Origin of the sequence: Psychromarinibacter sp. S121, assembly GCF_049801035.1 — a bacterium.
Taxonomy (GTDB): Bacteria; Pseudomonadota; Alphaproteobacteria; order Rhodobacterales; family Rhodobacteraceae; genus Psychromarinibacter.
The window spans coordinates 843723-900565 of record NZ_JBNAGE010000001.1 but is presented as its reverse complement, the minus strand read 5'-3'; the positions used below and the strand labels follow the sequence as shown (position 1 = coordinate 900565).

The following is a 56843-nucleotide window of genomic DNA, read 5'->3' as shown; positions in this document are numbered from 1 at the left end:
TCACGTCCAGCGCCAGCAGGCATTTCGCCCAGTCGATCGTCTCTGCCACGCCGGGCTTCTTGAACAGGTCCTCGGTGCGCAGCCGCTGCACGAAGGCCACCACCTCGCGGCTCAGCGCCTCGGCGGCCTCGGGGGCGCGTGCGCTCAGGATCTCGATCTCGCGGTCGAAGGTGGGATAGTCGACCCAGTGATACAGGCAGCGCCGCTTCAGCGCGTCATGCACCTCGCGCGTGCGGTTCGAGGTCAACACGACAATCGGCGGCTCCGGAGCCTTCACGGTGCCAAGTTCCGGGATCGTCACCTGAAAGTCGGACAGCGCTTCCAGCAGGAAGGCCTCGAAGGGTTCGTCGGTGCGGTCCAACTCGTCGATGAGCAACACCGGAGCCCCGCCCGCCTGTGGCCGCATCGCCTGCAACAGCGGGCGTTCGATCAGGAATTCGTCGGAAAACAGCTCGTCCTGCAGCATGTCGCGGTCCATGCCGCCGCCCGCCTCTGCCGCGCGGATCGCCACCATCTGCGCTGCGAAGTTCCATTCGTAGACGGCCGAGGATGCATCCAGCCCCTCGTAGCATTGCAGCCGGATCAGCCGCCGCCCCAGCGCGGCGGCCAGCGCCTTGGCGATCTCGGTCTTGCCGACGCCCGCCTCGCCCTCGAGAAACAGGGGACGCCCCAGCCGCAGCGCAAGGAACACCACCGTGGCCAGCGGCCGCCCGCAGACATAGCCCTGTCCGGCCAGCAGCGCCTGGACCGCTTCGATCCCCTCCACCTGATCCGTCACATGCGCCTCCTCTCGCCCGTGAAGTCCTCGCGGAGCCCCATGGGGACACGCGGGCGGGCAAGGGTCAAGGGCGTCTTGTCCCCGCGCGAAATCCGTGGCTTACGAGGGGCCATGTCCGCGCTTACCCCCGCCCGTCTCCGCACTCTGGTCATCGCCGCCCTCGGCGCGGTGGTCTTCGTGGTGCTGGGCCTGCCGCTGCCGCTTCTGCTGGGCCCGATGCTGGGCTGCCTGCTGGCGGCGCTGGGGGGCTTGCAGCTTCAGGGCATGGGCACGCTGGGCGTCGCGATGCGGACGCTTCTGGGCGTGGCCATCGGCGCTTCGATCACCCCGGAACTGGTACGAGAGCTGCCGGGCTATGCGCCAACGCTGGCGATGATCCCGGTGTTCATCCTCGTGATCGGCGGCATCGGCTATCCGTTCTTCCGCAAGGTGATGAAGTTCGACCACCCGACCGCCTTCTACTCGGCGATGCCGGGCGGGTTGCAGGACATGCTGATCTTCGGGCAGGAAGCGGGCGGCGACGTGCGCGCCATGTCGCTGGTGCATGCGACGCGGGTGCTGGTGATCGTCACCGTCGCGCCGTTCCTGCTGACCCTGTGGTACGATCTGGACCTCACCGCGCCGCCGGGCATCCACGCGAATGAACTGCCCGCCTACGAGATCGTGCTGATGATCGCCGCCGGTCTGGCCGGGTGGAAGATCGCCGAGCGCATCAAGCTGTTCGGCGCCTCGATCATCGGCCCGATGCTGCTGACCGCCGCGCTGTCGCTCAGCGGCGTGATCCAGCACCGCCCGCCCGCCGAACTGATCTGGGCGGCGCAGTTCTTCATCGGCCTCAGCGTCGGCGCGAACTACACCGGGATCACCGGGCGCGAGATCCGGGTGGACGTGGGCGCGGGGCTTGCGTTCTCGCTGATGTTGGCGGTGATCAGCCTTGTGTTCATCGAGGCGGTGCTGTGGGTCACCGACGCCCCCGCGCTGGACGTGATGCTGTCGTTCCTGCCCGGCGGTCAGGGGGAAATGGTCGTGGTCGCGCTTGTCTCGGGCGCCGACCTCGCCTTTGTGATCACCCATCACCTGACGCGGGTCGCCGTGGTGGTGACGCTTGCGCCGCTTGCCGCGCGCTGGCTGGGCCGCTAGCGGCTGCGATTGCCCCCGCCCCGCCGCTGGCGTATCACCATAGCCAAGCACGCAAGGGAGAGAGACATGAACGTCGCCGCGCCGATTTCCGCCAAGGACGCCCCGGACATGAGCCGCTTCGACTGGGAGGATCCCTTCCTGCTGGAAGACCAGCTGACCGAGGACGAGCGCATGCTGCGCGACGCTGCCCGCGCCTTCGCCCAGTCCGAACTTCAGCCCCGCGTCGTCGACGCCTACCGCGAGGAAACGGTAGAGCCCCGGATCTTCCGCCTGATGGGCGAGGCCGGTCTGCTGGGCGTCACCATCCCCGAGGAATACGGCGGGCTTGGCGCGGGCTACGTGACCTACGGCCTGATCGGGCGCGAGATCGAGCGGGTCGACAGCGGCTATCGCTCGATGATGTCGGTGCAGTCCAGCCTCGTGATGTACCCGATATATGCCTACGGCTCCGAAGAGCAGCGGCAGAAATACCTCCCCGGCCTCGCCAGCGGCGCGCTGATCGGCTGCTTCGGCCTGACCGAGCCCGATGCGGGGTCAGACCCCGCCGGGATGAAGACCGTCGCGAAGAAGACCGCCGACGGCTACGTGCTGAACGGCGCGAAGATGTGGATCTCGAACGCACCGGTCGCGGATGTCTTCGTGGTCTGGGCCAAGTCCGAGGCGCATGGCGGCAAGATCCGCGGATTCGTGCTGGAGAAGGGCATGGACGGCCTCTCTGCTCCGAAGATCGGCGGCAAGCTGTCGCTGCGGGCCAGCGTCACCGGCGAGATCGTGATGAAGGACGTCGCGATCTCCGAGGACGCGCTGCTGCCCAACGTCGAAGGGCTGAAAGGCCCGTTCGGCTGTCTGAACCGCGCGCGCTACGGCATCTCGTGGGGCGTTCTGGGCGCCGCCGAGTTCTGCTGGCACGCGGCGCGGCAATACGGCCTCGACCGCAAGCAGTTCGACCGCCCGATCGCGCAGACGCAGCTGTTTCAGAAAAAGCTCGCCGACATGCAGACCGAGATCACGCTGGGCCTGCAGGGCTCGCTGCGGGTGGGCCGCCTGATGGAGGAAGGCCGCGCCGCGCCCGAGATGATCTCGCTGATGAAACGCAACAACTGCGGCAAGGCGCTCGACATCGCGCGGATGGCGCGGGACATGCACGGCGGCAACGGCATCTCGGAGGAATTCCAGGTGATGCGCCACATGGTGAACCTGGAAACGGTGAACACCTACGAAGGCACCCACGACGTCCACGCCCTGATCCTCGGCCGCGCACAGACCGGACTGCAGGCGTTCTTCTGAAGGGCACGACGCCCCCGCTTGCTTCTACTCTTTCCAAATACCTCGGGGGAGTCGCGCAGCGACGGGGGCAGCGCCCCCTCTTCGTGACGTAAATAGACCAGCGCTGCCCGCCCTACAGCGGGCGGACCCCTATTCCAGCCGCCCGATCAGAACAGCGACCCCTGTTCCGGCTTCTCCTCGGGTCCTTTGCGCTTCGCCGGCTTCCCTCCGCCGCCGATCGCCAGACGTCCGTCGGCGAACTCGATCTCAAGACCCGACGCCGCCTCGGCCTCGGCCTTGCGGGTGACCACGCCCGCCTCGCCGCGCACCACTGCGTAGCCGCGTTTCAGGGTCTCGCGGTAGCCAAGGCTTTGCCGCAGCCGTTCCAGCGCCTCCAACCGGGCGGCCCAGCCCGCCACCTGCGCGCTGCCTGCCGCGGACAGGCGCCGCACGGTGCGGGTGAACAGGTCGTTTTGGCGGGCAAGGTCGCGGTCCAGCACCGAGCCACGCAGCCGCGCCGCGACAGTGCGATAGCCGCGGTCCTTGTCACGCCGCAGCCGGTCCAGCGCGGGGCCCAGCCGCGCGGCAAGCCGGTCGGTGTCGGCCTTCCGTTGCGCGACCGAGCGGCGCAGCACGGCGGGGCGCAGGTGCACCGCCGCCTCGTTCAGGCGGCCCCGGCGGCGTTCGACCAGCGCGGTCAGCGCGCGGGGCAGCCCGGCGGTGGCATAGTCCAGCCGCTGCCGCGCCTGCCCCACCAGCGCCTCGGGCCGCGGCAGCGCGCGGCTGACGTCGGCCAGACGCTGGCGGCGGCGGGCGACGGCCTCGGCCATGGCCCGGTCCAGACGCGCCTCTTGCTGTGACAGCCACGCCTGCAATTCCATCCGCACCGGCACCGCGATCTCGGCGGCGGCGGTCGGCGTCGGCGCGCGGCGGTCCGAGACATAGTCGATCAGCGTCGTATCGGTCTCGTGTCCCACCGCCGAGATCAGCGGGATCTCGGACGCGGCGGCGGCGCGGGCGACGATTTCCTCGTTGAAGCCCCACAGGTCCTCGATCGAGCCGCCGCCCCGCGCGACGATCAGCAGGTCGGGACGCGGCAGCGCGCCGCCGGGGGTCAGGCGGTTGAAGCCTTCGATGGCGCGCGCGACCTCGGGGGCGCAGCGGTCGCCCTGCACGGCGACGGGCCAGATCAGCACCTTGCGCGGAAAGCGGTCACGCAGGCGGTGCAGGATGTCGCGGATCACCGCGCCCGAGGGCGAGGTCACCACGCCGATCACTTCGGGCAGGTACGGCAGCGGACGCTTGCGCGCGTCGTCGAACAGCCCCTCGGCGGCCAGCGCCTTCTTGCGCTTCTCCAGCATCGCCATCAGCGCGCCGACGCCGGCCGGGCGGATTTCTTCCACTGTAAGCTGATACTTGGACTGCGACCCGAAGGTGGTCAGCCGGCCGGTCGCGACCACTTCCATGCCTTCCTCGGGCTTCACGGTCAGGCGCGCGACCTGCCCTTTCCATGCGACCGAGGCCAGCACGCTGCGGTCGTCCTTGATGTCGAAATACAGGTGCCCCGAGCGGGCGACGAAGACGCGGCCCACCTCGCCCTTGACCCGGACGCGGCCGAATTCGCCTTCCAGAACACGTTTCACCGCCCCGGAGATTTCCGAGACGGTGTACTCGTGGGCGTTCTCGCCCGGGACGGGATCGTCGATCAGATCGGACATGGGCGGACCATGCCCGATCCGATGGCGAAGGGGAAGGTCAGGCCGCCTCGCGGATGTGCCGACCCTCGGTCACCTCTTCGACGATCTTGGCGCAGAACGCGTCAAGGTCGCCGGGGTTGCGGCTGGTGACGATACCGTTGTCGGCCACGACCTCGGCATCGGTCCAGCGGGCGCCCGCGTTCTCGACGTCGGTGCGCACCGAGGGGTACGAGGTCATCTCGCGGCCCCGCGCGATGCCCGCCTCGATCAGCAGCCACGGCGCGTGGCAGATCGCGGCGATGACCTTGCCGTCGTCGTGGAAGGCGCGGATGAAGTTCAGCGCGCTTTCCTCGACCCGCAGCAGGTCGGGGTTGATCTGACCGCCGGGCAGAACCAGCGCGTCGTAGTTGGCGGCAAGCGTTTCCGACAGCGTGCGGTCGACCTTGACGGCGCGGCCCCAGTTGTCGGTATCCCAGCCGGTGATCTCGCCCGGTTTCAGCGAGATGATGTCGATTTCGGCCCCTTCCTCGCGCAGCTTGGCGTGGGGCACTTCAAGTTCCGACTGCTCGAAGCCGTCGGTTGCCAGAATGGCGATCTTCTTTCCGGTCAGCGTGGACATGATCTATCCTCCTGTCTTGCTGTGTTGCCATCCCAACGAGACGCCCCGGGGCGTTGTTCCATCACCTTGTCACCAAGCGCCGGTCCGCCTATTGAGCCGCCACGGCAGCATGGGCGGCAGCAAGGGGCGGCAGTATGAACATCCTCATTCTCGGTGGCGGCGGGCGCGAGCACAGCCTTGCCTGGGCAGCGATGCAGAACCCGAAATGCGACCGGCTGATCGTCGCGCCGGGCAATGCCGGGATCGCCGACATCGCGGAATGCGCCGCGCTCGACATCCTCGACGGCGGCGCGGTGGTGGACTTCGCGCAGGCCAACTCTATCGACTTCGTGATCGTCGGCCCCGAGGCGCCGCTGGCCGCCGGAGTGGCGGACGACCTGCGCGCGGCGGGCTACCTTGTGTTCGGTCCGTCGAAGGCGGCGGCCGAACTGGAGGCCTCGAAGCGGTTCACCAAGGAAATCTGCGACGCCTGCGGTGCGCCGACCGCCGGCTGGGCCCGGTTCACCGAAGCCGAACCCGCCAAGGCCTATATCCGCGAACAGGGCGCGCCCATCGTCGTCAAGGCCGACGGGCTGGCCGCCGGCAAGGGCGTCATCGTCGCGATGACCGAGGCCGAGGCGCTGGACGCCATCGACGAGATGTTCGGCGGCGCTTTCGGCGCGGCCGGCGCCGAGGTGGTGATCGAGGAATTCATGGACGGCGAGGAAGCGTCCTATTTCGTGCTGTGCGACGGCGAGAACGTCCTGCCCGTCGGCACCGCTCAGGACCACAAGCGCGTCGGCGACGGCGACACCGGCCCCAATACCGGTGGCATGGGCGCCTATTCTCCCGCACCGGTGCTGTCGGACGCGGTGGCGCAGCGCGCGCTGGACGAGATCGTGAAGCCCACCGTGGCCGAGATGGCCCGGCGCGGCACCCCCTATCAGGGCGTGCTGTACGTGGGCCTGATGATCAAGGACGGCGCGCCCCGGCTGGTGGAATACAACGTCCGCTTCGGCGACCCGGAATGTCAGGTGCTGATGCTGCGGCTGGGCGCGCAGGCGCTGGACCTGATGCACGCCTGCGCCGAGGGACGGCTGGGCGAAGCGCTGGCAAACTGGGCCGACGACTACGCGATGACGGTGGTGATGGCTGCGAACGGCTATCCCGGCAGTTACGAAAAAGGCACGCCGATCAAGGGGCTGGACGCGCTGCCCGAGGACAGCTTCAACATGGTGTTCCATGCCGGCACCGCCGAGAAAGACGGCGGGATCGTCGCCACCGGCGGGCGGGTGCTGAACGTTACCGCGCGCGGCGCGACGCTGGCCGAGGCACGGGACCGTGCCTATGCGATGGTCGACAAGATCGACTGGCCGGACGGGTTCTGCCGCCGCGATATCGGCTGGCGCGCGCTGGACTGACGCCGCCTCAGCGGCAGGCCATCGCCGCCGCCATGGCGTCGGGTGCATAGCGCCCGAGGGTCCGGGCGGTCAGCGCGCCGCCCTCCAGCCGTGTCGCCACAAGCGCGGACCAGTCGCCGCTGGCCGTGATCATCTCGGGACCGTCGCCGCAGTCGCGGATGCCGCCCGAGATGTGATCCTCGCCGATCCGGTGGTTCGACAGGCCGGACACCGCCGCCACCTCGGTCAGTTTGCCCGGCGCATAACGCCAGACGCGCAGGATCTTCGCCAGATGCGGGCGGTCGACATAGGCCAGTTCCATCGCCCCGTCGCCGTCGAGATCCGCCGCGCCCAACGGCGCCAGCCAGCGGTGCGTCTGGCCGATGTAAGGGGTGGCCGCGTCCAGCACGAGGTCGCTGCCGGTCCAGCGGTAGACCGCAAGCTGCGCGCCCTGCCCCACGTGGGTCCGGACCACGATCACCTCTTTCACGCCGTCGCCGTCGAGATCCGCCAGACGGGGCGCGATGTCCTCGAACACATGCGCGGCGTCGAGCGTCACGGCATGGCCGCAAAGGCCATGGTTGCCGTCCGCATCGACCCACAGCGTCTCGGGCTCGCGGGTGCGGCCAAGGATGCCGTGACCGTAGCGGCCCACCGCATCGGCGAACCACGCGCGGCGAACGGGACCGCGTGTATCGCGGTCCTCGGTCATGCTGCCGGGAAAGTCGCTGTCCAGCCACGCAGGCTGATCGCAGGCGGCGGTTTCGGAAGCTCCGACAACCGCAAGCGCAAGGACCAGAGCCAGCGCGGCCCGGCGCATCAGATCTGCTTTTCGGGCATCTGAACGATGAGGCCGTCCAGCTCGTCCGTCACCTTGACCTGGCAGGTCAGGCGCGAGCGCTCGGGGTTCGGCTCGAACGCGAAATCGAGCATGTCCTCTTCCATCGCTTCCTTGCCGGGAAGTTTGCCGACCCAGTCGGGATGGACGTAGACGTGGCAGGTCGAACAGGCGCAGGCGCCGCCGCAATCGGCCTCGATGCCGGGAATGTTGTTGTCCCGCGCGCCTTCCATCACGGTCAGCCCGGTGGGCACGTCCACGGTGTGCTCGGTGCCGTCGTGTTCGATATAGGTGATCCGCGCCATCGTCTGCCTTTCGCGTGTCGTACTTGCGTCCCCCGCGAAATAAGACCTTCCGGGGCGATTTGCCAGCGGCTTTCTGGGCGGGAACTTAATTTTCACTGGGTGAAATTCATTTGCTTCGCGGTTGCCGAAATTGACGGCGGTCCGGCAGCTTGCGCGGCGCTTGCAGGACGGCGCGGGCCCGCGATTGCCGGAGCCGCCGCCATCGGCTAAGCGCCAGAGCATGACCAGCGACCGCACCACCCTGCTTGCGACGGCCATCGTCTTCGCCACCGGCGCGTTCTGGGGGTTCTACTGGATCCCGGTGCGCGCCGTGTCCGGCATGGGGCTGACCGGGGCGTGGGGAACGCTGGCCATCGCCGCGGCGGCGGGTTTGCTGCTGTCGCCGGTTGCGGTTGTGCGGTGGCGCGCGCTGCGGCGCGCGGGCGGCGTCGCGCTGGCCTCGATCGCGCTTGGCGGGGCCGCCTTCGCGCTGTACTCGGTCGCCTTCGTGTACGGACGGGTCGCCATCGTGATATTGCTGTATTTCCTGACCCCGGTCTGGAGCACGCTGATCGGCCGTTACGTGATGGGCTGGCACACGCCCCGGATGCGGATCGTGGCGATTGTCGCGGGGCTTATGGGGCTGGCGGTGATGCTGAGCGCCGGTGGCACCGCCCCGATCCCGCGCAGCGCGGGCGAGTGGATGTCGCTGATCGCCGGGCTGCTGTGGTCGGTCTCGACCACCGGTATCCGGTCCCGGTCCGACCTGCGCCCGCCCGAGGCGGCTTTTGTCTTCGCGTTGGGCGCAATGGTCGCGGCGGGCCTGCTGGCCCCTGCCCTAGCCCCGCTGCCGACCGAGGGGCTGGCCCGCCACGCCGGCAGGTTGCTGGGCATCGTCATCGCCACCGGCGGCATCTGGTGGGCGCTGTCCATCGCGGCGTTGATGTGGGCGACGGTGCGGCTGGACCCGGCCCGCGTCGGCATCCTGCTGATGTCCGAGGTGCTGGTCGGCACCCTGTCCGCCGCGGTGCTGGCGGACGAGCACCTGCGCGGACTGGAACTGGCGGGCGGCGCGCTGGTGCTGCTGGCGGGCGTGCTGGAGGTCTGGCCGGTCCGGCGCAAGGGCCCCGCAGCGGCGGACTGAACCGGCCGAGACGCTTGGCCCGGCACGGCATTTGTTCTATATTTGTTCTCATGACCGACTCGCATGCCGTACCCGACGACTGGCCCCGCCCGCCCTCGTGCTGCCCGCACGGGTGGCTGGACCGCGTGCCCGGCGGCGCGCGGGTGGCGGTGGCGGGGCTGGTGCTGGTGCGGCAGCGGCCGGGCACCGCGAAGGGGGTGATCTTCGTCACGCTGGAGGACGAAACCGGCGTGTCCAACGTTGTGGTCTGGAAGAAGATCTACGAACGCTTCCGCCGCGCGGTGATCGCGGGGCGGCTGCTGAAGGTCACCGGCCGGGTCCAGCGCGAGGCGGGCGTGGTGCATATCGTGGCCGAAGAGATCGAAGACCTGTCCCATATGCTCGACAGCCTGTTGCAGCACGAGCCCGCCCGCAACGACGGCGCGCCCTGAGGCTTTCGCCTTTGCCACAAACGGGCTATTCTCTGTCCCGAAGAACAGCCCGGAGAGGCGCGAGCAGTGATCGGAAACAGACACGCAGCGGTGACGCTTGCGATGGCGCTTGGCCTGCTGACGGCCTGCGGCAGCGGCGACGGCCTGCCCGAAGTCACCCGTATCGACGAGCCCGCACCCATCCGCCTGCGCGGCGAGGGACCTCCGGGCAGCAACCCGGAGACCTGCCACGGCAAGGACGAGACCCCCGCCGTGATCGAGACCGTGACCCATCACGTCGAGGTGCCCGCGGTGCTGGACGCGGACGGCAACGTCGTCTCGCCGGCCTCGGTGCGCACCGAAGTGGTGCAGGAGATCGTCGAAGAGCGCGAGGCGCTGTGGTTCGAAAGCCTTTGCCCCGACCAGATGACGCCCGAGTTCGTCGCCTCGGTCCAGCGGGCGCTGGCGGCGCGCGGGCTGTATGACGGCGCGGCAGAGGGCGTGATGAACACCGGCACCCGCGCCGCGATCCGCGCGTTCCAAAAGCCGCAGGGGCTGAACAGTTCGGTCCTGTCGCTGGCCGCGGCGCGGCAGTTGGGGCTGATCGAGGTGGAACGGATCACCCGGTAAAGCGGTCCCCGGTCCGAACGGATGGACCGTCAGGCCGTCACAGCTCGCCTTCCGTGTCGATGTGGATCGTCGCGCCGCAGTGCTTGCAATGCACCGCATCCGCGTCGTGCAGCGCCAGACCGCAGGTCTCGCATTCCACCCGAACCTTGGTCGGACGGAACAGCACCTGCGCCAGCCGCAGAAACAGCGTCACGCCGAAGATCATCACCCCCACCGACAGCATCCGCCCCGTCGTTCCGGTCAGGGTGATGTCGCCGAAGCCGGTCGTGGTGAGGGTGGTGACGGTGAAATACAGCGCGTCGGCGTAGTTGCGGATGTCGGGGTTGTCGTCCACCTGCAGCGCGTAGATCAGCCCGGTGGTCACGAACAGGAACACCACGAGGTTGATCGCCGCCAGCGTGACCTCTTCGAACTCGCGGAACTTCGGGAAGTCCTGCCGCAGCCGCGACAGGATCTGGTAGGTGTGCAGCAGCCGCAAGGTGCGCAGGATGCGCAGGAAGCCGAACCCTTCGCCCGCGATGGGCGCGAGGAAGGACACCAGCGCGATGATATCGGCCCAGACCGGCGGGCGCAGGAACCAGCGGAGCTTCTGCTTCTCGATCGCCAGACGGGCAATGAAGTCGGCGAGGATCACCACCCCGAACAGCGCGTCCGCGATCTCGACCCCGCGGGACCGGGGGAAGAACGAGGTCACCACGACGAAGATCACGGTCAGCAGGTCGAAGGCCAGCAGGCCATAGCGGAACCGGTAGGCGCCGGGGCTGTGGCCTTCGTAGAGGTGTCGGAGTTTTCCCATCATCACCGCCAAGGGTTGCCCCATCGAACGGGGTTTGGCCAGACGGCGATGGGCCTTGGTGCCTTGCACGGACGATCGGGGACTCTGCCCCCGCCGCGCCTTGCGCGGCTCCCCCGAGGTATTTTGCAAGAGAAGAAGCAGGGGGCGGGAATGGCGCCCCCCCGGCGGCGGCGGCGAGGTCTCGGAGACGAAAAAGGGCGCCCGGAGGCGCCCTTTCGTGTCACGTTCCGGTCGCCGTCAGCTGTCTTCCAGCGTCAGCGCGACGAAGCGGGGTTCGCCCTCGCGGCGGACCAGCAGCAGCAGCGAGCGGCGGCCGGCGTCCTGCGCCTCGGCGATGCGGTCCTCGAGATCCTCGACCGACTGCACCTTCTGCTGGCCGGCCTCGATCACGAGATCGCCCGCGCGCAGGCCCTTCTCGTAGGCTTCGCTCATCTCGTCGACGGCGGTGACCACAAGACCGGTGGCGGTGTCGTCGAGACCCAGCTGCTCGCGCAGTTCGTCGTTCAGCGTCGAGATGGTGATGCCCAGGATTTCTTGTTCGACCGGCTCGGCCTGACGTTCGATCGAGGCGGGCACCGCGCCCTCGGCTTCTTCACGGCGGCCCAGCGTGACCATCAGGGTCTGGGTTTCGCCATCGCGGAAGATGATGACGCGCACGGCCTTGCCGACCGGCGAGTTGCCGACCACGCGGACCAGCTGGCGCGTGTCCTCGACCTCGGTCCCGTCGAAGCTGGTGATCACGTCACCGGCCTGAATGCCCGCTTCCATCGCGGGACCTTCGGGCACGTCGGTGACCATTGCGCCCGAGGCGGTTTCGAGACCCAGCGCCTCGGCCATGTCGGCGTCGACGTCCTGGATCCGCACGCCCAGCCAGCCGCGGCGGGTTTCGCCGAACTCTTGCAGTTGGTCGACCACGCGGGTCACCACGTTCGAGGCCATCGAGAAGCCGATGCCGATCGAGCCGCCGTTGGGCGACAGGATTGCGGTGTTCACGCCGATGACGTCGCCGTCCATGTTGAACAGCGGGCCGCCCGAGTTGCCGCGGTTGATGGCGGCGTCGGTCTGGATGTAGTCGTCATAGGTGCCCGACAGCGCCCGGTTCCGGGCCGAGACGATCCCGGCGGAGACCGAGAAGCCCTGCCCCAGCGGGTTGCCCATGGCCATCACCCAGTCGCCCACGCGGGCGGTGTCGCTGTCGCCGAAGGTGACGAAGGGCAGCGGCGTGTCGCTTTCCACTTTCAGCAGCGCGATATCGGTGTTGGGGTCGGTACCCACGATCTCGGCGTCCAGTTCGACGCCCGAGAAGAACTCGATCGTGACCTGGTCGGCGCCTTCGATGACGTGGTTGTTGGTGACGATATAGCCGTCTTCCGAGATCACGAAGCCCGAGCCCAGCGCCTGGCTACGGCGGGGACGGTCGGGACCCTGGTTGCGGTCCATGAAGTCGCGGAAGAAGTCCTCGAAGGGCGAGCCATCGGGGACGACGGGGCTGGGAACGCCGTTTGTGGCGACGCTCGTGGAGGTGGTGATGTTCACCACCGAGGGGCTGATCCGTTCAGCCAGGTCGGCGAAGCTGTCGGGCCGCGTCTGCGCGGTCGCGACGAGGGCCTGCGCCAGAAGCAGGGCCAGACCCAGGAACGAGATCCACGCGGCGCGCATCCATCGCGCGTCGGCGGCCTGTCGTTGGATTGTGATTGCCTGAGGTTTCACACGTCTCTCCGTTTGCTTGTATTCCCGGCGGGGAATACGGCCGGGACGTCCTGTGCGTCGGAACATTCACCTAGGTGCGAAAATGCACAACACAAACCCCCGTCGCAAAGTCTCAAGACCACGTGAGGATCATGTAACGGAAACTGTCGCACGCCGCGGGACGCCGCGCCAGCCCCGTCTGGAAGGAAGGCGAAGAATTGCTTCCAATTCGTTAATTATCCGAGCTTTTCAGGCCGGGGGCGCAACACTTGGGTGGATTGGCTGCGCCCAGCCTGTGCGCTGGCGCGTGCGGATCGGCAAAAGGGCGGTGATTGCGGGCCGATTGGCACGTCAGCCGGGCAACAGCCCCGAACCGCGTCGTTTCTGGAAGCCGGTCTTCGATTGTTCGAATCCCGCGCGGGCGTAGAACGCCAGCGTTTCGGGGCGGGTAGAGCCGGTCATCAGCATGACCTTGTAGCACCCCGCCGCCCACGCCGCATCGCACGCGGCGTCTAGCACCTTTCGGCCAAATCCCCTGCGGCGATGGTCGGCGTGGGTTACCACGTTCTCGACCAGCGCATAGGGCCGCGCGCCGCGGGTCAGGTTCGGCACGATGACCAGCGTGCAGGACGCCACCGGCACGCCGCCGATCAGCCCAAGCAGGATCACGCTGCCCGCGTAGGCGAGGAAACGCTCGAACACGGCTTCCGCCTCGGCGACCGACGGACGGTCGGTGTCGGAATTGAGGTGCCGGTACAGGTCCAGCACCGCCGGAAGATCGGGCATTTCGGCGGGGCGGATTTCAAGCGCGGGGGTCTTCATGCGCGCACAGTGTCAGGGCGCAGGTGAGGCGGCAAGCGGCGCTGGTCGCCCGCGCTTGAAAAAGAGGTGGCATTTTGCTACCTTCCAACAAGAGCAGGAGGCCCGAATGGCGCAATCCGTGAAACTTGCCGATGACATCATGGCCCTGATCCGCCGCGAAGCGGAGCTGCAAAGCAGGTCCGTTGCGGGGCAGATCACGCACTGGGTTCGGATCGGACGCGCCATCGAGTCTTCGGGCGCATTCGATCACGCGCGGATAACGGCAGCACTCGAGGGACGGCTCGACGTCGCGGAACTGCGTCCGGAAGAAGAGGACGCCTGGCTCGACGCCTTTACCGAGAAGATGGGTGAAGCGGCAGAAGACGAAGCCGCGTTCTTCGCCCGGCGCGTGAGACTTGGCCGGGGTGTCGGTCTGGATGCTGCCGGCAACATCGTGCGAGCGAAGGATGACAGCGCGGCATGAGGCCGGGCCTCGTTCTGCTGGCCGGGCCGAACGGAGCAGGCAAAACCACCCTTTACGAGACCCGCGTCGCCCCGAGCTTCGCGGGTCCTTTCGTCAATGCCGACCTGATCCAGCGCGAGGAACTGCGCGATGCCTCGATGGAGGCGTCCTACGCGGCTGCCCGGATCGCCGACGCGCGGCGCGCCGAATTGCTGGACGCCGGGCAGAGCTTTGCAACCGAGACGGTCTTTTCACACCCTTCAAAGCTGGAGATCATCCGCATAGCCAAGGCACGCGGGTATCTTGTGGTGGTGATGCATGTGGGTGTGGAGGGCGCGGCGCTGTCGGTCGCGCGGGTCCGGGACCGCCGGGAAGAAGGCGGCCACGATGTGCCCGAGGACAAGATCCGCGCCCGCTATGACCGGAACCAGCCCTTGATCCGCCAGGCGGTACTGGCCGCCGACCGGGGGATGGTCTTCGACACTTCACGTCTCAACGCGCCGCCGCGTCGCATGCTGGTCTTCGCGTCAGGTCGGCTGGCTCAGGCTGAACCGGTGCTGCCAGCATGGGTATTGCAGGTCTATGCCGCCGATCTTGTGATCTGGCGCACCCCCGCCCCTACGCCCCCAGTTGCCGTGCCAGCCAGACCAGCAGGACGCCGGCCGCCAGCGCGGCGAGGCCGATGGCGCGGCGGGTTTCGACCGGGAGTTCGGCCAGCGAGCGCAACAGGTCCTCGATACGCGAAGGGGCCAGTGCGAACACCAGCCCCTCGATGCAAAGTACCAGGCCCAGGGCCAGGACAAGCGTGGACATCAGCCGTTCTGCTCGGCGTCCACGGCCGGATCCTCGGCGTCGGCTTCGGGCTCGGCCTCCGCCTCATCCGGTGCCGCGGGCGCGTCCGGCGCAGCCTCGTCCGTCGCGGCCTCCTCCTCGGCGTCGGCCCCTTCGGGCGCGGCGGCGGGCGGCGGCGTGACGGTGCCGTTGCGGCCTGTCGAGCTTTCGAGGAAGTCGAAGAACTCGCTGTCCGGAGAGATCACCAGCGTCGAGTTGTCGCCGTTGATCGACCGCGTGTAGGCCGTCAGCGAGCGATAGAACTCGAAGAAGTCCTGATCCTGCGTGAAGGCCTCGGCGAAGATGCGGTTCCGCTCGGCATCGGCCTCACCGCGGATGATCTCGCCGTCGCGGCGGGCGTTCGACACCTGCTCGACCACGGTACGATCGGCCTGCGCGCGGGTGATCTGCGCAAGCTCTTCACCGCGGGCGATCTCGTCCGCGGCCTCGCGTTCACGTTCCGCTCGCATCCGGGCGAAGGTGGCGTCGAGGTTCTGCGACGGCAGGTTGGTCTGCTTCAGACGCACGTCGATCACCTCGATCCCAAGCGAGCGCGCACGGATGCGGGCCTGTTCGGTGATCTCGGTCATCAGCTCGGAGCGGTCGGCCGACAGGATGGTGTTCGAGGTCACGCCCTCGGAACCCAGAACCGCGCGGATCTGCGCGTTCAGGATCGATTCCAGCCGGTCCTCGGCCGAGCGGATGCCGCCCACGCCGACGGCCTGCCGGAACTGCACCACGTCCGAGATGCGGTAACGGGCGAAGGCGTCAACCACCAGGCGGCGGTCGTCCGACGGCGTCACCTCGGTCTGCTGGGTGTCGAGGCTGAGGATACGGGCGTCGTAGGTGACCACTTCCTGAATGAAGGGGATCTTGAACGACAGGCCCGGGTCCTCTTTGACCCGCTTGATCTGGCCGAATTGCAGCACCAGCGCCTTTTCGCGTTCGTCGACGATGAAGATCGACGAGCCGACAAGCGCCAGAAGCACCACGATGGCGGGAAGGATGAAGGTTGTCTTACGCATGGTCTTGTCCTCCCTGCCTTACTGCGATGCCGACGAGGTGTCCGCGCCGCGGCGCAGTTCGTTCAGCGGAAGGTAGGGAACGACCCCCTGCCCGTTGCCGCCGCTGCCAGAGACGTTGTCGTCGAGAATGATCTTCTCGACGTCGCCGAACACCGACTCCATCGTCTCGAGGTACAGGCGCTTGCGCGTCACGTCGGGCGCGTTGCGGTACTCGGTCAGGACGGCGAGGAAGCGGCTGGCGTCACCTTCGGCCTCGTTGACGACCTGAGCGCGGTAGGCTTCGGCCTCTTCGAGGATCTGGGCGGCTTCACCGCGGGCGCCGGCGAGGACGCGGTTGGCGTAGGCGTCGGCCTGACGGCGAAGGCGGTCGGCCTCCTGCTCGGCGGCCTGCACTTCGCGGAACGAGTCGATCACCTCGGCGGGCGGGTCCGCCTTGTCGAGGTTGACGCGGATGATGTTCACCCCGGCGTCATAGCTGTCGAGCGTCGCCTGGATCAGCGCCTGCGCGTTGTCGGCGATGATGCCCCGGTCACGGTTCAGGATCGGCGCCAGCTGCGAGGCCGCGATGATCTCGCGCATGGCCGATTCCGACACCGCACGGATTGTTTCGGACGGGTCGCGCAGGTTGAACAGGAACTTGGCCGGGTCGTTGATGTTCCACACCACCTGGAAATCGAGGTCGACGATGTTCTCGTCGGTGGTCAGCATCAGGCCGGCGTCGCCAGAGCGCGAATTGTCGGTGCCGATGTTCTCGGTCTGCTCGCGCGTGACCGGCAGCACCTCGGCGGTGACGAAGGGCCACGGCGCGAAGTTCAGGCCGGGATTGCCGATTGCCGAATACCGGCCAAGGAACAGTTCGACAGACTGTTCTTCCGGTTTCACCGTGTACAGCGAGCTGAACAGCCACAGCGCCACCAGCACCAGCGCGCCGATGCCCAGCGTGCCGCGGGTGAACTGGAAGCCGCCACCGCCGCCGGTGCCGTTAGGCCCGTTCGGACGGCCGCCGCCGCGCCCGCCCATGAGAACGCGAAGACGTTCCTGGCCTTTTTTCATGATCTGGTCGATCTCGGGGATCTGCGAGCTTTCGCCCGGACGGCGCGGGCCCTGCCCGCCTGCGGGACGGCGGTCGTCGTCACCACCCCCGCGATTACCGCCTCCTCCGCCCCAGGGGCCGCCTGAATTATTGGCCATCTACGTCTTTTTCCTTCCCTTGCCGTATCAGCGTTCCTAGCTACCTGTGCGCAGGACCGCCCGAAATCAAGCCGAAGCTCAGCTGGTTCTCGTCGGTGACTTCATCGTGACGAGTTCCTCCGCCATGGTCGGGTGTACCGCACAAACGCGGTCGAAGTCTTCCTTCGTGGCACCCATCTTTACGGCGATACCCGCCAGCTGGATCATCTCGCCCGCGTCGTCCGCGACGATATGACATCCCAGAACCTTCCGGGTTTCCTGGCTGACGATCAGCTTCATCAGCACCCGGTCATCGCGCCCCGCGAAGGCGTGGTTCATCGGTTTGAACGAGGTGGCATAGACCTCGATCGGCTCTTGATCGCGCGCCTGTTCCTCGGTCAGACCGACCGCGCCGTATTCCGGCTGGGTGAAGATCGCGGACGGCACAAGGTCGTGGTCCGGCTTCGTCGGGTTGCCCTTGAACACGGTCTCGGTGAAGGCCATCCCCTCGCGGATCGCCACGGGCGTCAGTTCGATGCGGCCCGTCACGTCGCCGATGGCGTAGATCGACGGCACCGAGGTCTGCGAATAGTCGTCGACCACGATCTCGCCCCGGCGGCCGATCTTCACGCCAAGCTCTTCCAGTCCCAGCCCCTCGACCGACGGCGCGCGGCCGGTGGCGAAGAACACGTGATCGAACACGCCTTCCGAGCCGTTGGTCGCCTTGACCCAGACCGGTTTGCCCGCGTCCTCGGAGGTGGCGCTTTCCGGGTTGTTGCCCAGTGTCTTGTCGCCGATGTTGGTCAGCCCGACGGGCTCTTCCATCACCGCCTCGGTGTCGGCGGTCTCGTCGTGGTGATCGGCGGGCGCCATCTCGACGATGTTGGTGCCGCAGTGCAGGTCGATGCCCTGTGCGCGCATCTGCTCGGCGATCAGGCCACGGGCCTCGTCATCGAAGCCGCGCAGGATCTGGGCGCCGCGGTAGAATTGCGTGACCTTCACGCCCAGCCCGTTGAGAATGCAGGCGAATTCGCAGGCGATATAGCCGCCGCCGATGATCAGCACCGATTTCGGCATCTCTTCCATCAGGAAGATGTCGTTCGACACGATCCCCAGCTCGGCATTCGGGATGTCGGGGCGCACCGGGTGGCCGCCCACGGCCACGAGGATGTGCTTGGCCGAAAAGGTCGAGCCGTCCGCCAGTTCGACCGTGTGGGCGTCCTTGACCTTCGCGCGCTGCGCATGAACCTCGACGTCCGAGCCTTCCAGCAGGCGTCCGTAGACGCCTTCCAGCCGGTCCAGTTCGGCGTGCAGCTTCTTGCGGAAATCCGGCCACGAGAACTCGCCGGGCGTCACGTCCCAGCCGTAGGCCTGCGCATCCTTCATCCGCTGGGCGTAGGACGAGGCGAAGACCATCAGCTTCTTGGGCACGCAGCCCCGGATGACGCAGGTGCCGCCAAGGCGGTATTCCTCGGCAAGCGCCACCTTGGCGCCTTCCTGCGCGGCGGTCCGTGCGGCGCGAACGCCGCCGGACCCGCCACCGATGACGAATAGGTCGTAGTCGAAGGACATGGTTCTGATTCTACTCCGATAGGTCCGAGAACATATTGTCGCTCTCGGCGAATTCGATCCGGTCCTCCTCGTGCGTGCCCGCGTTGATGTCGTTCACTTCCACCCGCCCGTCGCCATGGCCGATGACCACCACGTCGCAGATGTCGATGAACAGGCCATTCTCGACCACGCCCGGAATTTGATTAAGCACCAGCGAAAGCTGCCGGGGATTGGCGATGCGTTCGAGGTGCAGATCGACGATGTAGTTCCCTTCGTCGGTCAGGAAGGGCGCCTCGCCGTTCAGGCGAAGCGTCGTGGTCTGGCCAAGCACGTCGAGCCCGGCCAGTGTCTCCTCCACAAGTGCCTTGGTGGTCTGCCAGCCGAAGGGAATGACCTCGACCGGCAGGGGGAAGTTGCCCAGCGTCTCGACCTTCTTGGTCGCGTCGGTGATCACGATCATCCGGTCCGAGGCGGTCGCCACGATCTTCTCCATCAGATGTGCGCCGCCGCCGCCCTTGATCAGGTTCAGATCCGGGTCGAACTCGTCAGCGCCGTCGATGGTAAGGTCTAGCCACTTCGCCTCGTCCAGCGAGATCACGTCGATCCCCACCTTGCGGGCCAGTTCCGCGGTGCGGGTCGACGTCGGCACGCCCTTCACGCGCAGCCCGTCCTCGCGCACGAGTTCACCCAGGCAGCGGACCATCCACGCGGCGGTCGAGCCGGTGCCCAGCCCCACGCGCATCCCGTCCTCGACGAACTCCACCGCGCGTTTGGCGGCGACGAACTTTGCGGTGTCGATGGGCGAAAGGTCTCCGTTCATTCTTTGGCAGCTCCCCTGAAAGTCCCCGGCGTTATAGGCAAGAAGACGCCGGGGTGCGAGTGCGGATTTCCCGCTTTGACGCAGCGCCGGGTCGCGCCTCGCGCATGGCCGGTTCGCCCTGCCGCACAAGCGGGCTATGATGGGGTTTCAGAAGGCAAGGGACGAAGACGATGGGCAGGCATGTCTTTCTGGCGCTGGGATGGATCGCGGTCGCGCTTGGCATGGTCGGCGTGGTGCTGCCCGTCCTGCCGACGGTGCCCTTCATGATCCTCGCCGCGTTCCTCTTTGGCAAGGGCTCGCCCCGCGCCCGGGCATGGCTGATCGAGCACGCGCATTTCGGCCCCCACATCCGCCGCTGGGAAGAGACCGGCGCCATCTCACGGCGCGCCAAGATCATGGCGGTGTCGACCATGGGCGCGGTGCTGATGCTGTCGGTGCTGATGGGACTGGAGTTGTACCTGATCGCGATACAGGCGGCTTGCATGATCCCGGCGGGGGTTTTCGTTTGGACCCGTCCCGACGGGTGAGGTGACGGCACCGCAGGCATAGCGCCTGCCAACGACCCAATTCCCCTGCCCTTGCCGCCCGCCCTCGCCAACCGGTCGCTTTTCGCGTGGCATTGGCGGCCCGGCTTTGGCACCACGGAAGGAACAGGGAAAGGCGTGCGATGTTCATCTCCGTTTTCGACATGTTCAAGGTGGGCGTCGGCCCCTCGTCCTCGCATACGATGGGGCCGATGGTGGCGGCGGCGCGGTTTCTCGACACGCTGCGCGGCTCGGCCTTTACCGCGCACGGCCTGAAGGCGCGGCTTTATGGCTCGCTGGCCTTCACCGGGATCGGCCACGCAAGCGACCGCGCTGTTATCCTTGGCCTCGCCGGGTTCACGCCGCAGGACTATGACCACGAAGCCGCCGAACGCGTGCTGAAACAGATCGCCGAGACCCGGACCGTGACGCCCGAGGGGTTGTCGCCGTTGGCGCTGGACCCGGAGACGGACGTGGTGCTGGACTACGGCGACCCCCTGCCCGGCCACGCCAACGGCATGACCGTCGCCGCAACAGACCGGCAGGGCGACGTGATCCTGCAAGAGACTTACTATTCGGTGGGCGGCGGCTTTGTTCTGACCGAGGCGGAACTGGCGCGCGGCAAGGACACCGACGACGGCCCGCCCGTCCCCTACCCGTTCAAGTCCGCCGCCGAGATGCTGGAAATGTGCGCCCGCGAGGGCAAGTCGGTGGCCGATCTGAAACGCGCCAACGAACTTAGCCGCATCGGCCGCGCCGCGCTGGACGACGGTATCGCGCGGGTGTGGCAGGTGATGAGGGACTGCATGGACCGGGGGCTGGAGGCGCATGGCATCCTGCCGGGCGGGCTGGGCGTGAAGCGACGCGCCGCCGCGATCCGGGACCGGCTGGAGGCCGAGCGCGGCACCAACCTTGCCGCACCGCATGTCATCAACGACTGGATGTCGGTCTATGCCATGGCGGTGAACGAAGAGAACGCCGCCGGCGGTCAGGTCGTCACCGCGCCCACCAACGGCGCCGCGGGCGTGGTGCCCGCCGTGATCCGCTACTGGCTGGATCACGTGCCGGGCGCCGGGCCGTCGAAGATGCCGGACTTCCTTCTGACCGCCGCCGCGATCGGCGGGCTGGTCAAGCACAACGCCTCGATCTCTGGCGCCGAGTGCGGCTGTCAGGCCGAGGTCGGCAGCGCCGCGGCGATGGCGGCGGCAGGCCTGTGCGCCGTCATGGGCGGCACCCCCGAGCAGGTCGAGAACGCAGCCGAGATCGCGCTGGAGCATCACCTTGGCATGACCTGCGATCCCGTGCGTGGGCTGGTGCAGGTCCCCTGCATCGAGCGCAACGGGCTGGGCGCGATCAAGGCGGTGTCCGCCGCGTCGCTGGCCCTGCGCGGAGATGGCACGCATCTTGTGCCTCTGGACGCCGCCATCGAGACGATGCGGCAGACCGGCAACGACATGAGCCACAAGTATAAAGAGACTTCTCTGGGCGGACTCGCGGTAAACGTGCCGAATTGTTGAAAACGTGAAGTAAACTACCCGACTCTTTCCGTCGGACATTCTTCCCGAACCGTTAAACGCATGTTAACTTTTTCGTCGACGACGGGGGAATCGCCCTGTCGGACCGGGCCTTTAGCTTAAGCCACGTGACGATGCTCCGTTCCGGGAGTGTGCGCGCAGCCAGCCGCCACAGTCTGGCATTCTCGCACAATCTCACGGAAAGGACCGAACATGGCAGACGCCACGTTTTCCAACACGATCATTATCTCGGACTACGTTCTGACGGACACCGGCTCTGGCTACACGCTGACCTTCAGCGGCGCCTACGAGTACGGCAGCGGCGGCACCGTCTATGACGCCGACGACTCTGACACCGCATCGACCGGCGACTACATCTTCTACCCCGACGCCGGCAACGAGTACCTTGGCTATACGGTCGAGATCGACGGCGAGACCTATGCGCTGTACTCGTACACCCACACCCCGACCTCGATCTTCATCCCGCACGCGGGCGAACTTGACCCGGCCGACTTCGTGTCGGGCATGGCCGCCGCAGAAAACTCGGACGTTGCCGTTGCCAACTGCTTTGCGGGCGACACCCTGATCGCGACCCCGTCGGGCGAGGTCCGGATCGACACGCTGGCCGCCGGTGACCGTGTCCTGACCGCCGATGGTCGCGACGAAGAGGTGCTGTGGGTCGGCAAGCAGACCTTCCGCATGATCCACGGCCTGTACCCGCAGGGCGATCTGGTGAAGATTTCGGCCGGCGCGCTGGGGAACGGCCTGCCGCATCGCGAACTGACCGTGACCGCCGAGCACGCGATGGTGCTGGACGGCATGCTGGTCAACGCCGCCGCGCTGGTGAACGGCAAGACGATCCGTCTGGAACTGGCCGAGCAACGCAACGCCGAGGTCACCGTCTACCACGTAGAGACCGCCCACCACGAGGTCCTGCTGGCCAACGGTGCGGCAACCGAAAGCTTCGTCGAGGCGAGCGGACGCGCGGCCTATGACAACCACGCCGAATACCTTGCCCGCTTCGGCGAGGATCGCGCGATTGCCGAGATGTCGATGCCCCGCGTGGCCAGTGCCCGCCTGCTGCCCGCCGCGCTGCGCGCCCGGCTGGGCCTGAAGGACGCCGCCCCCGTGGGTCAGGCGTGGGACGTGGCCGTCGCGGTCTGATCGCCGCACACGGCACCCGCACAACAGGAAAGGGCGGCACGAGGCCGCCCTTTCGCATTCAGTAATGTCGGGAACTTACTGAACCTGACCCGCCGGGATCAGGACGGTGTCGATCACGTGAACCACGCCGTTCGACTGGTCGACGTCGGCCACGGTAACGGTCGCCACGCGGCCATTCTCGTCCTTCAGCTTCAGCATGCCGCCTTCCATGTAGGCGGTCAGCGTGCAGCCGCCGACGGTCTCGACCGGGTGCATGCCGCCGTCAGCGGCAATCATCCCGGCGATGTCCTGCGAAAACGCCTCGGCCGCGACGACATGGCAGCCCAGCACCTGCTGAAGCTGAGGCTTGTTGGCCAGCAGTTTCTCAAGCGAGGCGGCGTTGATCTGCGCGAAGGCCGAGTTGGTCGGCGCGAACACGGTGAACGGACCGGCGCCCATCAGCGTTTCGACCATCTCCGCCTCGGTCACGGCGGCGACCAGAGTGGTCAGGTTCGGCGCGGCAGACGCGTTCTCGGCAATGGTCATGTCGGCCATCATCGGCGCGCCGCCGACGGTGGGGTTGCCCTGAGCGGCGGCAAAGCCTGCGGTCGCGGTCAGGATGGCGGCGGCAGAAGCGAGTGTCTTGAACATTGGGGGGTACCTCCCGTTTACCAGTTAACGCCGGAAACACATCGTCTCCGGTTACAACAAGCTACGGACGCCGCAGCGGGACGGTTTCAAATCGTTCCGTCCGACGCGATCAACTGATTGTCAGAAGGTCCGGCCTTGCCTCGGGCCATGTCCGGGCTAAGCGCGTCACGCGGCGGAGGGCCCTTGTATTCGCGATAGCGTTCCACCAGCAACCGGTTTTCGGTCGGGATATCCCGCATCGCCAGCACCCCGGCCACCTCGTCCGGGCCATTCATCACCGGCAAATGCCGGAACCCGCCGTCAAGCATCGCCTGCAAGGCATCCGCCACCGAGGCATTCAGCCGGATGGTCACCGGGTTCGCGGTCATGATCTCGGACACGGCGGTCTGGGCCGTCGGACGCCCGGCGCAGATGCATTTGCGGATCACGTCCCGCTCGCTGAGAATCCCGGCCAGTTTCCCGCCCTGCATAACGGCGACGGCACCGGTGTCGTGCGCGGCCAGGACGGTGCAGGCATCCCTGACAGTCTGGTCAGGCGACACGGATACAAGGGGACGACCTTCGAGAAGGTCGGGAATGGAACGCTTGATCATCGGATTACTCCTCCAGCTCCGAGACCTCAGGATATGACGGTTTGATGACAGCGCCGACTCCGGAAAACCTTACCCAAGGTAAATAATTTCCACCCGCCTTCGCGCGATACATCAAGAGCCAAAGGCAGCGCGCTGATATCTTTTCTAAATATCGAAACCAAAAAAGAAATCGGGGCGCCCGGAGGCGCCCCAGTTTTGCCGATCGGACTCATCGTTCGTACCGCCCGGTTTCTGCCTGCGGCCCGACCTGCATTCAGGGCAAGCGCACTCACCCCGGGTCAAGGTGGGCAAGGACAATAGCCCGTCCCTCCCTGTTCGTGCCCATTTACCGCCGGGCCAGCGGGTGGACGGGGGCGTCGCGGGTTGTTGGTTGGGGAAAAGCGCGACGCCCCGGTCCGAAACTTAGCTGCAGCCCGACGTGGCGCCGCAGGTGTTGCACTTCATGCAGGTGCCGTTGCGCACCAGCGTGTAGTTGCCGCAGTCGCCACAGGGGTCACCCTCGTAGCCCTGCATCTTCGCCTTGGTCCGCGCGTCCATCGACATCGAACCGCTGGCCACCGCCGTCGCCGATGCGCCGCTGGCAAAGCTGTCGCCGACCTCGGGCACCAGCGTCTGCAACGTCGCGACCGGATCGCCCGCCCCGTCAAGCGCCACCGCACCCGACTGACCGCCCTGGAGCACGACCAGTTCCTGCGGCAGACGCTTGCGGGTGAAGCCGGCGGAGGCCACCTGCTTCAGCACCTCGAAGGGCGAGGCGCCGGCGCTTTCCGGCACTTCGGTGAAGTTGCGCTTGCCCTCTTCCTCGCCACGGCCAAGCTCGTCGAAGGTGACGCCCGCAGGCTTCACATGCGCAAGGTCGGTGCGGTCGAGATAGGACACGGCCAGTTCGCGGAAGATGTAGTCGAGGATCGACGTCGCGTTCTTGATCGTCTCGTTGCCCTGCACCATGCCCGCCGGCTCGAACCGGGTGAAGGTGAAGGCGTCGACGAACTCTTCCAGCGGCACGCCGTATTGCAGGCCCACCGACACCGCGATGGCGAAGTTGTTCATCATCGCCCGGAAGCCAGCGCCTTCCTTGTGCATGTCGATGAAGATCTCGCCCAGCTTGCCGTCGTTGTACTCGCCGGTGCGGAGATAGACCTTGTGGCCGCCCACGACCGCCTTCTGGGTATAGCCCCGGCGGCGTTCGGGAAGCTTGTCGCGATTGCGGCTGATGATCTCCTTGACGATCACCTTCTCGACGATCTTCTCGGCCAGCACCTGCGCCTTCTCGGTCGGGGTGCCGGTTTCCAGCACCTCGGCGGCCTCGTCGTCATCCTCGATCAGCGCGGCGGCCAGCGGCTGCGACAGCTTGGACCCGTCACGGTACAGCGCGTTGGCTTTCACCCCCAGCGACCACGACAGTTCATAGGCCTTCTGGCAGTCCTCGATCGTCGCGTCGTTGGGCATGTTGATCGTCTTCGAGATCGCACCCGAGATGAACGACTGGGCGGCGGCCATCATCGTGATGTGGCTTTCCACCGACAGGAACCGCTTGCCCTTCTTGCCGCAGGGGTTGGCGCAGTCGAACACGTGGTAGTGCGCCGGATCGAGATGCGGCGCCCCTTCCAGCGTCATCGTCCCGCAGACGTGGTCGTTGGCGGCCTCGATGTCACGCTTGGTGAAGCCGAGATGCGCCAGCAGGCTGAAGTTCGGATCCGACAGCTTCTCGGCCGGAATGCCCAGCGGGCCGGTCAGGAATTCTTCGCCCAGCGTCCACTGGTTGAACACGAAGCGGATGTCGAAGGCCGACGGCAGCGCCGCCTCGATCTTCTCGATCTGCGCCTCGCCGAAGCCATGCCCGATCAGCGCGGTGTGGTTGATGCCCGGCGCGTTGCCCAGCGTGCCGTGGCCCACGGCGTAGGACACGATCTCTTCGATCTGGGCCGAGGAATACCCAAGCCCTTCCAGCGCGGCGGGAACCGAGCGGTTGATGATCTTGAAGTACCCGCCACCGGCCAGTTTCTTGAACTTCACCAAGGCGAAGTCGGGCTCGATCCCGGTGGTGTCACAGTCCATCACAAGACCGATGGTGCCGGTCGGCGCGATGACCGAGGTCTGCGCGTTGCGGTATCCGTTCTTCTCGCCCAGCTCCAGCGCCTCGTCCCACGCGGCCTCGGCCAGCGCGACCAGTTCGCTGTCGGGGCAGCTGGCGTGATCCAGCGGCACCGGCTTGACGGCAAGGGTCTCGTAACCGTCGTCCTTGCCATAGGCGGCGTTGCGGTGGTTGCGGATGACACGCAGCATGTGGGCCGCGTTGCGCTCGTAGCTTGGGAACGCGCCCAGTTCACCGGCGATCTCGGCCGAGGTGGCATAGGCCACGCCGGTCATGATCGCGGTCAGCGCACCGCCCATCGCCCGGCCCTCGTCGCTGTCATAGCCAAGGCCCATGTTCATCAGAAGGCCGCCGATGTTGGCATAGCCCAGACCCAGCGTCCGGAAGTCGTAGGACAGCTGCGCGATCTCCTTGGACGGGAACTGCGCCATCATCACCGACACTTCCAGCGTCAGCGTCCACAGACGGGTGGCATGCACATAGTCCTGCGCCTGGAACTTGCCGTCCTTCCAGAAGGTCAGCAGGTTCATCGAGGCAAGGTTACAGGCCGTGTCGTCAAGGAACATGTACTCGGAGCACGGGTTCGAGCCACGGATCTCGCCGTCTTCCGGGCAGGTGTGCCACGCGTTCACGGTGTCGTGGAACTGGATGCCCGGGTCGGCGCAGGCCCATGCCGCGTGACCGATCTTTTCCCACAGCTCGCGGGCGTTGACCTCGTTGGAAACCTTGCCGTCCACCCGGTTGATAAGCGGCCACATTTCATCGTTGCGCACCGCGTCGAGGAAGGCGTCGGTGACCCGGATCGAGTTGTTCGAGTTCTGGCCGGAAACGCTGGCATAGGCCTCGCTGTCCCAGTCGGTGTCGTAGGTCGGGAACTCGATCGAGTCGTAGCCCTGGCGCGCGTAGTCCAGCACCCGCTTGATGTAGGTCTCGGGGATGGCGACCTTCTTCGCCTCGCGGACGGCCTTCTTCAGCCCCTCGTTGACGGCGGTGTCATAGGCGTCTTCTTCCTTGCCGTCCCACGACCGGATCGCCGCGAAGATGCCGTTCAGCATCTTCTCGTGCATCTTCGAGCCGGCGACGATCGACGCCACCTTCTGCTCTTCTTTCACCTTCCAGTTGATGAATTCCTCGATATCCGGATGGTCGGCATCGACGATCACCATCTTGGCGGCGCGGCGCGTGGTGCCGCCCGACTTGATGGCGCCCGCCGCGCGGTCGCCGATCTTGAGAAAGCCCATCAGGCCCGACGACTTGCCGCCGCCCGACAGCCGCTCGCCTTCCGCACGAAGCGACGAGAAGTTGGTGCCGGTGCCCGAGCCGTACTTGAACAGCCGCGCTTCGCGGACCCACAGGTCCATGATGCCGCCGTCCGACACCAGATCGTCCTTTACCGACTGGATGAAGCAGGCGTGGGGCTGCGGGTGCTCGTAGGACGACTTCGACTTGGTCAGCTTGCCGGTCTTGTAGTCCACGTAATAGTGGCCCTGCGCCGGGCCATCGATGCCGTAGGCCCAGTGCAGGCCGGTGTTGAACCACTGCGGGCTGTTCGGCGCCGCCTTCTGGGTAGCCAGCATGAAGCGCATCTCGTCGAAATAGGCCTGCGCGTCGGCCTCGGTGGTGAAATAGCCACCCTTCCAGCCCCAGTACGCCCATGCGCCGGCCAAGCGGTCGAACACCTGCTTGGCCGAATGCTCGCCGGTCTTGCGGTCGTCCTCGGCAAGATCCGCCATCGCGGCGTCATCGGGAACCGAGCGCCACAGGAACTCGGGCACGTCCTTCTCGCGGACCTTCTTCAGGCGCGCGGGCACGCCGGCCTTGCGGAAATATTTCTGCGCAATGACGTCGCTTGCGACCTGGCTCCAGCTGGCCGGAACCTCGACCTTGTCATTGCGGAACACGATCGTGCCGTCCGGATTCCGGATCTCGGAGACCGTCGTCGTGAAGTCGATATCGGCGTACGCGTCGAAACCTGCCTTGGTAAACTTGCGTTCGATTTTCATCTTGGAAGATGCCCCGTGGTGTCTTGTTGTTGCCACCGGCCTTCCGTCTGACGCGAAATGACCGGCACGATCGTCACGCCGGGTGTTTCAGGTCTGACGAGAAAACAAACCGCACCCGTTGGCGGAAGTCGCCTTCCGCCGGATCGCCGCGATGAATGCTCGCGGACCCTGTTTGCGATTGTGTCCCTCGCCGTGCCCTTGGCCACTAGATTTTGTGGTCTGTCACTCGGCTCGTACAAACTGGCGTGATCGGGGGCTTTGGGTCAACTCGAAATGGAATGCTGTCCACAGAAATTTTGCTTTCTGTGGATCACGGCAAAACGCCGCCCGGGACGGCCCCCCGATTCCCCTGATGGAGCGGGATGCGGACCGCGCCGGGCCACGATATCGATTTCCCCACGCGAACAAGAGGTTTAGCGTGAGTTTTTGGTAAACGGGTTCACCCGCGAGGGACGGCCGCGCCCCGTGCCCCGCGCTGTTTCCACGCCGATGACGCAACGTTGCAGGTCTACAACGCCAAGGAATTCCGTGCCGGGATTTGCGCCAATTTTGGGCGCTTGATGATTCCCGAAACCGCATCATCTGGTGTTGGATCTGGCTGACCGCCCACCAGATGTAGTCGGATCAGCAGATCGCGCCCCGGCAGATTCGCGCCCCGGCGGACAACCATGCGACGATTTACGGAGTGGTCGGGGCGGCGAGATTCGAACTCACGACCTTCTGTACCCAAAACAGACGCGCTACCAGGCTGCGCTACGCCCCGACGGAGTGGCTCTTAGCGCAACCGCCTTCCGGTGGAAAGTCCTGCTTCTTCTCTTTCCAAATACCTCGGGGGAGTCACCGAAGGTGACGGGGGCTGAGCCCCCTCCCTCGCCAGCCCTCAGCGCAGGTTGACCCGAAGCGCCGCAGCCGCCGCGAAAGGCAACAGCGCCAGCGTGCCCAGCGTTATCCCCGCCAGCAGCGCCAGCGGCGTGCCCACCGCCAGCCCCTCGGCCCCGCGCCGCACCACCTCGGCGCCGAAGATCAGCGTCGGCACGTACAGCGGAAGCACCAGCAGCGACAACAGCAACCCGCCCCGCTTCAGCCCAACCGTCAACGCCGCACCGAAAGCGCCGATCATCGACAGCGCGGGCGTGCCCACCGCCAGCGACAGGGTCAGCCAGCCAAAGCCCTGCTCCATGTTCAGCAAGATCCCCAGCGCCGGGGCCGCCAGCGTCAGCGGCAGGCCCGTGGTCATCCAGTGCGCCGCCGCTTTCATTCCCGCCACCGCCTCCAGAGGGATCGGTGCGGTGGCCAGCAGGTCCAGCGAGCCGTCCTCGAAATCCAGTTGGAAAATCCGGTCCAGCGACAGCAGGCACGCCAGCAAAGCGCCGATCCACAGCACGCCGGGCGCGATGGTGCGAAGCGTCTGCGACTCGGGGCCGACGCCAAAGGGCACCAGCACCACCACGATCAGGAAGAACGCAAGGCCAAGGCCGAAGCCGCCCCCGGCCCGGATCGCCAGCGTAAGGTCTCGCAGGAACAGCCGGATCACAAGAAGGCCTCGTCGAAACCGCTGTCGAAACCGCCATCGAACCCGCCCGCCGCAGACTCGGACGCGCGGAATTGCGCGACGTCCAATTCGCGCGCCTTGAAGCCAAGGTCGATATGCGTGGCGATCAGCGCCGCGCCGCCGGCCTCGCAATGCGCCCGCACCGCGTCGGCGAACAGCGCCACGCTGGCCACGTCCAGCGACACGGTGGGTTCGTCCAGCGCCCAGACCGGCCGCCCGGTCACCAGCAGCCGCGCCAGCCCCAGCCGCCGCTTCTGCCCCGCCGACAGGTTCTGCGCCGCGCGGTCGCGCAGCTTCTCGAGGTTGAAGGCGGCCAGCGCGGGCGCGATGCCGGTGCCGCCGTAGATCCCGGCCCAGAAGCTCAGGTTCTCGGCCACGCTCAGCGTCGCCTTCAGCCCGTCCGCATGGGCGCCGTAAGCGATGGCGTCCGGCGCGCAGTCGACCGAGCCCGCCAGCGGCGGCTGCAGCCCCGCGATGGTGCGCAGCAGCGTGGTCTTGCCGATGCCGTTCGGACCGCGCAGCAGCAGCACTTCGCCAGGCGCGAGGGCAAAGCTGACGCCCGCCAGCACCGGAATGCCGCCGCGCGTGCAGGCGAGATCGTGGGTTTTCAGAACCATGCCGCAGGCTTAGCCGATCCGGCGCGCACGGGGAAGCTTACACCGGCAACAGCGCCACTCCGACGCGGCGGCCCTCGGACAGCAGCACGTTGTACGTCCGCGCGGCGGGGGGCGACGCCATCGGCTCGACGCCCACGCCCGCCTCTTCCAGCGTTGTGCGGAAGGCTGCGGGCAGATGCTCGGGTTCGGCGCCGGTGCCGATGAACAGCACGTCGATATCGCCGGCCACCTCCAGAAGCGAGGCGGTGTCCTCCAGCCCGGACCAGCTGCGCGCGCCATGGGGCGTCACCAGCACCGCACCCTGCCAGACCTCGCCGCCGACGCGAAAGAAGCCGGGGCCGTAGCCGTCGATCGGCGGGCCGTCGAAGCTGCGGATCTCGTTCAGGCGCATGGTGTCTCCGTTCGGTTCGGTTCGGTTCGCTTCGGGTTCGGGGTCAGCCCCAGAAAGGCAGTCCACTCAGCGCGGAGGCCGCGATGATGGTGTAGGCGGCCCAGCGGTACAGGGTCGCGTGGCGCGGATCGAACAGCCGCGCGCCCAGCATCACCGCAAGAAGATAGGCCGGGACAAGGCAAAGGCCAAGCATCAGCGACGGGCCGTCCAGCAGCCCCCGAAGCCCGAAGATCGCCATCACCAGGATGTCGGCAAGGAACAGGAACAACAGCACCGACGCGCGGATCACCTCCACCGGCAGCGGGCGAGCCATGTACAGCAGGATGACCGGCGGTCCCGGCAGCCCCGCCGCGCCGTGCAGGATGCCCGAGATGCCGCCGATCCCATAGATCATCGGGCGGCTGACCGTTCCCCGGTAGCGGATGCCCGAGACCAGCGCCGCCAGCAGCGCTAGGCTGATCAGCGATACGCCGGTCCGGAACACGTCGGGCGGCAACAGCAGCAGGATGCCCACCCCGATGGGCGCGCCGACAAGCACGCCGGTCACCAGCCGCAGCACGTCGCGGGTATGCCCCTCGCGGATGGCGCGGGGGACAGCGGGCATCGGGCCGATGAAGTCCATCAGGATCAGCGTGACCAGCGCCTGCACCGGCGGCAGGATCTGCCCGGCGATGGGCAGGTAGACCATCGCGGTGCCAAAGCCGGTGAACCCCCGCACAAGCCCCGCAAGGATCGCGGCGGCGGCAAGCCACGCGAAGCCATCGGTGGCCACGGCGGTCTGGATGGCGGTCAGCACCGGATTGCCGCGCTTACAAGCGGTGTAACCCGCGCCGGCGGCAGCGCCGGGCGGTGCCCCGCTTTGATGTCGGAATGTGACGCGCCGCAAAACAAACGCGCCACCCCTGCGGGCAGCGCGCTTTTGTCTTCCGTCAAGGCTGGCGCCGTCACGAGTCGATATTCGCGAACTGGTTGCCCTCGGTCTTGTCCGGCTTCGACCAGTCGCGCTTGGTGCCCAGCATCAGCACGATGTTCTTGGCCACGTAGACCGACGAATAGGTCCCGACCACGACGCCCCAGGTGATCGCGAAGACAAAGCCGCGGATCACGTCGCCGCCCAGCACCAAAAGCGCGATCAGCGCGATCAGCGTGGTGCCCGAGGTCATCACGGTCCGCGACAGCGTTTCGTTCACCGACAGGTTCATCACGTCCTGAAGCGGCAGTTTCTTGTACTTGATCAGGTTTTCCCGCACCCGGTCGAAGATGACCACGGTGTCGTTGATCGAGTAGCCGACGATGGTCAGCAGCGCCGCGATGGTGGCAAGGTCGAACCGCATCTGCGTGACCGAGAAGATCCCGATCGTCAGCAGCACGTCGTGGAACAACGCCACCACGGCGCCCAGCGAGAACTGCCATTCGAACCGCAGCCAGATGTAGATCATGATCGCCGCCAGCGAGAGCCCGACCGCAAGGAACGCGGTCTGGATCAGCTCGCCCGACACCTTCGGCCCGACGCTTTCGACCGAGGTGAAGCGGATGTCGGGGTCGACCCCCTGCAACGCGGCCTCGACCTGCGCCACGGTCTCGGCGGTGACGCTTTCCTGTTCGTCCTGCGCCTGGATCCGGATCATCGCGACGTTCTCGTCATCCGCGAAGGTCGGATCGAACACCTCGGAAATCGCCACGTCGCCCAGTTGCAGCGGCTGCATCGCGTCGCGGTAGGCGCCCACGTCGACCGCGTTCACCGACTCGGTCCGCAGCGTGGTGCCGCCCCGGAAATCGATACCGAAGTTCAGCCCCATCGCGAACCATGCGACCAGCGAAAGGACCATGAGGATCATCGACGCGCCGAAGGTGATCTTCCGCGCCTTGAAGAAGTCGATGTTGGTTTCCTGCGGAACGAGTCTCAGTCGCATCTTACACCTCGATGGTTTTCGGACGGCGGCGCTCGAACCAGATCACGATAAGCAGGCGCGTCACGAAGATGGCGGTGAAGACCGAGGTCACGATGCCCAGCCCCAGCGTGACGGCAAAGCCGCGCACCGGGCCGGACCCCATGACGAACAGGATCACGGCGGTGATGAAAGTGGTGATGTTGGCGTCGAGGATGGCCGACAGGGCCTTCTCGTAGCCAAGCTCGATCGCGCGCGACGGTCCCCGCGCGGTCTTCAGTTCCTCGCGGATCCGCTCGAACACCAGCACGTTGGCGTCCACCGCCATACCGATGGTCAGAACGATGCCCGCGATGCCCGGCAGCGTCAGCGTGGCGCCGATCATCGACAGCAGGCCGAAGATCAGCCCCACGTTCATCAGCAGCGCGACGTTGGCGAGAAGGCCGAACCAGCCATAGCTCAGCCCCATGAACACCAGCACCGCGACGAAGGCCACGATACAGGCGATCCGGCCGGCGGCGATCGAGTCCGCGCCAAGCTCCGGGCCGATGGTCCGTTCCTCGAGGAAGGTCATCTCGGCCGGCAGCGCGCCCGCGCGCAGCAGGACCGAAAGCTGCGTCGATTCCTCGACGGTGAAGTTGCCGGTGATCTGGCCCGACCCCGAGGGGATCGCCTCGCGGATCTGCGGCGCCGAGATCACCTCGTTGTCCAGCACGATGGCGAACAGCGAGCCGACGTTCTCGGCGGTGTACTGGCCGAACTTCCGCGCACCCGACGGGTTGAAGCGGAAGGTGACGGCGGGCTGGCCGTTCTGGTCGAAGGCCGGCTGGCTGTCGTTCAGTTCTTCGCCGGTGACGACGGCGGTGTCCTCGAGCACGTAGAACACACCCTCTTCGTCCATCGACGGCAGGATCACGTTGCGCGCGCCCGGCTCTTCGTCGCCATTGGTGATGCGGCGGACGACGGGCTGGAAGGTCAGTTTCGCGGTGGTGCCGATCAGCGCCTTAAGTTCCTCGGCCGAGCCGATGCCCGGCACCTGGATCAGGATGCGGTCGGTGCCCTGCCGCTGGATCGTCGGCTCGCGGGTGCCGACCTCGTCGACGCGGCGGCGGATGATCTCCAGCGACTGCTGGATCGTCCGGTTGTCGGTGGCTTCCTTCTCGGCGTCGGTCAGCTGCACGATGATCGTGTCGCCGTCGCCCGCCACTTCGATGTCGGAAGAGCCCGCGCCGCTCAGGCTGACCACCGGCCGCGCAAGGCCGCGGACGACCTCCAGCGCGCGGGCCATGCCGTCGGCCTGACTGATGCGGATGTGCAGTTCGCCCGCGGGCGCGTCGACGCGGCGGATCGTGCCCACCGTGTCGCGCTCGCTGCGCAGGGCGTCGCGGATCTCGGGCCAGTAGCCGTTCATCCGGTCGACATAGACATCCTCGACCTGAACCTCGGCCAGCAGATGCGCCCCGCCGCGAAGGTCGAGCCCGAGGTTCACCAGCGTCGCGGGCAGCCACGAGGGCCACCCCGCCGCCGCCGCCTCGCGCTCGGGCGTGGCGCCCATGCGCTCGATCTCGGCGACCGCGTCGTTATGGGACTCGACGCGGGGATAGAACAGGTTCGGCATCGCGAAAAGAAGCCCGAACACCACGAGGCCGAGGATGACGACCCGTTTCCACAGAGGGATCTGCAGCATGAAACGCCCTTCCGAGGCTAGTCGATCACTCTTCGGCGGCGGGTTCGGTCTTCGAGATGACCTGGGCCACGGTGCTCTTGATCACGCGCACCTTGACGCCCGTGGCGATCTCGACCTCGATCTCGCCGTCTTCCTTGACCTTGGTCACCTTGCCGACGATGCCGCCCTGCGTGATGACCTGATCGCCCCGGCGCAACGCCTCGACCATCTTCTGGTGTTCCTTCACCTTCTTCTGCTGCGGACGGATCAGCAGGAAGTACATGATGGCGAAGATCAGGATGAGCGGAATGAAGGAACCGAAGGCTCCGGCGGCTCCGCCTCCGGTGGCTTGCGCGAAGGCAGGCGTGACGAACATGAGGTCTTCCCTTGCGTGGCGAGGGCTTTCCCGCCCCCTTCTCTGATTTGGCGCGCACCCTAATCGCGGCGGCTTCGGGACTCAACCCGGACGGCCCTGCCGGTACGCCCTGCGCTACATACGCATTTGGCGTGGGGTGACAAGGCGGGAGGGGTGGGATTTCACGCGGGACAGTGCCTGACTAGCGAACTGACGCGGCGTGGAGAGCGGTTTTCGCCGCCTCGCGGTCGATCACGATCCGGAGGGCACGTCATGAGTGCGCGGCCCCCACACGCCCAACGTGCGTCAGGTATTCCATACTCGCCCACGGCTTGGTTTCTGGCCCATTTTCGGGCACACTCCCCCTTATTTGCAACGCCAAAGCCGTTATGTCACAGCGTATTGCCAACCGCCGCGCGGCGCAGGCCCGCGCCCGCAGGCAGGCCATGCAGGTCATGGCCGACCCGCCGCCGACCGCCGACACGGTCCGGATCGACACCCTGACCCACACCGCGCGGGCAAGCTGGTTCGCGCTGTTGTCCTACCTCGCCTTCGTGGGCGTCACCCTGCTGGCGGTGTCGGACGCGGATTTCTTCAACCCCGACCAGCAGACCGCCCTGCCCCTCGTCGGCGTCTCGATCCCGACCCGGTTGTTCTTCACCCTCGCCCCGGTCCTCGGCGCGGCGCTGTTCGCCTATCACCAGTTCCACCTGCTGAAACTGTGGGAGGTGCTGGCCCATCCGCCGACCCCGGCCCGGATCGGCGGCAAGCATCTGTCGGATCTGATAACCCCCTGGCTTGTCAGCGATTTCGCGCTTGGCAACCGGCTGGACGGCGCGCTGCGCCCGCGCCCGCTGCGCAAGGCGGCGCACGTGGTCGCCCTGTGTCTCGTGTTCCTTGCCACGCCGGTGATCCTGTTCTTCTTCTGGGTCCGCTCGATGCCCGCCCACGACGAGGTTCTGACCGTCTTCTGGTGCGGCCTGCCGATGCTCGCCTCGATCTTCGTGTCGTTCAAAAGCTGGACCCGCCTGCGCCGCCTGACATGGCGCTCGCGCCGCCCGATGCGGTGGAACCTTCGGGTCTGGGCGCCGATCTGGCTGGCGGTCAGCTATGTCGGCTGGTGCGCCACCGAGCAGACGCTGGACGGCTACCTGACCGGGCTGGGCATGAGCGACGCCCGGCTCAACAACAGCGGTTTCCTGAACTGGGCCAGCCTCAACGTGTCGCCCCTGCCCCTGGTCCGCGCCAATCTCGCGGGCGTCGATCTTGTCGGCATCCCGCCCGACTGGACCGCGCGCGAACCTGCCGAGGTCGCCTTCCGCCGCAACTGGTGCGTCAGCGAGGGCATCCCGATGCCCGCCTGCGTCCTGCCCGAGCGCACGCTGTTCGGGCAGCAGGACAATTTCGAAGCCGAGCACGAATTCGTCACCGCTCAGCGGCGCAAGTGGTGCCGCGACGTGCTGTTCGGCGCGCTGGGGTCGATCGCCGACTGCACCGCCTATTTCGAGCGCGCCGAGGCCAGCCAGACCGAGGCGTGGCAGATCTACCGCGCGGCGCAGATCCGAGCGCTGGCCCGCCGCAGCCTTGCCGGGCGCGACCTGCGCCGCGCCGATCTCAGCGGCATGCGTCTGGAAGGCGTCGACCTCAGCGCCGCGCGGATGCAGGACAGCCTGCTCGAGGAAACCTCGCTGGAGGGCGCGCGGCTGCAAGAGACCCGGCTGGAGCGCGCCGACCTGACCGGCGCCCGGCTGGAGGGCGCGCAGATGCAGAACGCCAATCTGACCCGCGCCGATCTGTCCTTTGCTCGGCTGACCGACGCCGAACTCAGCTTTGCCGCGCTGGACCACGGTCGGCTCAGCAACACGTTCCTGCGCGGCGCGGTGATGCAGGTGACCTCGCTGGCGGACGCGACCATCACCCTGTCGGATTTCGAGGGCGCCAACCTTGCGATGGCCAGGCTGACCGGCGCCCGAATCGACGGCGCGTTCCTCAACGCCACCACCGAACTGGACGGGGCCGACCTGTCCTTCGCGGGGCTCACCAACCTTGACCTTCGCACGGTGCGCATCTCGCAGGACCAGATCGACAGCGCCTATGGCGACGCGACGGTGCGGCTGCCGCCCTATGTGAAGCGCCCGGCGCACTGGCCCGCGGAAGAGATCCCATGGGGCCAGTTCGAGATCCGCTGGCGCGACTGGCAGGCGGAGCAAGGCTATCAGCCCACGCCGCCGGCCCAGACACATTGACCGGCCCCCCGTTTGATGCTTTGACGCCCGCGCATCACAAGCAAAGGGCCGATCCCATGCACGACATACGTTTCATCCGCGAAAACCCCGACGTCTTCGACGCCGCTCTGGGGCGGCTGGGCGTGTCGCCGGTGTCGGCCGAGATCCTCGCCCTCGACGCCGCGCGCCGCGACGCGATCAGCAAGGCCGAGGCCGCGCTGGCGGACCGCAACGCCGCCTCCAAGCAGGTCGGCGCCGCCAAGGCAAAGGGCGACGAGGCCGAGTTCGAGCGCCTGCGCGCTCTGGTCGCCGCCAAGAAGGACGAAATCGCCGCTTTGGACGAAGAGGCCAAGGCCGGTGACGAACGCCTGCGCGACATGCTGCTGGGCCTGCCGAACATGCCGTTCGACGATGTGCCCGACGGCACCTCCGAGGACGACAACGTTGAGATCCGCCGCTGGGGCACCCCGCGCAGTTTCGACTTCACGCCGAAGGAACACTACGAGCTTGCCTGCGCGAAGGGCCTCGACTTCGAGACCGCCGCGAAGCTTTCCGGCTCGCGCTTCGTGGTCCTGCGCGGCGCGATGGCGCGGCTGCACCGGGCGCTGGCGCAGTTCATGCTGGACACCCACGTGACCGAGCACGGGCTGGCGGAAACAAACACCCCGGTGCTGGTCCGCGAAGAAGCGATGTACGGCACCAACCAGCTGCCGAAGTTCGCCGAGGACAGCTATCAGACCCGCGAGGGCTGGTGGCTGATCCCGACGTCCGAGGTCACGCTGACCAACACCGTGCGCGAGCAGATCCTTGACGAGAAAGACCTGCCGATCCGCCTGACCGCCCATTCGCTCTGTTTCCGCTCCGAAGCGGGCAGCGCGGGCAAGGACACCGCGGGCATGCTGCGCCAGCACCAGTTCGAGAAGGTCGAGATGGTATCCATCACCCATCCCGACACCTCGCTGCACGAGCACGAGCGGATGACCGGCTGCGCCGAGGCGATTCTGCAAAAGCTTGGCCTGCCCTACCGCACCATCGTTCTGTGCACCGGCGACATGGGCTTCGGCGCGAAGAAGACCCACGACATCGAGGTCTGGCTGCCCGGACAGGACACCTTCCGCGAAATCAGCTCGGTCTCGGTCTGCGGCGACTTCCAGGCGCGGCGCATGAACGCCCGCTTCCGCCCCGAGGGCGGCAAGCCGGACTACGTTCACACGCTGAACGGCTCGGGCGTCGCGGTGGGCCGCTGCCTGATCGCCGTGCTCGAAAACGGCCAGCAGCAAGACGGCTCGGTGGACTTGCCGCCGGTGCTTGCGCCCTATCTTGGGGGCAAGACCCGGATAACGGCAAACGGCGAGTTCGAGTGAGCGAAACACATACCCCCCGTCCCCCGGTCGACGACCGGGGGCGGATGAAAGCGATCATCGTGGTCACGGCGGCCATCGCCTTCGTGATGTCCCCCGTCGTGTCGCAAAGCTTCGGCGGCTTCGCGCCCGAGCAATTCCCCATCCCGCAGGATCACCCCCCGGCGCAGCCCGCGGGCTATGCCTTCGCGATCTGGTCTCTGATCTACGGCTGGCTGATCGTCCACGCGGTCTTTGGCCTCGTGAAACGCGCCGATGCGAAGGACTGGGACGCGACCCGCTGGCCGCTGGCGATCTCGCTGGTGCTGGGGGCCGCGTGGATTCCGACCGCGCTGCAATCCGTTCTGGTGGCGACCGTGCTGATCTGGCTGATGATGGGCACCGCGGTCTGGGCCTTCCTTGCCGCGCCCACGCGCGACTACTGGTGGGCGAAGGTGCCGCTGGGCCTGTATGCGGGCTGGCTGACGGCGGCGTCCTGGGTCTCGATCGCGCTGGTCGGCGCCGGCTGGGGCATCGGCCCCGGCGCGCTGGCATGGGCGTGGATCGTGCTGGTTCTCGCGCTTCTGTTCGCCGCCGCCGTCCTTACCCGCGCAGGCCGCGCGCCGGAATACGCCGCCGCCGTCGCGTGGGCCGCCGTGGGGATCGCGGTCGCGAATTTCGGCAGCCAGACCCTTTTGGCCATGGCCGCGCTGCTCGGCGCGGCAGGCATCCTCGCGCTGTCCCTTCTCGCCCGAAACTGAAGCGCCGCGCGGAGAGACCCGCGCGGCCCTATAGGCTTCTTTGGTCCGGAAATATCCTGGGGGTGAATGCGGCAAAGCCGCAGAGGGGGCGAAGCCCCCTCCAGCCTTTCACTTGCGCCCCTCCGGGGCGACGGGGACAATGCCCCCTCACCCTACTCTGCCGGGACCGCCGCAGCCGAGCGTTCTTTCGGGAACGGGACCAGCCGCTCGTGCTCTTCGTCCCACAGCTTCAGCCTGAACGACCGGATCGCTTCCGGCCATTCGATGCGCGGCATCTCCAGTTCGGGCGGCAGGTCGAAGTGGCATTTGCGCAGCCGGTAGGATGGGATCGACGGCATGAAGTGGTGGATGTCGTGATAGGCGATGTTGCCCGTCCCGATATCCCACCAATGGCCGAGGTTCAGGCAGGACGAGCCCTGCAACGTCGCCCGGCGGAAGTCGAGTTCCGGCTTCCGGTCCCAATAGGTGTCCTCGAAGTTATGCTGCAGGTAGACAAGAAACACCCCGATCATCCCTGCCAGCGCCGAGATGCCGAGGAACAGCCAGAAGCCCTGCCAGCCGAACACGGACCAGATCGCGAAAATCCAGGCGGCGAACAGCACGTTGTGGACCAACACGCTGACCACGCCGATCTTCGTGGTGTTGACCGGCCAGCGATAGGCGAAGAAATACGTCCAGATCGCCCCCACCGGGATCAGGACGAAGGGATTGCGGTACAGCCGGTAGTACAGCCGCTTCCAGAACCCCGCCTCGTTCCACTCGCGCAGGGTCATGGTGTAGATCTCGGTCGTTTCGCGGTGGTCGAGGTTCCCGAGATAGGCGTGGTGCATGTTGTGGTTGTACTGCATCGACCGGTACGGCGTCATCGCGAAGGGCGACAGCACGTAGCCCGCGACATCGTTCGCGCGCTTGGTCGAGAACAGCGAATGGTGCCCGCAGTCGTGCATCAGCACGTAAAGCCGGACCCCGGCGAAGGCGCTGACCACGATGAACGGCAAGGACAGCCAGACGCTTCGGTCGAACAGCGACAGCGCCAGCCACAAGGACGGAAAGAAAACGGCAAAGGTGCCGAAATAGCTGGCGGCGGCCAGCCAATCGTTCTTTTTCGTATATTTTAAAAGGTGTTTCCTAAGTTCCGGTGTTGCTGCGTCGCTCATGTCCAACCCCATTCGAGACGGTCTCAGCTTTCGCCCGGACAGGCGATGGCCCCACATGAGTCAGATAGTAGAATTCGCTTCAATTTGTCTAGATGCCACGGCGCCGCGCCGCGGAAACGGCGTCATTCGGCCCGCGTCCTCGTCCCACAGCTTCCAGCGCAGGCAGCCAATCGCCTCGCGGAAGCCGATCTTGCGCGAGCGGAATGTGCCTTCGAGTTCGCGGTAACACCGCTTCAAGTTGTAGCACGGGATGTTGGAATTCAGGTGGTGCAGGTCGTGATATGCAATATTCGCAGTACACAGGTCGAAGAACGCGCCGAAGTCCAGCACCGCCGAGCCCTCGACCGCCGCCTGATCGAAGGTCATGTCATCGGGGCGGCTCCAGAACACGTCCTCGAAATTGTGCTGCACGTAGGGGATCAGCACCCCGGTCGACGCGCCCAACACGACGGACCCAAGCCAGACCAGCAGGCCGGTGGTCCCGTAGGCGGACCAGATCGCCCACAGCAGCAGCGCGAGAAGAGTGTTGTGGATCAACAGGTTGCCCAACCCGGACTTCATCACGTTGCGCGGCCAGCGATAGCGCAGGACATACAGGAAGGTCGGCCCGATCAGGAAAAGAACGGTGAAACTGCGGTAAAGCCGGTAGCCGGCCTTCTGCCACCACGGCGCGGCCAAGTATTCCTCGACCGTCATCACGTAGATCTCGGTGCTGTCGCGGCGGTCCAGGTTGCCGATATGCGCGTGGTGCTGGTTGTGATTGTAGCGGATCGCCTTGTACGGCGTCAGGGTGAAGGGCGACAGAAGCGTCCCGGCGATGTCGTTCACCTTGCGCCGCGTGAAAAAGGATCCGTGGCCGCAATCGTGCTGCAGCATGTACAGCCGGACGCCGGTGACGCCGATCACGACCATCATCGGCACCGCCGCCAGCCAGTTCCCCGCCTGCGACAGTTCCAGTGCGGACACCAGCGCGCCGAGGTAAATCGCCACCGTCACACCGATGCTTACGCCCGCAATCCGGTTGTTCCGCGTCGTGTAGGCGCGGGTCCTCTGTCTCAAAGTCGTCATCGCATCGCCGGAATACCCGGCCCCCATCAATTCAATACGCGCACGCGTGAAACCCGCGCCTGAGGCGATAATTGCATCAGGGCGCGGGTTCGGGGAAGTGTTTACGACAGGAAGACTTCGGTAAAGGTCTGGAATAACTTACCGAACGCGTTTTATTTACCCGGAATCTTCTTTCCGAGGTGCTTGCGCAGGCGCGATGGCGTCGACTTCTTGCGATCTTTGTAGGGGTTCTGGTCCGCCCGGCTGCGCATGTACAGACGGATCGGCGTACCCGGCATATCGAAATCGTCGCGCAGACCGTTCACAAGGTAGCGCGAATAGCTTTCGGGTAGCTTGTCGGGATGCGAGCACATCACCACGAACCCCGGCGGCCGGGTCTTGGCCTGCGTCATGTAACGCAGACGGATGCGGCGGCCGCCCGGCGCGGGGGGCGGGTGCGCCGAGATCATGCCTTCGAGCCAGCGGTTCAGCCGCGCGGTCGACACCCGGCGGTTCCAGACCTCGTGCGCCTTCAGGACGGCGGCATGCAGCCGGTCCAGCCCGCGCCCGGTCAGGGCCGAAACGGTGATCAGCGGCGCCCCCCGAAGCTGGGGCAGCAGGCGCTCGAACGCCTCTTTCAGCTCTTTCAGCTTCTCGCCCTTGTTGTCCTCGGCGTCCCACTTGTTCACGGCGACCACGACCGCCCGGCCCTCGCGTTCGGCAAGGTCGGCGATGCGCAGGTCCTGCTGTTCGAACGGGATAGCGGCGTCCAGCAGCACGATCACGACCTCGGCGAACTTGACCGCGCGCAGGCCGTCGGCGACCGACAGCTTCTCGACCTTCTCCTGCACCTTGGCCTTCTTGCGCATGCCGGCGGTGTCGAAGATGCGGACGGGGGTGCCGTCCCAGTCGATCTTCAGCGAGATCGCGTCGCGGGTGATCCCGGCCTCGGGGCCGGTCAGCAGGCGGTCCTCGCCGAGGATCTTGTTGATCAGCGTCGACTTACCGGCGTTCGGGCGGCCCACAACGGCGACCTGAAGCGGCTTCGCCTTCGTCGGCGCGCGGTAGGCGGGCAATTCTTCGGTGCCGTCCGCGTCATCGACCTCGACGTCGATCTCGGGCGCTTCGGCCTCGGCGGCCTCGGTGCGTTCGGCGAAGGCGTCGGCGATCGGCATCAGCACCGACAGCAGGTCCCCCATCCCCTCGCCATGCTCGGCGGACAGGCGGACGGGCTCGCCAAGGCCCAGCTCGTAGGCCTCGTAGACCCCGGCGTCGGCGGCGTTGCCCTCGGCCTTGTTGGCCGCAAGGATCACGTTGGCGTTCTTGCGGCGCAGGATGTCGGCGAAAACGCGGTCGTCGGGCAGGATGCCCGCGCGCGCGTCGACAAGGAACAGGCAGATGTCGGCCATCTCGACCGCGCGCTCGGTCAGGCGGCGCATGCGGGCGGGCAGCGAGTCGTCGGTCTCGTTCTCAAGCCCGGCGGTGTCGATCACCGTGAATTTCAGGTCGCCCAGTCGCGCGTCGCCTTCGCGCAGGTCGCGCGTGACACCCGGCTGGTCGTCGACCAGCGCAAGCCGCTTGCCCACGAGGCGATTGAAAAGCGTCGACTTTCCCACGTTGGGCCGGCCGACGATGGCGAGGGTGAACATGGCCCTATCCTTGCATCCGTTTCTGCGGGTTTTGCCCGGCAGGACGGTCTACAAGACCCGGCCCCGCGGCCCGCAAGCCGCCCCCATACAGCCTAATTCGCTCAACGGAAAGCGTGAAGCTGCCCGTTTTCGCTGATCACGTACAGCGTGCCGCCCGCAACCGAGATGTTCGAGGCCGCGCCGCCCGGCAGGTCAAGCACCTGACGCGTCGCGCCGGTGGTCGGGTCGTAGGCGGTCAGAGTGCCGTCGTCCGAGGCGACCCACAGGTTGCCGCCGGCCAGAACCGGGCCGTAATAGGCGTAGATCGTTTTGCGCTTGGTCACGCGGCGGCCCGTGAAGTAGGGCAGTTCGCGCTTCCAGATCTCTTGCCCGGTTGCCGCGTCCAGCCGCACCAGTTCCGCCTGATCCGACACAAGGAACACGGATCCGCCCGCAACCCAGACCGGGCCATAGGCGCCGGTGTCCGAAGTCCAGAGCCGTTCGCCCGAAGCGACGTTCATCGCCACCGCGCGGCCCGACTGGTTGCCGGTGTACAGGATGCCGTCCACCACCACCGGGTCGGCGACGATATCGGTCACGTTGGCATAGGCCAGCCCTTTGCGGCCGCCGGACACGGTCGCGCCCCAAAGGCGCACGCCCCCCTGCCGCAGCGCCGCGACAAGTTCGCCGCTGGCGAAGGGGAAGATCGCAAGCTTGTCGGTCACCGCGGCCCCTGCCCCGCCGACCATGCCCGAGGCCGAGGGCGTGCCCGGCAGTTGCCAGCGCACGCGGCCGGACTGCGTGTCGATCGCCCATGCAACGTTGTCGCGCGAGATGACATAGACCAGACCGTCCGCCACCGTCGGGCTGGCGGTCGCGGGCGCGTCGAGGTCCTGCGCCCAGATCTCGGCGCCGGTGGCCGGGTCGATGGCGTAGACGGTGCCGTAGCCGGTGGTGACGAACAGACGGCCGCCGTCGAAAGCGATGCCGCCGCCCGAGATCGCGCCGCCGCGATGCTCGGCGGGCTCGAGGCTGCGGCTCCACGCGGTCTCGCCGTTGATGCCGGTCGCGGTCAGTTGCGCCTTGCTATCCAGCGTGAACACGTAGCCACCCGCCACGATGGGCTGCGCGGTGATGCGCAGCTTGCGGGTGTTGCCCTCGCCGATGTTGGCGGACCAGATCCGCGTCGGCTGCGGCGACAGCGCGACATGGCTGACGTTGTGCGACGGGTTCGCCGCGCGGTGGGTCCATGCGGCAAGGTTGACGGGCTGCGGCAGCGAGAAGGCGCGCGCGACCGGCACATCGGCGGTCGCGGGCTCTTCGCCCACGGTCAGACCGGTGCGGATGTCCAGCCGCTCGCCGGGCAGGATCGTTTCTTGGTTGCCGCAGGCAGCCAGCAGGCCAGCCATCGCCATCGACAGCAGGATCGGTTTCGACATCTGCACGGCTCGAGTCTCCCTCGCCAGTCCGGGCTGTCTGTCCGCCCGTTCTAATTCGTCCGGTATCGCGCCCGTCCCGGCGCGATCCGTAATATCGTTCACGCCCGGCCGCTCACGCCGCGTCCGGCGCGCCACCCAGGGCCATAATCAACTGCGTGGCCCGCTGACGCAAGGCCGAGGACGCCTCGGTGTCCTGGGTCAGCGCCCGCAGGCGGTCCAGCGCCGCATCGCGGTCGCCGGCTTCAAGTTCGGCCAGCGCGACCTGCTCTTCCGCCAGCACCCGGAACGGCGCGCCCGGCACCAGCAGCGGTTGCAGATCGGCAATCCGGTCCTCGGGCGAGGTCTCGGCGGCGGTCAGGACCACGCGCTTCAGCGTGGCCATCTGGCGGTAGACGTTCGACAGGCCCGCGTCCGCTTCGATCGCGCGCAGCGCGTCGGCGGCGGCGGCGGCGGGATCCTCGGCGGCCATCGCCTCGGCGGCGGCCAGCATCTCGACGATGGCCTGCGCGCCGCCGGTGGCGTCGACGCCCTCCAGCGCGGTCAGGCGCGCGGCGGCGTCCGGGGCGTCCAGCGCCGCAAGGATCGCGTCACCCTGAGCCTCGGCCGCGGCCCGTGTGCTGGCCTTGGTCCATTCGTTGTAGGCCGCGCCGCCCACGATCAGCAGGACCACCAACACGGCGATCCAGCCATAGCGGCGGATGTAGCCGAACAGCTTGTCGCGGCGGACCGCATCGGAAACTTCGTCGATGAAATTGTCGCTGTCGCTCAACGCGCTTCTCCGCCTGTGCTCTTCCCCCCGCATGGGTGCGGGCCCGTGGTCCGGCGCATGCCGGTTCGGGCCGCTTTTACACGCCGAGGCAGGCGGTGCAAAGGCCGCTTTGTTTCGGCTTCGCGACCGGCGCCGGAATGCCGTTGACGGGCGGACCGCCAAAGCGCTTCGCACCCTTGGCAGCAATGGGTTCCCGGCCCCGGCCGGGTGCTTGCGCCGCAGTGCAGAAGACGTTAATCTGAACCGAACGGTTTAGCTGCCGCCTGACCGGCACCCCGCCACAGTCGCCGGCGCAGGGTCCGGGCTGATGCGCGACTGAACGCCAGACAGATTTGGATAACGGACGGCCCCATGCGGATTTCCTCCCTGATCGTCGCGGGTTGCGTGATCGTCAGCCTGTACCTCGTCATCTTCGAGCGCGACGCGCTTTTGGCCTTTGCCGCAGGGGGCGCATCGGATTCCGAGATGACGGGCGAGTCTGGCGACTCTGCCGCAACCGAGGATGAACTCCCCGCGGTGCCGGTGGTCGTGCTGGCCTCGGTCGCGGAAGAGATCGAACAGGTGGTTCTGCTGCGCGGCCGCACCGAAGCGATGCGCAGCGTCGAAGTGCGGTCCGAAACCAGCGGCCGGGTGATCTCGGACCCGCTGCGCAAGGGCGCCTTTGTCGAGCAGGGCGACCTTCTGTGCGAGATCGACCCGGGCACCCGGCAGGTCAGTCAGGACGAGGCCGTGGCGCGGCTGTCCGAAGCCCGCGCCGCCCTGCCCGCCGCCCGCGCGCGGCTGGCCGAGGCCGAGGCCGCGCTGCCCGCCGCCGAAGCCGCCATCGTCGAGGCGAAAACCCGCGTCCCCGAGGCCGAAGCCCGTCTGGCCGAGGCCCGCGCCTCGGTGCCGACCGCCGAAGCCCGCCTGCTGGAAGCCGAAGCCAACGTGCCCGCCGCCGAGGCCGGTCTCGCGCAGGCCCGCGCCGGACTGCCCGCCGCCGAAGCCTCTGTCGCCGAGGCCCGCGCCCGCGTCGAGGAAGCCCGCATCAACCTGAACGCCGCCGAGCGGCTGTCGGACAACGGCTTCGCCTCGGAAGTGCGGCTGGCCTCGGCGCGCGCTGCGTCCGAAGCGGCGAAGGCCGGGCTGCAACTGGCCCTGTCGCAGCAGGAAGGCGCCAAGGCGACCGTGCAGAACGCCCTGTCGGCAGTCGAAGGCGCAAAGGCCGCTGTCTCTGCCGCCAAGGGTCAGGTCGAAAGCGCCAAGGCCGCGGTGCAATCCGCGATGTCCGGCGTCGAAGCGGCGAATGCCGGTGTGATCTCGGCCCAGTCCGGTCTGGAAGGCGCGCGCGCCGCGATCGAGACCGCGAAATCCGGCATCGAAAGCGCCAACGCGGGCATCGAAAGCGCCGAAGCCGCGGTGGCCGCCGCCGAAAAGGAAATCGGCAACCTCACCATCTCTGCCCCCTTCGACGGGCTTCTGGAAACCGACACCGCCGAACTGGGCAGCCTGCTGCAACCCGGCAGCCTGTGCGGCACGGTGATCCAGCTGAGCCCGATCAAGCTGGTGGCCTTCGTTCCCGAAGCGCAGGTCGACAAGGTGGAACTTGGCGCTCTTGCCGGCGCGCGCCTTGCCTCGGGCGGCCGCGAGGTCACGGGAGAGGTGACGTTCCTGTCGCGCTCTGCCGACACCGCCACACGCACCTTCCGCGTCGAGATCATGGTCGAGAACGAGAACCTGACCATCCGCGACGGCCAGACCGTCGAGATCGCCATCCGCGCCGCCTCGCAAACCGCGCACCTTGTGCCGCAAAGCGCGCTGACGCTGGATGACGACGGGACCATGGGCCTGCGGGTTCTGGAGGATGACAACATCGTCGGCTTCCGCCCGGTCGAGATCCTGCGCGACAGCCGCAACGGCCTGTATGTGTCGGGGCTGGAGGACGAGGCCGACATCATCGTGGTCGGGCAAGAGTTCGTGATCGCCGGCGTGCGGGTCAAGCCCACGTGGCGCGAGGCCGCGCAATGAGCGGGATGACCGGCATTGTCGGCACCGCCGCGTCGCGGGCGCGGATGGTCATCGCGTTTATCGTGATGTCCGTCGTGGCGGGCGCCATCGCCTATGCCACCCTGCCCAAGGAAGGCGAGCCGGACATCGAGATCCCAGCGATCTTCATCTCGGTCCCCTTCCCCGGCATCTCTGCCGAGGACGCCGAGAAGCTGCTGATCAAGCCGATGGAGGCCGAACTGGTCGACATCGACGGTCTGGACAAGATGTCCTCGACCGCGTCCGAGGGCTATGCCGGCGTCGCGCTGGAGTTCGAGTTCGGCTGGGACAAGACCAAGACGCTGGCCGACGTGCGCGACGCGATGAGCACCGCCGAGGCCGATTTCCCGGACGGCGCGGAACAGTATTCGATCAACGAGATCAACTTCTCGGCCTTCCCGATCGTCATCGTGAACCTGACCGGCCCGGTGCCCGAGCGCACCCTGCTGCGCGTCGCCCGAGACCTTCAGGACCGGATCGAAGGGCTGGACCCGGTGCTGGAAGCCGCGCTTGCGGGCGACCGGGACGAGATGCTTGAAGTGGTAATCGACCCGCTGCGGATGGAAGCCTACAACGTGACCGCCGCCGAACTGGTCAACGCGGTGACCCAGAACAACCTGCTGATCGCGGCGGGCGAGGTGCAGACCGATCAGGGCTCGTTCGCGGTCAAGATCCCCGCCACGCTGCAAAGCCAGCAGGACGTCTACGCCATCAAGATCGTCGGCGACGGCGACCGGTCGGTCACGCTGGGCGATCTGGCCGACATCCGCCTGACCTACGAGGACCGCGAGGGCACGGCCCGGTTCAACGGCATTGCCACCGTGGCGCTGCAGGTGGTGAAGAAGAAGGGCTACAACCTGATCGACACCGCCGATCTGGTCCGCGCCGAGGTGGAAACCGCCCGTGAGGACTGGCCCGAGGAACTGCAGGCCGCGATCACCGTTGGCACCTCGAACGACCAGAGCTTCACCGTGAAGTCGATGGTCAGCCAGCTGGAAGGCTCGGTCCTGACCGCCATCGCGCTGGTGATGATCGTTGTGCTGTCGGCTCTTGGCATCCGGTCCGCGCTTCTGGTCGGCTTCGCGATCCCAACCTCGTTCCTTCTGTGCTTCGTGCTGCTGGGCCTGATGGGCATCACCGTGTCCAACATCGTGATGTTCGGCCTGATCCTTGCCGTCGGCATGCTGGTGGACGGCGCCATCGTCGTGGTCGAATACGCCGACCGCCGCATCGACGAGGGCTCGGGCCCGATGCACGCCTATGTCGAGGCCGCGACGCGGATGTTCTGGCCGATCATCGCATCGACCGCGACCACGCTTTGCGCCTTCCTGCCGATGCTGTTCTGGCCCGGTGTCGCGGGCGAGTTCATGGGCATGCTGCCGGTCACGCTGATCTTCGTGCTGGCCGCCTCTCTGGTGGTCGCGCTGATCTTCCTGCCGGTGATGGGCGGCGTCGCGGGCCGCATCAGCCGCGTCTTCGACCGCACCTCGGGCTGGCTGCGGCGCGCCGTGCCGTGGTGGATCGTCCGCGCGGCGATCGCCGCCGTGGCGGCCTATCTGGTGTTCCTCGGCGCGATGCAGGTGCTGAACCCCGCCTACCTGTTCGGCGGCGGCGAGGCCCCGGTGCCCGGCGCCGTCGGCCTGCTGCTGGGCGCGGCGGTGTTCCTGTTCGGCGCGATCTGGACCGGCATCGCGATGCAGTCCGTCCGCATCCAGCGCCCGCCCCGCCGCATCTCAACCCGCACGCGGCACACGCTGTTCGGCTGGCTGATCAAGTTCATCGTCGGCAACCCGATCATGCCGCTGGTCACCATCGGCCTTGTGATCTTCTTCGTCGGCGCCGTGTTCTCGTTCTACGGCAAGAACAACCTCGGCACCGAGTTCTTCGCGGAATCCGAGCCCGAGCAGGCCATCGTCTACGTCAAGGCGCGCGGCAACCTCTCGCTGGCCGAGAAGGACGCGCTGGTGAAGCAGGTCGAGGACATCGTGATCGCGGTCCCCGGCGTCGACAGCGTGTTCTCCTTCGCCGGCGACGGCGGGCTGAACACCAACACCGGCGGCAGTCAGGCCCCGCGCGACGCCATCGGCCAAATTCAGCTTGAACTCGTCCGCTGGGAAGACCGCCCCCGCACCGTCGAGGAGTCCACCTTCTTCGGCCTGATCGACATCGAGGAAGTCGCCGAGGACTTTGACGGCGACTACATCCTCGCCGAGATCGAGCGGCGTCTGGCCGGGCTGCCGGGCATCCGGACCGAGATCCTGAACCTGTCGATGGGCCCCGCCTCGGCCAAGCCGGTACACCTGCGGCTGAAGGGCGAGAACCTCGAAGAGCTCCAGATCGCCGCCGAGATGGTGCGGACGCAGTTCGAGGCGACCGAGGGCCTGATCGACATCGAGGACACGCTTCCCCTGCCCGGCATCGACTGGCAGATCGACGTCGACGTCGAGGCCGCCGGCCGCTATGGCGCCGACGTCGCCACCGTGGGCGGCATGGTGCAGCTGGTGACGCGCGGCCTGCTGCTGGACACCATGCGCGTGCCCTCGTCCGACGAAGAGATCGAGATCCGCGTCCGCTTCCCCGAACAGGACCGCCTGCTGTCGACGCTGGACACGCTGAAGGTCCGCACCGCCGACGGTCTGATCCCGCTGTCCAACTTCGTCACCCGCCGCCCGGTCGAGAAGCTGGCCCAGATCGACCGCGTGGACCAGAAACGCTATTACGACGTGAAGGCCGGTGTCGCGCCCGGACTGACCACCACCGGCACCGGCCCGGACGGCGCGGACCGCGAAGTGCTGATCAGCCCGAACGAGCGGATCGAGACGCTGACCGCGTGGCTGGAAAGCGACGCCGTCGACCTGCCCGCGGGCGTGACATGGGAATGGACCGGCGATCAGGAGGATCAGGCGGAAAGCCTCGCCTTCCTGCAAACCGCCTTCGGCGGCGCGCTGTTCTTGATGTTCATCATCCTGCTGGCGCAGTTCAACTCGTTCTACAACTCGGTGCTTGTGCTGCTGGCGGTCGTCCTGTCCACCACCGGCGTTCTGATCGGCATGCTGGTCATGCAGCAGCCCTTCTCGATCATCATGACCGGCACCGGGATCGTCGCGCTCGCCGGGATCGTGGTGAACAACAACATCGTGCTGATCGACACCTTCCAGGAATACTCGCGCTACATGCCGCAGATCGAGGCGATCATCCGCACCGCGGAACAGCGCCTGCGGCCGGTGATCCTGACCACGCTGACCACCATGGCGGGCCTGACGCCGATGATGCTGGGCCTGTCGCTGGACTTCATCGGCGGCGGTTACTCGATCAACTCACCCACCTCGCTGTGGTGGAAGCAGCTTGCGACCGCGGTTGTCTTCGGCCTCGGCATCGCGACGGTGCTGACGCTGGTGCTGACCCCCTCGCTGCTGGCGGTGCGGGCCTGGGCCGGACGCTATGCCCATGGCATCGCCGCGCTGCTGGCGCGCCTGTCGATGCCGCGCGGGTCCGCCGCCGCCCGCGACTGGGCGCTGCGCCGGGCCGCGCGCCGTACCCGCCTGCCCGAGATCCTGTGGGACATCGACGCGCCCGCCGCGCCGGCGCGCCCGACCGAGGACGAACCCAACCTCGGTGCGCGGATGCGGGCCGCCGAATAACCGGCCTGTCGCGACGTCAGTCTGAATGACGCGACAGATCGCGCGCCCTCGCGCGTTCTACCTCTGACATGCCCGATACCGGGGCCAATCCGGACCGGGCCAAATGACGGAGGTTGAAATGAAAGCAGGATATATCCTTACCACGGCGGCAGCCCTGGCAATGGTCGCCGGCGGTGCGCTGGCACAGGGCGGCGCGCCAAGATCCCCCGGCGACGGCCCGCAGGGCGGCGTCACCTGCCCCTCGGGCCAACGCGCCCCGAACGGCGGCTGCGCCAGTGGCACTCCGGGCAACGGCGCGAACCGCCCCGCCGACAATCGTCCCGAACAGGCGCGTCCCGCCCCGGATCGCCCGAGGGTCGAGGCCGCGGCGCCGAAACCCGGCTTCAACCCGGGCGACGCCGTTGCCGCGGACATGCGCAAGGTCCCCGACCCACGCCGCTTCGGGCTGGATCCGAACAAGCACTACGTCCGCCATGGCGATACATTCTATCAGGTGGACCCGCAAAGCCGCGAGATCCTCGCCTTCGTCGGCGCCCTCGCCGACCTGATGAACTGAAGGACCTGATCTGCGCCCGCCGGCGGCCCCGCGCCGCCGGTCCGGGGGTCGGTCAGGGCTCGACCCCAAGATGCGCGGCAAGCTTCCGGCAATAGCCGAACCAGTCCTGCGCTTCTTCCGACAACACGAAAAACAATCCGCGCCCGTCCCAGCCTGCGGCGGCGTCGGCGTACAGCGCGGCGACCCGCTTCAGCCCGTCGCCATGCCCCTCGCGCGCGGCCTGCGCCACGGCGGCGGCATAATAAGCGTCCCGCGCGGCGGTCAGTCGCATGCCCTTCTCACCCGACCGCCGTTCCGGCGCGCGCCGGTTCGACAGGTCCATCAGCGCCGCGCATTGCGCAAGGCTCTGGCTATAGGGCTGCCCCGCACCGGCAGGCGTGGCAACAAGCAGCAAGGCAATGATCGCGTAACGCACCGATCCCTCCGATACCGAACGCCAGCAGGTAACCACCGCATTCGGGCATCTTTGGGACCCGCATCTTCTTTGGTCAGGAAATATCCCGGGGGGAGGCCGCAGGCCGGGGGGCAGAGCCCCCTTCAGCGCGCGCGACCGGCCGCGACGCCTATTCGGCCGCGACCTTGCCCTTCTTCGGCGCCAGCATCGGTTTGAGGTAATGCCCGGTGTGGCTCTCGGCCACATCGGCCACATGCTCGGGCGTTCCCTCGGCCACGATGGTGCCGCCGCCATCGCCGCCCTCGGGGCCGATGTCGATGATCCAGTCCGCCGTCTTGATGACGTCGAGGTTGTGCTCGATCACCACCACCGAGTTGCCCTGGTCCACCAGTTCGTGCAGCACCTCGAGAAGCTTGTTCACGTCCTCGAAATGCAGCCCCGTGGTCGGCTCGTCGAGGATGTACAGCGTGCGGCCCGTCGACCGCTTGGACAGTTCCTTCGACAGCTTCACCCGCTGCGCCTCGCCGCCCGACAGCGTCGTGGCCTGCTGGCCGACCTTGATATAGTCAAGACCCACCCGGTGCAGCGCGTCCATCTTGTCGCGGATCGAGGGCACCGCCTTGAAGAACTCGCGCGCCTCTTCGACGGTCATGTCCAGCACGTCGGCGATGGACTTGCCCTTGAACTTCACCTCCAGCGTCTCGCGGTTATAGCGCTGACCGTTGCAGGTCTCGCAGGTGACATAGACGTCCGGCAGGAAGTGCATCTCGATCTTGATGACGCCGTCGCCCTGGCACGCCTCGCAGCGGCCACCCTTCACGTTGAAGCTGAACCGCCCCGGCTTGTAGCCGCGCGCCTTCGCCTCGGGCAGACCGGCGAACCAGTCGCGGATCGGGGTGAATGCACCGGTGTAGGTGGCCGGGTTCGACCGCGGCGTGCGCCCGATGGGGCGCTGGTCGATGTCGATGACCTTGTCCAGATGCTCCAGCCCCTTGATCGTCTCGCAGGGCGCGGGCGTCTGGCGGGCGCCGTTCAGCCGCATCGAGGCGGTCTTGAACAAGGTTTCGATGGTCAGGGTCGACTTGCCGCCGCCCGACACGCCGGAGACGCAGACGAACTTGCCCAGCGGGAACTTGGCGGTCACGTCCTTCAGGTTGTTGCCGGTGGCCTTGACCACCGTCACCGCCTTCTTGTTCCCCTTGCGCCGGGTCGCGGGCACCGAGATCTCGCGCACGCCGGTCAGGTACTGGCCGGTGATCGAATCCGGGTTCGCCGCGATCTCGGCGGGCGTGCCCGACGCCACGACCGACCCGCCATGCACCCCCGCGCCGGGGCCGATGTCGAGCACGTAATCGGCTTCGCGGATGGCTTCCTCGTCGTGTTCCACCACGATCACCGTGTTGCCCTGGTCGCGCAGGTTCTTCAGCGTGCCCAGCAGCCGGTCGTTGTCGCGCTGGTGCAGGCCGATAGAGGGCTCGTCCAGCACGTACAGCACGCCGGTCAGGCCGCTGCCGATCTGGCTGGCCAGACGGATACGCTGGCTCTCGCCGCCCGACAGGGTGCCCGCGTTGCGCGACAGGGTCAGGTATTCGAGGCCCACGTTGTTCAGGAAGCCCAGACGCTCGCGGATCTCTTTCAGGATGGCGCGGGCGATCTCGTTCTTCTGCTTGGTCAGGTGCTCGGGCACCGTCTCGCACCAAGCGAAGGCTTCCTTGATCGACATCTCGACCACCTGACCCACGTGCAGCCCGGCGATCTTCACCGCCAGCGCCTCTTCCCGCAGACGATAGCCGCCGCAGGCGCCACAGGAGCGGTTGTTCTGGTAGCGCTCGAACTCTTCGCGGACCCAGCTGGAATCGGTCTCGCGATAGCGCCGTTCCATGTTGGGGATCACGCCTTCGAACGGGCGCGACACCTGATAGACCCGGCCGCCCTCGTCATAGCGGAACTGGATCTCTTCCTTGCCGGACCCGTACAGGAAGACCTTCTGCACCGCTTCGGGCAGGTCCTTCCACTTGGTGTTCTTGTCGAAGTCGTAATGCTTCGCGATGGCCTCGATGGTCTGCAGGAAATAGGGCGACTTGCCCTTCCGCCACGGCGCCAGCGCGCCGTTGTAGATCGTCAGGTTCTGGTCCGGCACCACAAGGCGCTCGTCGAAGAACAGCTCGACGCCAAGGCCGTCGCAGGACGGGCACGCCCCGAAGGGCGCGTTGAACGAGAACAGGCGCGGCTCGATCTCGGGGATGGTGAAGCCACTGACCGGACAGGCGAAATTCTCGGAGAAGGTGATCCGCTCGGGCTCTCCCTCTTTCGGCGCGGTTTCCAGGATCGCGATGCCGTCGGCGAGGTCCAGCGCGGTGCGGAAGCTGTCGGCAAGGCGCGTCTCCAGCCCCTCGCGCACCACGATGCGGTCGACGACCACGTCGATGTCATGGCGGAACTTCTTGTCCAGCGTCGGCGGCTCGTCGAGTTCATAGAACGCGCCGTTCACCTTCACCCGCTGGAAGCCCTGCTTGCGAAGCTCGACGAACTCTTTTTTGTACTCGCCCTTGCGGTCCCGGACGATGGGCGCCAGCAGGTAGCCCCGCGTGCCCTCTTCCATCGTCATGACCCGGTCGACCATGTCCTGCACCTGCTGCGCCTCGATCGGCAGGCCGGTGGCGGGGGAATAGGGCGTGCCGGCGCGGGCGAACAGAAGGCGCAGGTAGTCGTAGATCTCGGTCACCGTGCCGACGGTGGAACGCGGGTTCTTCGAGGTGGTCTTCTGCTCGATGGAAATCGCGGGCGACAGGCCCGAGATGTGATCGACGTCGGGCTTTTCCATCATGTCGAGGAACTGGCGGGCGTAGGCCGACAGCGATTCAACGTAGCGGCGCTGCCCCTCGGCATAGATGGTGTCGAAGGCCAGAGAGGACTTGCCCGAGCCCGACAGGCCGGTGATCACCACCAGCTCGTCGCGCGGAATGTCCACGTCGATGCCCTTCAGATTGTGCTCGCGCGCGCCGCGCACTTCGATCTTCTTCAGATCAGCCATCGGATACCCCTTAACCGCCGCCTAACAGTTAACCCACGGCGCGCGAGTCTCCAATCGAAAATTGGAACATTGCGCGAACATCCACAGGTTCCTTGCCGGATTGTCAGCAGCCGTCAGGCGATCTGCCCGTCGCGTCGGCGCTGCAGGGCCAGATGTACGCCCGCGCCGGCAAGAAACAAGAGGCAGAGCATCACCATCAGCCCGCCGTAGCCGGAAACCGCGATCACCGAGACCATCAGCGGCGTGCCGATGGTGTTGCCGAGGTTGCCCGCCTGCGCCATGCCGCCATTGGCCAGCGCCCTGTCCTCGAGCGTCGGGTTCAGCTGCGGCACCACGCTGAAGCCCGACCCCTGCACCAGCCCCAACGTCGCGCCCAGCGCCAGGAACAGGACGGGGCTGCCCGGCACCGCCCACAGCGCCACAGCCACCACCGCGCAGGCGGCGAAACCCGCGACCGAGACGGTCACCGCCGACACCCGCCGCAACAGCCAGACGCCCAGCGTCATCGAGGTCGCGAGCGAGGCCAGCGGCATCAGCCCCAGCACCAGCGCCCGGCTGCCTTCCGGCAGGAAGGGCGCGAGCACGGTCAGGACGGCGACGAAGCATGTGGTGTAAAACAGCCAGCCCCAGGCTGCCGCGCCGATGGCGGGGCTGCGGTAGATCCGGGCGTGGGCGGTCAGCAGCTCACCCTGTTTCAGCGGCGTGGCGACGCCCTTGCGCACCCGTGGCAGGATCGGCCAGAGCACCGCCGCCATCACCGCCATGTAGACCGCATGCGCCCCGATCACCGCCGCCAGCCCGAACCGGGCCGCCGCCGGGATACCGGCCCATGCCAGCACCGCGAACGCCACGGCGAAGAAAGTGCTCCAGATCGTCAGCGCCAGCGGGCGGTCGCTTTCGCGCGTCACTTCGGCGATCATCGTCGGCGCCGCGACCACGATGGCCAGATGCGCCGCGCCCTCGACGACTCGGCTGGCGAGGAACAGCCACAGGGGCGGAAAGGTGGCCTGGAAGGCCGACATCGCCGCGCCGGCGCACAGCGCGGTCAGCAGCGCCCGGCGATATCCGATCCGCGCCACCAGCACGCCCGCAACGACGCCCAGAAGGATGCCGAGAAACCCCACCAGCGACACCGCGAACCCCAGCGAGGTGCCGGCCTGCGGATAGGCCTCGGGCAGCCGGTCGAACACGACGCTCAGCTTGCCGTACTGCCCCGCCGCGCCCAGCCCGGCCGCCCAGATCAGCAGCACCAGCCGCCAGTCGGTCCTGTCCGTTTCCATCGCGTCGCCCCCGGATCCTGTCGGGTCCGGTTAATCAGGTTCGGCAGCGCAGCGCCAGTCCCTGGGGGCCGGAGGGGGCTCTGCCCCCGCCGCGCCCTGCGCGGCCCCCCGAGGTATTTGAAAAGAGAAGAAAGAGACGGCCCAAACGCGAAACTCCGCCGCGGCGCCGGGCCGGGCGGAGTTTCGTTTCGGTTCACGGAAGACCGCCCGTCAGGAGGCGAGCCGGTCCTTGACCATCGGGCCCACCTGACCAAAGTCCATGCGCCCGGTGTATTGCGATTTCAGCTCGCCCATCACCTTGCCCATGTCGCGGATCGAGTTGGCGTCGGTCTTGGCGATCGCCTTGTCGACCGCCGCGGCGACCTCGTCCTCGGTCAGCTGCTTGGGCAGGAAATCCTCGATCACGACGATCTCGTCCCGCTCGCGCTCGGCGAGGTCGAGGCGTCCGCCTTCCTCGTAGGCGCGGGCGCTTTCCTGCCGCTGCTTGACCATCTTGCCGAGGATGCCAAGCACGTCGGCGTCGCCCACGCCGTTCGCGTTGTCCTCGCCCTCGCCCCTCAGGGCGATGTCCTTGTCCTTGATCGCGGCGTTGATCAGGCGCAGCGTCGACAGGCGCGCGGCATCCTTGCTCTTCATCGCATCCTTCAGCGCAGAGCCGATCCTGGTGCGCATATCCATACGTGCGGGTCCTCTCCCCTTGAGGTTTCGCAAATCCGTAACATACAGTGCCGCGCTGCGGCGCGCAACTGGCCGCATTTATTGCAAGTCATTGAAATTGCTACGTTACGCGAATCCCGTGATGGGTTGATTCCCGCCCCGGCTGGCCTTAGGTTCCGCGCGATCACGAACAAGGAGTCGCACATGCCCCTCTCGCGCGGACCGGACAATGCAACCGCATGCCTTGCGCTTGCTGATGGCACGCTGTTTTACGGCCGCGGCTTCGGCGCCGCCGGCCAGACGACGGCGGAGCTGTGCTTCAACACCGCGATGACCGGCTATCAGGAGATCATGACCGATCCTTCCTACGCCGGGCAGATCGTGACCTTCACCTTCCCGCATGTGGGCAACGTCGGCGTGAACCCCGACGATGACGAGACGCAGGACCCGGTGGCCGAGGGCATGGTCGTCAAGTGGGACCCGACCGAGCCGTCGAACTGGCGCGCCGCAGAACGGCTGACCGACTGGCTGGCCAAGCGGGGCCGGATCGCCATCGGCGGCATCGA

General features: G+C 67.1%; 49 protein-coding genes, 1 tRNA gene and 1 pseudogene (2 of these 51 cut by a window edge). 18 read left to right on the top strand and 33 right to left on the bottom strand.

Features of this window, described 5'->3' with window-relative positions; genetic code table 11:
• On the bottom strand, positions 1-778 hold the 5' portion of the coding sequence (locus ACP156_RS04425) for an AAA family ATPase (RefSeq protein ID WP_425050088.1). Its footprint begins 134 nt before the window's first position; only the first 778 of its 912 coding nucleotides appear in the window; the start codon lies at positions 776-778; its stop codon lies beyond the left edge, outside the window.
• A gap of 111 nt (positions 779-889) precedes the next feature.
• Here ACP156_RS04425 and ACP156_RS04420 point away from each other — a divergent pair, with 111 nt between their 5' ends.
• The gene (locus tag ACP156_RS04420; RefSeq protein WP_425050087.1) at positions 890-1918 is read left to right on the top strand and encodes an AbrB family transcriptional regulator; all 1029 of its coding nucleotides are present in this window, start codon (positions 890-892) and stop codon (positions 1916-1918) included.
• Between the two features lie 66 nt (positions 1919-1984).
• Entirely contained in the window at positions 1985-3205 is a 1221-nt protein-coding gene (locus ACP156_RS04415) for an acyl-CoA dehydrogenase (protein WP_425050086.1), read from the top strand.
• A gap of 146 nt (positions 3206-3351) precedes the next feature.
• Here the strand turns inward: ACP156_RS04415 and xseA are convergent, their stop codons facing one another.
• Together xseA and ACP156_RS04405 are read right to left on the bottom strand one after the other, a co-directional pair.
• Positions 3352-4902, bottom strand: a complete 1551-nt coding sequence (xseA, locus tag ACP156_RS04410) for an exodeoxyribonuclease VII large subunit (protein WP_425050085.1) — start codon at positions 4900-4902, stop codon at positions 3352-3354.
• 37 nt (positions 4903-4939) lie between these two features.
• On the bottom strand, positions 4940-5500 hold the full coding sequence (locus ACP156_RS04405) for a type 1 glutamine amidotransferase domain-containing protein (RefSeq protein WP_425050084.1): 561 nt from the start codon (positions 5498-5500) through the stop codon (positions 4940-4942).
• Positions 5501-5634: 134 nt separating this feature from the next.
• Here ACP156_RS04405 and purD point away from each other — a divergent pair, with 134 nt between their 5' ends.
• Positions 5635-6900, top strand: a complete 1266-nt coding sequence (gene purD / locus ACP156_RS04400) for a phosphoribosylamine--glycine ligase (protein ID WP_425050083.1) — start codon at positions 5635-5637, stop codon at positions 6898-6900.
• Between the two features lie 7 nt (positions 6901-6907).
• Here purD and ACP156_RS04395 read toward each other — a convergent pair whose 3' ends face one another.
• Complete coding sequence (locus ACP156_RS04395; RefSeq protein ID WP_425050082.1) at positions 6908-7699, bottom strand: FG-GAP repeat domain-containing protein; 792 nt, start codon at positions 7697-7699, stop codon at positions 6908-6910.
• On the bottom strand, positions 7699-8022 hold the full coding sequence (locus tag ACP156_RS04390; RefSeq protein ID WP_425050081.1) for a 2Fe-2S iron-sulfur cluster-binding protein: 324 nt from the start codon (positions 8020-8022) through the stop codon (positions 7699-7701). The genes ACP156_RS04395 and ACP156_RS04390 overlap by 1 nt, the downstream gene beginning before the upstream one ends.
• A gap of 220 nt (positions 8023-8242) precedes the next feature.
• Between ACP156_RS04390 and ACP156_RS04385 the strand changes: the two genes are divergently transcribed.
• From ACP156_RS04385 to ACP156_RS04375, 3 genes are all read left to right on the top strand, one after another.
• Positions 8243-9145, top strand: a complete 903-nt coding sequence (locus ACP156_RS04385; protein ID WP_425050080.1) for a DMT family transporter — start codon at positions 8243-8245, stop codon at positions 9143-9145.
• A gap of 50 nt (positions 9146-9195) precedes the next feature.
• Positions 9196-9576, top strand: a complete 381-nt coding sequence (locus ACP156_RS04380) for an OB-fold nucleic acid binding domain-containing protein (RefSeq protein WP_425050079.1) — start codon at positions 9196-9198, stop codon at positions 9574-9576.
• 66 nt (positions 9577-9642) lie between these two features.
• Entirely contained in the window at positions 9643-10185 is a 543-nt protein-coding gene (locus tag ACP156_RS04375; RefSeq protein ID WP_425050078.1) for a peptidoglycan-binding domain-containing protein, read from the top strand.
• Positions 10186-10222: 37 nt separating this feature from the next.
• Here the strand turns inward: ACP156_RS04375 and ACP156_RS04370 are convergent, their stop codons facing one another.
• The 3 genes from ACP156_RS04370 to ACP156_RS04360 all read right to left on the bottom strand — a co-directional run bounded on the left by ACP156_RS04370 (position 10223) and on the right by ACP156_RS04360 (position 13492).
• A complete protein-coding gene (locus ACP156_RS04370; RefSeq protein WP_425050820.1) occupies positions 10223-10984 on the bottom strand; it encodes an ion channel in 762 nt (253 codons plus the stop codon).
• Between the two features lie 234 nt (positions 10985-11218).
• A complete protein-coding gene (locus tag ACP156_RS04365) occupies positions 11219-12640 on the bottom strand; it encodes a Do family serine endopeptidase (protein ID WP_425050819.1) in 1422 nt (473 codons plus the stop codon).
• 381 nt (positions 12641-13021) lie between these two features.
• On the bottom strand, positions 13022-13492 hold the full coding sequence (locus ACP156_RS04360) for a GNAT family N-acetyltransferase (protein WP_425050077.1): 471 nt from the start codon (positions 13490-13492) through the stop codon (positions 13022-13024).
• A 106-nt stretch (positions 13493-13598) separates the two neighbouring features.
• Here ACP156_RS04360 and ACP156_RS04355 point away from each other — a divergent pair, with 106 nt between their 5' ends.
• Positions 13599-13955, top strand: coding sequence for a TA system antitoxin ParD family protein (locus ACP156_RS04355; RefSeq protein WP_425050076.1), 357 nt, complete (start codon positions 13599-13601; stop codon positions 13953-13955).
• A pseudogene (locus ACP156_RS04350) lies at positions 13952-14299 on the top strand (zeta toxin family protein); the annotation flags it as partial. The gene ACP156_RS04355 and the pseudogene ACP156_RS04350, both read left to right, overlap by 4 nt.
• Before the next feature lie 253 nt (positions 14300-14552).
• Here ACP156_RS04350 and ACP156_RS04345 read toward each other — a convergent pair.
• The 5 genes from ACP156_RS04345 to rpiA form a co-directional block, all read right to left on the bottom strand.
• Complete coding sequence (locus tag ACP156_RS04345) at positions 14553-14747, bottom strand: DUF2065 domain-containing protein (protein WP_425050075.1); 195 nt, start codon at positions 14745-14747, stop codon at positions 14553-14555.
• A complete protein-coding gene (gene hflC, locus ACP156_RS04340) occupies positions 14747-15790 on the bottom strand; it encodes a protease modulator HflC (protein WP_425050074.1) in 1044 nt (347 codons plus the stop codon). The genes ACP156_RS04345 and hflC overlap by 1 nt, the downstream gene beginning before the upstream one ends.
• An 18-nt stretch (positions 15791-15808) precedes the next feature.
• Complete coding sequence (hflK, locus tag ACP156_RS04335; RefSeq protein WP_425050073.1) at positions 15809-16981, bottom strand: FtsH protease activity modulator HflK; 1173 nt, start codon at positions 16979-16981, stop codon at positions 15809-15811.
• 78 nt (positions 16982-17059) lie between these two features.
• On the bottom strand, positions 17060-18532 hold the full coding sequence (locus ACP156_RS04330) for an FAD-dependent oxidoreductase (protein WP_425050072.1): 1473 nt from the start codon (positions 18530-18532) through the stop codon (positions 17060-17062).
• A gap of 10 nt (positions 18533-18542) precedes the next feature.
• The gene (gene rpiA / locus ACP156_RS04325; RefSeq protein WP_425050071.1) at positions 18543-19331 is read right to left on the bottom strand and encodes a ribose-5-phosphate isomerase RpiA; all 789 of its coding nucleotides are present in this window, start codon (positions 19329-19331) and stop codon (positions 18543-18545) included.
• A 170-nt stretch (positions 19332-19501) separates the two neighbouring features.
• Here rpiA and ACP156_RS04320 point away from each other — a divergent pair, with 170 nt between their 5' ends.
• The 3 genes from ACP156_RS04320 to ACP156_RS04310 all read left to right on the top strand — a co-directional run bounded on the left by ACP156_RS04320 (position 19502) and on the right by ACP156_RS04310 (position 22533).
• Positions 19502-19858 carry a YbaN family protein gene (locus ACP156_RS04320; RefSeq protein ID WP_425050069.1) on the top strand — a complete coding sequence of 119 codons (357 nt, stop codon included), beginning with the start codon at positions 19502-19504 and terminating at the stop codon, positions 19856-19858.
• Between the two features lie 140 nt (positions 19859-19998).
• Positions 19999-21372 carry an L-serine ammonia-lyase gene (locus ACP156_RS04315; protein ID WP_425050068.1) on the top strand — a complete coding sequence of 458 codons (1374 nt, stop codon included), beginning with the start codon at positions 19999-20001 and terminating at the stop codon, positions 21370-21372.
• Between the two features lie 210 nt (positions 21373-21582).
• The gene (locus ACP156_RS04310; RefSeq protein ID WP_425050067.1) at positions 21583-22533 is read left to right on the top strand and encodes a Hint domain-containing protein; all 951 of its coding nucleotides are present in this window, start codon (positions 21583-21585) and stop codon (positions 22531-22533) included.
• A gap of 75 nt (positions 22534-22608) precedes the next feature.
• Here ACP156_RS04310 and ACP156_RS04305 read toward each other — a convergent pair whose 3' ends face one another.
• The 11 genes from ACP156_RS04305 to yajC all read right to left on the bottom strand — a co-directional run bounded on the left by ACP156_RS04305 (position 22609) and on the right by yajC (position 34345).
• Complete coding sequence (locus ACP156_RS04305) at positions 22609-23163, bottom strand: fasciclin domain-containing protein (protein ID WP_425050066.1); 555 nt, start codon at positions 23161-23163, stop codon at positions 22609-22611.
• 86 nt (positions 23164-23249) lie between these two features.
• Positions 23250-23756 carry a CBS domain-containing protein gene (locus ACP156_RS04300; protein ID WP_425050065.1) on the bottom strand — a complete coding sequence of 169 codons (507 nt, stop codon included), beginning with the start codon at positions 23754-23756 and terminating at the stop codon, positions 23250-23252.
• A gap of 402 nt (positions 23757-24158) precedes the next feature.
• Positions 24159-27854 carry a vitamin B12-dependent ribonucleotide reductase gene (locus ACP156_RS04295; protein ID WP_425050064.1) on the bottom strand — a complete coding sequence of 1232 codons (3696 nt, stop codon included), beginning with the start codon at positions 27852-27854 and terminating at the stop codon, positions 24159-24161.
• Positions 27855-28540: 686 nt separating this feature from the next.
• Positions 28541-28617 (bottom strand) — tRNA-Pro (locus ACP156_RS04290).
• Between the two features lie 117 nt (positions 28618-28734).
• Positions 28735-29388, bottom strand: coding sequence for a heme exporter protein CcmB (gene ccmB / locus ACP156_RS04285; protein WP_425050062.1), 654 nt, complete (start codon positions 29386-29388; stop codon positions 28735-28737).
• Entirely contained in the window at positions 29385-30023 is a 639-nt protein-coding gene (gene ccmA / locus ACP156_RS04280; protein ID WP_425050061.1) for a heme ABC exporter ATP-binding protein CcmA, read from the bottom strand. Before ccmA ends, ccmB begins: the two co-directional genes overlap by 4 nt.
• A 37-nt stretch (positions 30024-30060) precedes the next feature.
• Complete coding sequence (locus ACP156_RS04275; RefSeq protein WP_425050060.1) at positions 30061-30414, bottom strand: Mth938-like domain-containing protein; 354 nt, start codon at positions 30412-30414, stop codon at positions 30061-30063.
• A 43-nt stretch (positions 30415-30457) separates the two neighbouring features.
• Entirely contained in the window at positions 30458-31210 is a 753-nt protein-coding gene (locus tag ACP156_RS04270; protein ID WP_425050059.1) for a sulfite exporter TauE/SafE family protein, read from the bottom strand.
• 148 nt (positions 31211-31358) lie between these two features.
• Positions 31359-32327: a protein translocase subunit SecF gene (gene secF / locus ACP156_RS04265; RefSeq protein WP_425050058.1), complete on the bottom strand. Its 969-nt coding sequence runs from the start codon at positions 32325-32327 to the stop codon at positions 31359-31361.
• A gap of 1 nt (position 32328) precedes the next feature.
• Positions 32329-33990, bottom strand: a complete 1662-nt coding sequence (gene secD / locus ACP156_RS04260; protein ID WP_425050057.1) for a protein translocase subunit SecD — start codon at positions 33988-33990, stop codon at positions 32329-32331.
• A 25-nt stretch (positions 33991-34015) separates the two neighbouring features.
• Positions 34016-34345: a preprotein translocase subunit YajC gene (gene yajC, locus ACP156_RS04255; RefSeq protein ID WP_425050056.1), complete on the bottom strand. Its 330-nt coding sequence runs from the start codon at positions 34343-34345 to the stop codon at positions 34016-34018.
• A 368-nt stretch (positions 34346-34713) separates the two neighbouring features.
• Here yajC and ACP156_RS04250 point away from each other — a divergent pair, with 368 nt between their 5' ends.
• Genes ACP156_RS04250 through ACP156_RS04240 form a run of 3 tightly spaced genes read left to right on the top strand, consistent with a single transcriptional unit; the run spans position 34714 to position 38650 of the window.
• Positions 34714-36570 (top strand): pentapeptide repeat-containing protein, encoded by a 1857-nt coding sequence (locus ACP156_RS04250; protein WP_425050055.1) that lies wholly within the window; start codon positions 34714-34716, stop codon positions 36568-36570.
• 56 nt (positions 36571-36626) lie between these two features.
• Entirely contained in the window at positions 36627-37913 is a 1287-nt protein-coding gene (serS, locus tag ACP156_RS04245) for a serine--tRNA ligase (RefSeq protein WP_425050054.1), read from the top strand.
• A complete protein-coding gene (locus tag ACP156_RS04240) occupies positions 37910-38650 on the top strand; it encodes a hypothetical protein (protein WP_425050053.1) in 741 nt (246 codons plus the stop codon). Before serS ends, ACP156_RS04240 begins: the two co-directional genes overlap by 4 nt.
• A 152-nt stretch (positions 38651-38802) precedes the next feature.
• Here ACP156_RS04240 and ACP156_RS04235 read toward each other — a convergent pair whose 3' ends face one another.
• The 5 genes from ACP156_RS04235 to ACP156_RS04215 form a co-directional block, all read right to left on the bottom strand.
• Positions 38803-39807 carry a fatty acid desaturase gene (locus ACP156_RS04235; RefSeq protein ID WP_425050052.1) on the bottom strand — a complete coding sequence of 335 codons (1005 nt, stop codon included), beginning with the start codon at positions 39805-39807 and terminating at the stop codon, positions 38803-38805.
• Between the two features lie 60 nt (positions 39808-39867).
• Positions 39868-40875: a fatty acid desaturase gene (locus ACP156_RS04230; RefSeq protein WP_425050051.1), complete on the bottom strand. Its 1008-nt coding sequence runs from the start codon at positions 40873-40875 to the stop codon at positions 39868-39870.
• Positions 40876-41027: 152 nt separating this feature from the next.
• On the bottom strand, positions 41028-42503 hold the full coding sequence (gene der, locus ACP156_RS04225; RefSeq protein ID WP_425050050.1) for a ribosome biogenesis GTPase Der: 1476 nt from the start codon (positions 42501-42503) through the stop codon (positions 41028-41030).
• A gap of 101 nt (positions 42504-42604) precedes the next feature.
• Positions 42605-43921: a PQQ-binding-like beta-propeller repeat protein gene (locus ACP156_RS04220; RefSeq protein ID WP_425050818.1), complete on the bottom strand. Its 1317-nt coding sequence runs from the start codon at positions 43919-43921 to the stop codon at positions 42605-42607.
• Between the two features lie 112 nt (positions 43922-44033).
• Positions 44034-44690 (bottom strand): hypothetical protein, encoded by a 657-nt coding sequence (locus ACP156_RS04215; RefSeq protein WP_425050049.1) that lies wholly within the window; start codon positions 44688-44690, stop codon positions 44034-44036.
• A 351-nt stretch (positions 44691-45041) separates the two neighbouring features.
• Between ACP156_RS04215 and ACP156_RS04210 the strand changes: the two genes are divergently transcribed.
• From ACP156_RS04210 to ACP156_RS04200, 3 genes are all read left to right on the top strand, one after another.
• Positions 45042-46697: an efflux RND transporter periplasmic adaptor subunit gene (locus ACP156_RS04210; protein WP_425050048.1), complete on the top strand. Its 1656-nt coding sequence runs from the start codon at positions 45042-45044 to the stop codon at positions 46695-46697.
• A gap of 5 nt (positions 46698-46702) precedes the next feature.
• A complete protein-coding gene (locus tag ACP156_RS04205; protein ID WP_425050817.1) occupies positions 46703-50356 on the top strand; it encodes an efflux RND transporter permease subunit in 3654 nt (1217 codons plus the stop codon).
• Between the two features lie 118 nt (positions 50357-50474).
• Complete coding sequence (locus ACP156_RS04200; protein ID WP_425050047.1) at positions 50475-50912, top strand: hypothetical protein; 438 nt, start codon at positions 50475-50477, stop codon at positions 50910-50912.
• 52 nt (positions 50913-50964) lie between these two features.
• Here the strand turns inward: ACP156_RS04200 and ACP156_RS04195 are convergent, their stop codons facing one another.
• From ACP156_RS04195 to ACP156_RS04180, 4 genes are all read right to left on the bottom strand, one after another.
• A complete protein-coding gene (locus ACP156_RS04195) occupies positions 50965-51327 on the bottom strand; it encodes a hypothetical protein (protein WP_425050046.1) in 363 nt (120 codons plus the stop codon).
• 148 nt (positions 51328-51475) lie between these two features.
• Positions 51476-54340 (bottom strand): excinuclease ABC subunit UvrA, encoded by a 2865-nt coding sequence (gene uvrA, locus ACP156_RS04190; protein WP_425050044.1) that lies wholly within the window; start codon positions 54338-54340, stop codon positions 51476-51478.
• Positions 54341-54453: 113 nt separating this feature from the next.
• On the bottom strand, positions 54454-55620 hold the full coding sequence (locus tag ACP156_RS04185) for an MFS transporter (RefSeq protein ID WP_425050043.1): 1167 nt from the start codon (positions 55618-55620) through the stop codon (positions 54454-54456).
• 210 nt (positions 55621-55830) lie between these two features.
• The gene (locus ACP156_RS04180) at positions 55831-56298 is read right to left on the bottom strand and encodes a GatB/YqeY domain-containing protein (RefSeq protein WP_425050042.1); all 468 of its coding nucleotides are present in this window, start codon (positions 56296-56298) and stop codon (positions 55831-55833) included.
• A 183-nt stretch (positions 56299-56481) separates the two neighbouring features.
• Here ACP156_RS04180 and carA point away from each other — a divergent pair, with 183 nt between their 5' ends.
• A protein-coding gene (gene carA, locus ACP156_RS04175) for a glutamine-hydrolyzing carbamoyl-phosphate synthase small subunit (protein ID WP_425050041.1) crosses the window boundary here: on the top strand, positions 56482-56843 show its 5' end (the start). Its footprint extends 796 nt past the window's final position; the window shows 362 of its 1158 coding nt (coding positions 1-362); its start codon is at positions 56482-56484; the stop codon falls past the right edge of the window.

Coding starts and splice junctions, on each gene's coding strand:
- ACP156_RS04420 (WP_425050087.1), top strand. CDS start 890: ATGTCCGCGCTTACCCCCGCCCGTCTCCGCACTCTGGTCATCGCCGCC.
- ACP156_RS04415 (WP_425050086.1), top strand. CDS start 1,985: ATGAACGTCGCCGCGCCGATTTCCGCCAAGGACGCCCCGGACATGAGC.
- xseA (WP_425050085.1), bottom strand. CDS start 4,902: ATGTCCGATCTGATCGACGATCCCGTCCCGGGCGAGAACGCCCACGAG.
- ACP156_RS04405 (WP_425050084.1), bottom strand. CDS start 5,500: ATGTCCACGCTGACCGGAAAGAAGATCGCCATTCTGGCAACCGACGGC.
- purD (WP_425050083.1), top strand. CDS start 5,635: ATGAACATCCTCATTCTCGGTGGCGGCGGGCGCGAGCACAGCCTTGCC.
- ACP156_RS04395 (WP_425050082.1), bottom strand. CDS start 7,699: ATGCGCCGGGCCGCGCTGGCTCTGGTCCTTGCGCTTGCGGTTGTCGGA.
- ACP156_RS04390 (WP_425050081.1), bottom strand. CDS start 8,022: ATGGCGCGGATCACCTATATCGAACACGACGGCACCGAGCACACCGTG.
- ACP156_RS04385 (WP_425050080.1), top strand. CDS start 8,243: ATGACCAGCGACCGCACCACCCTGCTTGCGACGGCCATCGTCTTCGCC.
- ACP156_RS04380 (WP_425050079.1), top strand. CDS start 9,196: ATGACCGACTCGCATGCCGTACCCGACGACTGGCCCCGCCCGCCCTCG.
- ACP156_RS04370 (WP_425050820.1), bottom strand. CDS start 10,984: ATGATGGGAAAACTCCGACACCTCTACGAAGGCCACAGCCCCGGCGCC.
- ACP156_RS04365 (WP_425050819.1), bottom strand. CDS start 12,640: ATGCGCGCCGCGTGGATCTCGTTCCTGGGTCTGGCCCTGCTTCTGGCG.
- ACP156_RS04360 (WP_425050077.1), bottom strand. CDS start 13,492: ATGAAGACCCCCGCGCTTGAAATCCGCCCCGCCGAAATGCCCGATCTT.
- ACP156_RS04355 (WP_425050076.1), top strand. CDS start 13,599: ATGGCGCAATCCGTGAAACTTGCCGATGACATCATGGCCCTGATCCGC.
- ACP156_RS04345 (WP_425050075.1), bottom strand. CDS start 14,747: ATGTCCACGCTTGTCCTGGCCCTGGGCCTGGTACTTTGCATCGAGGGG.
- hflC (WP_425050074.1), bottom strand. CDS start 15,790: ATGCGTAAGACAACCTTCATCCTTCCCGCCATCGTGGTGCTTCTGGCG.
- hflK (WP_425050073.1), bottom strand. CDS start 16,981: ATGGCCAATAATTCAGGCGGCCCCTGGGGCGGAGGAGGCGGTAATCGC.
- ACP156_RS04330 (WP_425050072.1), bottom strand. CDS start 18,532: ATGTCCTTCGACTACGACCTATTCGTCATCGGTGGCGGGTCCGGCGGC.
- rpiA (WP_425050071.1), bottom strand. CDS start 19,331: ATGAACGGAGACCTTTCGCCCATCGACACCGCAAAGTTCGTCGCCGCC.
- ACP156_RS04320 (WP_425050069.1), top strand. CDS start 19,502: ATGGGCAGGCATGTCTTTCTGGCGCTGGGATGGATCGCGGTCGCGCTT.
- ACP156_RS04315 (WP_425050068.1), top strand. CDS start 19,999: ATGTTCATCTCCGTTTTCGACATGTTCAAGGTGGGCGTCGGCCCCTCG.
- ACP156_RS04310 (WP_425050067.1), top strand. CDS start 21,583: ATGGCAGACGCCACGTTTTCCAACACGATCATTATCTCGGACTACGTT.
- ACP156_RS04305 (WP_425050066.1), bottom strand. CDS start 23,163: ATGTTCAAGACACTCGCTTCTGCCGCCGCCATCCTGACCGCGACCGCA.
- ACP156_RS04300 (WP_425050065.1), bottom strand. CDS start 23,756: ATGATCAAGCGTTCCATTCCCGACCTTCTCGAAGGTCGTCCCCTTGTA.
- ACP156_RS04295 (WP_425050064.1), bottom strand. CDS start 27,854: ATGAAAATCGAACGCAAGTTTACCAAGGCAGGTTTCGACGCGTACGCC.
- ccmA (WP_425050061.1), bottom strand. CDS start 30,023: ATGGTTCTGAAAACCCACGATCTCGCCTGCACGCGCGGCGGCATTCCG.
- ACP156_RS04275 (WP_425050060.1), bottom strand. CDS start 30,414: ATGCGCCTGAACGAGATCCGCAGCTTCGACGGCCCGCCGATCGACGGC.
- secF (WP_425050058.1), bottom strand. CDS start 32,327: ATGCGACTGAGACTCGTTCCGCAGGAAACCAACATCGACTTCTTCAAG.
- secD (WP_425050057.1), bottom strand. CDS start 33,990: ATGCTGCAGATCCCTCTGTGGAAACGGGTCGTCATCCTCGGCCTCGTG.
- yajC (WP_425050056.1), bottom strand. CDS start 34,345: ATGTTCGTCACGCCTGCCTTCGCGCAAGCCACCGGAGGCGGAGCCGCC.
- ACP156_RS04250 (WP_425050055.1), top strand. CDS start 34,714: ATGTCACAGCGTATTGCCAACCGCCGCGCGGCGCAGGCCCGCGCCCGC.
- serS (WP_425050054.1), top strand. CDS start 36,627: ATGCACGACATACGTTTCATCCGCGAAAACCCCGACGTCTTCGACGCC.
- ACP156_RS04235 (WP_425050052.1), bottom strand. CDS start 39,807: ATGAGCGACGCAGCAACACCGGAACTTAGGAAACACCTTTTAAAATAT.
- ACP156_RS04230 (WP_425050051.1), bottom strand. CDS start 40,875: ATGACGACTTTGAGACAGAGGACCCGCGCCTACACGACGCGGAACAAC.
- der (WP_425050050.1), bottom strand. CDS start 42,503: ATGTTCACCCTCGCCATCGTCGGCCGGCCCAACGTGGGAAAGTCGACG.
- ACP156_RS04220 (WP_425050818.1), bottom strand. CDS start 43,921: ATGTCGAAACCGATCCTGCTGTCGATGGCGATGGCTGGCCTGCTGGCT.
- ACP156_RS04210 (WP_425050048.1), top strand. CDS start 45,042: ATGCGGATTTCCTCCCTGATCGTCGCGGGTTGCGTGATCGTCAGCCTG.
- ACP156_RS04205 (WP_425050817.1), top strand. CDS start 46,703: ATGACCGGCATTGTCGGCACCGCCGCGTCGCGGGCGCGGATGGTCATC.
- ACP156_RS04200 (WP_425050047.1), top strand. CDS start 50,475: ATGAAAGCAGGATATATCCTTACCACGGCGGCAGCCCTGGCAATGGTC.
- uvrA (WP_425050044.1), bottom strand. CDS start 54,340: ATGGCTGATCTGAAGAAGATCGAAGTGCGCGGCGCGCGCGAGCACAAT.
- ACP156_RS04185 (WP_425050043.1), bottom strand. CDS start 55,620: ATGGAAACGGACAGGACCGACTGGCGGCTGGTGCTGCTGATCTGGGCG.
- ACP156_RS04180 (WP_425050042.1), bottom strand. CDS start 56,298: ATGGATATGCGCACCAGGATCGGCTCTGCGCTGAAGGATGCGATGAAG.